Source organism: Streptomyces sp. NPDC006197, from assembly GCF_040613865.1.
GTDB lineage: Bacteria > Actinomycetota > Actinomycetes > Streptomycetales > Streptomycetaceae > Streptomyces.
The window spans coordinates 1-49,807 of the sequence record NZ_JBEXSZ010000050.1 but is presented as its reverse complement, the minus strand read 5'-3'; the positions used below and the strand labels follow the sequence as shown (position 1 = coordinate 49,807).

Annotated in this window: 47 protein-coding genes and 8 pseudogenes; 16 read left to right on the top strand and 39 right to left on the bottom strand. The window is 71.1% G+C overall.

The genetic code is table 11. The features are described 5' to 3' along the window. The first annotated feature begins 490 nt into the window (after positions 1-490). Entirely contained in the window at positions 491-805 is a 315-nt protein-coding gene (locus ABZ318_RS17985) for a hypothetical protein (protein WP_356903423.1), read from the top strand. Positions 806-1,075: 270 nt separating this feature from the next. Here the strand turns inward: ABZ318_RS17985 and ABZ318_RS17980 are convergent, their stop codons facing one another. The 11 genes and pseudogenes from ABZ318_RS17980 to ABZ318_RS17930 form a co-directional block, all read right to left on the bottom strand. Then, positions 1,076-1,876: a maleylpyruvate isomerase family mycothiol-dependent enzyme gene (locus ABZ318_RS17980; RefSeq protein WP_356903422.1), complete on the bottom strand. Its 801-nt coding sequence runs from the start codon at positions 1,874-1,876 to the stop codon at positions 1,076-1,078. A 533-nt stretch (positions 1,877-2,409) separates the two neighbouring features. After that, positions 2,410-2,744 (bottom strand): annotated as a pseudogene (locus ABZ318_RS17975) (transposase family protein); the annotation flags it as partial. Positions 2,745-2,902: 158 nt separating this feature from the next. Beyond that, positions 2,903-4,522: a hypothetical protein gene (locus ABZ318_RS17970; protein WP_356903421.1), complete on the bottom strand. Its 1,620-nt coding sequence runs from the start codon at positions 4,520-4,522 to the stop codon at positions 2,903-2,905. Between the two features lie 13 nt (positions 4,523-4,535). Further along, positions 4,536-4,826 (bottom strand): hypothetical protein, encoded by a 291-nt coding sequence (locus ABZ318_RS17965; RefSeq protein ID WP_356903420.1) that lies wholly within the window; start codon positions 4,824-4,826, stop codon positions 4,536-4,538. A 114-nt stretch (positions 4,827-4,940) separates the two neighbouring features. Then, positions 4,941-6,353, bottom strand: a complete 1,413-nt coding sequence (locus ABZ318_RS17960) for an NUDIX domain-containing protein (protein ID WP_356903419.1) — start codon at positions 6,351-6,353, stop codon at positions 4,941-4,943. Next, on the bottom strand, positions 6,350-6,982 hold the full coding sequence (locus tag ABZ318_RS17955; RefSeq protein WP_356903418.1) for a hypothetical protein: 633 nt from the start codon (positions 6,980-6,982) through the stop codon (positions 6,350-6,352). Before ABZ318_RS17955 ends, ABZ318_RS17960 begins: the two co-directional genes overlap by 4 nt. Next, a complete protein-coding gene (locus ABZ318_RS17950) occupies positions 6,979-7,758 on the bottom strand; it encodes a methyltransferase domain-containing protein (RefSeq protein ID WP_356903417.1) in 780 nt (259 codons plus the stop codon). Before ABZ318_RS17950 ends, ABZ318_RS17955 begins: the two co-directional genes overlap by 4 nt. Next, on the bottom strand, positions 7,755-8,891 hold the full coding sequence (locus tag ABZ318_RS17945; protein ID WP_356903416.1) for an NUDIX domain-containing protein: 1,137 nt from the start codon (positions 8,889-8,891) through the stop codon (positions 7,755-7,757). Before ABZ318_RS17945 ends, ABZ318_RS17950 begins: the two co-directional genes overlap by 4 nt. A gap of 82 nt (positions 8,892-8,973) precedes the next feature. Continuing rightward, positions 8,974-10,020, bottom strand: coding sequence for a phosphotransferase (locus ABZ318_RS17940; RefSeq protein WP_356903415.1), 1,047 nt, complete (start codon positions 10,018-10,020; stop codon positions 8,974-8,976). Continuing rightward, a complete protein-coding gene (locus tag ABZ318_RS17935) occupies positions 10,017-12,035 on the bottom strand; it encodes an ABC transporter ATP-binding protein (RefSeq protein ID WP_356903414.1) in 2,019 nt (672 codons plus the stop codon). The genes ABZ318_RS17940 and ABZ318_RS17935 overlap by 4 nt, the downstream gene beginning before the upstream one ends. A gap of 566 nt (positions 12,036-12,601) precedes the next feature. Further along, positions 12,602-13,084, bottom strand: a complete 483-nt coding sequence (locus ABZ318_RS17930; RefSeq protein WP_356903413.1) for a hypothetical protein — start codon at positions 13,082-13,084, stop codon at positions 12,602-12,604. A gap of 354 nt (positions 13,085-13,438) precedes the next feature. Between ABZ318_RS17930 and ABZ318_RS17925 the strand changes: the two genes are divergently transcribed. Both ABZ318_RS17925 and ABZ318_RS17920 read left to right on the top strand, forming a co-directional pair. Next, the gene (locus tag ABZ318_RS17925; RefSeq protein WP_356903412.1) at positions 13,439-13,729 is read left to right on the top strand and encodes a hypothetical protein; all 291 of its coding nucleotides are present in this window, start codon (positions 13,439-13,441) and stop codon (positions 13,727-13,729) included. After that, positions 13,729-13,881 (top strand): hypothetical protein, encoded by a 153-nt coding sequence (locus tag ABZ318_RS17920; protein ID WP_356903411.1) that lies wholly within the window; start codon positions 13,729-13,731, stop codon positions 13,879-13,881. Before ABZ318_RS17925 ends, ABZ318_RS17920 begins: the two co-directional genes overlap by 1 nt. A 322-nt stretch (positions 13,882-14,203) precedes the next feature. Here the strand turns inward: ABZ318_RS17920 and ABZ318_RS17915 are convergent, their stop codons facing one another. The 6 genes and pseudogenes from ABZ318_RS17915 to ABZ318_RS17890 all read right to left on the bottom strand — a co-directional run bounded on the left by ABZ318_RS17915 (position 14,204) and on the right by ABZ318_RS17890 (position 18,203). After that, positions 14,204-14,377, bottom strand: a complete 174-nt coding sequence (locus ABZ318_RS17915) for a hypothetical protein (protein WP_356903410.1) — start codon at positions 14,375-14,377, stop codon at positions 14,204-14,206. Positions 14,378-14,638: 261 nt separating this feature from the next. After that, positions 14,639-15,613: an ankyrin repeat domain-containing protein gene (locus tag ABZ318_RS17910; RefSeq protein ID WP_356903409.1), complete on the bottom strand. Its 975-nt coding sequence runs from the start codon at positions 15,611-15,613 to the stop codon at positions 14,639-14,641. A gap of 39 nt (positions 15,614-15,652) precedes the next feature. Beyond that, complete coding sequence (locus ABZ318_RS17905) at positions 15,653-15,934, bottom strand: hypothetical protein (RefSeq protein WP_356903427.1); 282 nt, start codon at positions 15,932-15,934, stop codon at positions 15,653-15,655. A 67-nt stretch (positions 15,935-16,001) separates the two neighbouring features. Then, positions 16,002-16,151, bottom strand: coding sequence for a hypothetical protein (locus ABZ318_RS17900; RefSeq protein ID WP_356903426.1), 150 nt, complete (start codon positions 16,149-16,151; stop codon positions 16,002-16,004). Between the two features lie 226 nt (positions 16,152-16,377). After that, positions 16,378-16,455 (bottom strand): annotated as a pseudogene (locus ABZ318_RS17895) (transposase); the annotation flags it as partial. Between the two features lie 485 nt (positions 16,456-16,940). Further along, positions 16,941-18,203, bottom strand: a complete 1,263-nt coding sequence (locus ABZ318_RS17890) for a beta-ketoacyl-[acyl-carrier-protein] synthase family protein (protein ID WP_356903425.1) — start codon at positions 18,201-18,203, stop codon at positions 16,941-16,943. A gap of 190 nt (positions 18,204-18,393) precedes the next feature. Between ABZ318_RS17890 and ABZ318_RS17885 the strand changes: the two genes are divergently transcribed. Then, positions 18,394-18,888: a TetR/AcrR family transcriptional regulator C-terminal domain-containing protein gene (locus ABZ318_RS17885; protein ID WP_356903408.1), complete on the top strand. Its 495-nt coding sequence runs from the start codon at positions 18,394-18,396 to the stop codon at positions 18,886-18,888. 115 nt (positions 18,889-19,003) lie between these two features. Further along, complete coding sequence (locus tag ABZ318_RS17880) at positions 19,004-19,165, top strand: hypothetical protein (RefSeq protein WP_356903407.1); 162 nt, start codon at positions 19,004-19,006, stop codon at positions 19,163-19,165. Between the two features lie 78 nt (positions 19,166-19,243). On the opposite strand, the gene ABZ318_RS17875 is transcribed toward ABZ318_RS17880, so the two are convergent. The 3 genes and pseudogenes from ABZ318_RS17875 to ABZ318_RS17865 form a co-directional block, all read right to left on the bottom strand. Beyond that, on the bottom strand, positions 19,244-19,432 hold the full coding sequence (locus ABZ318_RS17875) for a hypothetical protein (RefSeq protein ID WP_356903406.1): 189 nt from the start codon (positions 19,430-19,432) through the stop codon (positions 19,244-19,246). Between the two features lie 638 nt (positions 19,433-20,070). Further along, positions 20,071-20,505: pseudogene (locus tag ABZ318_RS17870) on the bottom strand (hypothetical protein); the annotation flags it as partial. Between the two features lie 6 nt (positions 20,506-20,511). After that, positions 20,512-20,633 (bottom strand): annotated as a pseudogene (locus ABZ318_RS17865) (IS5/IS1182 family transposase); the annotation flags it as partial. A 91-nt stretch (positions 20,634-20,724) separates the two neighbouring features. Between ABZ318_RS17865 and ABZ318_RS17860 the strand changes: the two are divergent. Beyond that, complete coding sequence (locus ABZ318_RS17860) at positions 20,725-21,627, top strand: hypothetical protein (RefSeq protein WP_356903405.1); 903 nt, start codon at positions 20,725-20,727, stop codon at positions 21,625-21,627. Positions 21,628-22,364: 737 nt separating this feature from the next. On the opposite strand, the gene ABZ318_RS17855 is transcribed toward ABZ318_RS17860, so the two are convergent. The 6 genes and pseudogenes from ABZ318_RS17855 to ABZ318_RS17830 all read right to left on the bottom strand — a co-directional run. Continuing rightward, positions 22,365-23,405 carry a glycosyltransferase gene (locus ABZ318_RS17855; RefSeq protein ID WP_356903424.1) on the bottom strand — a complete coding sequence of 347 codons (1,041 nt, stop codon included), beginning with the start codon at positions 23,403-23,405 and terminating at the stop codon, positions 22,365-22,367. 141 nt (positions 23,406-23,546) lie between these two features. Then, positions 23,547-23,738: pseudogene (locus ABZ318_RS17850) on the bottom strand (glycosyltransferase); the annotation flags it as partial. Between the two features lie 453 nt (positions 23,739-24,191). Beyond that, the gene (locus tag ABZ318_RS17845) at positions 24,192-24,701 is read right to left on the bottom strand and encodes a hypothetical protein (RefSeq protein WP_356903404.1); all 510 of its coding nucleotides are present in this window, start codon (positions 24,699-24,701) and stop codon (positions 24,192-24,194) included. 87 nt (positions 24,702-24,788) lie between these two features. Further along, entirely contained in the window at positions 24,789-25,049 is a 261-nt protein-coding gene (locus tag ABZ318_RS17840) for a hypothetical protein (protein WP_356903403.1), read from the bottom strand. Between the two features lie 211 nt (positions 25,050-25,260). Continuing rightward, positions 25,261-25,860 carry an SMI1/KNR4 family protein gene (locus tag ABZ318_RS17835; RefSeq protein ID WP_356903402.1) on the bottom strand — a complete coding sequence of 200 codons (600 nt, stop codon included), beginning with the start codon at positions 25,858-25,860 and terminating at the stop codon, positions 25,261-25,263. 159 nt (positions 25,861-26,019) lie between these two features. Further along, a pseudogene (locus tag ABZ318_RS17830) lies at positions 26,020-26,340 on the bottom strand (helix-turn-helix transcriptional regulator); the annotation flags it as partial. A 324-nt stretch (positions 26,341-26,664) separates the two neighbouring features. On the opposite strand from ABZ318_RS17830, the gene ABZ318_RS17825 reads away from it, so the two are divergent. Beyond that, positions 26,665-27,129 (top strand): Clp protease N-terminal domain-containing protein, encoded by a 465-nt coding sequence (locus ABZ318_RS17825; protein WP_356903401.1) that lies wholly within the window; start codon positions 26,665-26,667, stop codon positions 27,127-27,129. Positions 27,130-27,565: 436 nt separating this feature from the next. On the opposite strand, the gene ABZ318_RS17820 is transcribed toward ABZ318_RS17825, so the two are convergent. Continuing rightward, positions 27,566-28,693 carry an NADH:flavin oxidoreductase gene (locus tag ABZ318_RS17820; RefSeq protein ID WP_356903400.1) on the bottom strand — a complete coding sequence of 376 codons (1,128 nt, stop codon included), beginning with the start codon at positions 28,691-28,693 and terminating at the stop codon, positions 27,566-27,568. Positions 28,694-28,811: 118 nt separating this feature from the next. On the opposite strand from ABZ318_RS17820, the gene ABZ318_RS17815 reads away from it, so the two are divergent. Further along, complete coding sequence (locus tag ABZ318_RS17815) at positions 28,812-29,246, top strand: MarR family transcriptional regulator (RefSeq protein ID WP_356903399.1); 435 nt, start codon at positions 28,812-28,814, stop codon at positions 29,244-29,246. A gap of 98 nt (positions 29,247-29,344) precedes the next feature. Here ABZ318_RS17815 and ABZ318_RS17810 read toward each other — a convergent pair whose 3' ends face one another. Further along, positions 29,345-30,118, bottom strand: coding sequence for an ADP-ribosylglycohydrolase family protein (locus tag ABZ318_RS17810; RefSeq protein WP_356903398.1), 774 nt, complete (start codon positions 30,116-30,118; stop codon positions 29,345-29,347). A gap of 250 nt (positions 30,119-30,368) precedes the next feature. On the opposite strand from ABZ318_RS17810, the gene ABZ318_RS17805 reads away from it, so the two are divergent. Continuing rightward, positions 30,369-30,545 (top strand): hypothetical protein, encoded by a 177-nt coding sequence (locus ABZ318_RS17805; protein WP_356903396.1) that lies wholly within the window; start codon positions 30,369-30,371, stop codon positions 30,543-30,545. A gap of 66 nt (positions 30,546-30,611) precedes the next feature. Continuing rightward, entirely contained in the window at positions 30,612-31,196 is a 585-nt protein-coding gene (locus ABZ318_RS17800; RefSeq protein WP_356903395.1) for an SRPBCC family protein, read from the top strand. A 435-nt stretch (positions 31,197-31,631) separates the two neighbouring features. On the opposite strand, the gene ABZ318_RS17795 is transcribed toward ABZ318_RS17800, so the two are convergent. From ABZ318_RS17795 to ABZ318_RS17785, 3 genes and pseudogenes are all read right to left on the bottom strand, one after another. Further along, positions 31,632-32,120, bottom strand: coding sequence for a flavin reductase family protein (locus ABZ318_RS17795; RefSeq protein WP_356903394.1), 489 nt, complete (start codon positions 32,118-32,120; stop codon positions 31,632-31,634). A 47-nt stretch (positions 32,121-32,167) separates the two neighbouring features. Then, positions 32,168-32,538 (bottom strand): annotated as a pseudogene (locus ABZ318_RS17790) (catalase); the annotation flags it as partial. Continuing rightward, positions 32,535-32,723, bottom strand: a pseudogene (locus ABZ318_RS17785) (catalase); the annotation flags it as partial. The pseudogenes ABZ318_RS17785 and ABZ318_RS17790, both read right to left, overlap by 4 nt. Before the next feature lie 318 nt (positions 32,724-33,041). On the opposite strand from ABZ318_RS17785, the gene ABZ318_RS17780 reads away from it, so the two are divergent. Continuing rightward, entirely contained in the window at positions 33,042-33,332 is a 291-nt protein-coding gene (locus ABZ318_RS17780; protein WP_356903393.1) for a hypothetical protein, read from the top strand. Positions 33,333-33,373: 41 nt separating this feature from the next. Here the strand turns inward: ABZ318_RS17780 and ABZ318_RS17775 are convergent, their stop codons facing one another. Together ABZ318_RS17775 and ABZ318_RS17770 are read right to left on the bottom strand one after the other, a co-directional pair. After that, positions 33,374-34,246 carry a class I SAM-dependent methyltransferase gene (locus ABZ318_RS17775; RefSeq protein ID WP_356903392.1) on the bottom strand — a complete coding sequence of 291 codons (873 nt, stop codon included), beginning with the start codon at positions 34,244-34,246 and terminating at the stop codon, positions 33,374-33,376. A 425-nt stretch (positions 34,247-34,671) separates the two neighbouring features. Further along, complete coding sequence (locus ABZ318_RS17770) at positions 34,672-35,205, bottom strand: SMI1/KNR4 family protein (protein ID WP_356903391.1); 534 nt, start codon at positions 35,203-35,205, stop codon at positions 34,672-34,674. Positions 35,206-35,505: 300 nt separating this feature from the next. On the opposite strand from ABZ318_RS17770, the gene ABZ318_RS17765 reads away from it, so the two are divergent. Both ABZ318_RS17765 and ABZ318_RS17760 read left to right on the top strand, forming a co-directional pair. Beyond that, positions 35,506-35,988, top strand: coding sequence for a VTT domain-containing protein (locus ABZ318_RS17765; RefSeq protein WP_356903390.1), 483 nt, complete (start codon positions 35,506-35,508; stop codon positions 35,986-35,988). A 191-nt stretch (positions 35,989-36,179) separates the two neighbouring features. Next, positions 36,180-36,749, top strand: a complete 570-nt coding sequence (locus ABZ318_RS17760; RefSeq protein WP_356903389.1) for an SMI1/KNR4 family protein — start codon at positions 36,180-36,182, stop codon at positions 36,747-36,749. Between the two features lie 134 nt (positions 36,750-36,883). On the opposite strand, the gene ABZ318_RS17755 is transcribed toward ABZ318_RS17760, so the two are convergent. The 6 genes from ABZ318_RS17755 to ABZ318_RS17730 form a co-directional block, all read right to left on the bottom strand. After that, the gene (locus tag ABZ318_RS17755; protein ID WP_356903388.1) at positions 36,884-38,509 is read right to left on the bottom strand and encodes an ABC-F family ATP-binding cassette domain-containing protein; all 1,626 of its coding nucleotides are present in this window, start codon (positions 38,507-38,509) and stop codon (positions 36,884-36,886) included. A 79-nt stretch (positions 38,510-38,588) separates the two neighbouring features. After that, a complete protein-coding gene (abc-f, locus tag ABZ318_RS17750) occupies positions 38,589-40,223 on the bottom strand; it encodes a ribosomal protection-like ABC-F family protein (RefSeq protein WP_356903387.1) in 1,635 nt (544 codons plus the stop codon). Positions 40,224-40,591: 368 nt separating this feature from the next. Then, positions 40,592-43,153 carry an FtsX-like permease family protein gene (locus tag ABZ318_RS17745; protein ID WP_356903386.1) on the bottom strand — a complete coding sequence of 854 codons (2,562 nt, stop codon included), beginning with the start codon at positions 43,151-43,153 and terminating at the stop codon, positions 40,592-40,594. Between the two features lie 52 nt (positions 43,154-43,205). Further along, complete coding sequence (locus tag ABZ318_RS17740) at positions 43,206-43,979, bottom strand: ABC transporter ATP-binding protein (protein WP_356903385.1); 774 nt, start codon at positions 43,977-43,979, stop codon at positions 43,206-43,208. A 229-nt stretch (positions 43,980-44,208) separates the two neighbouring features. Further along, a complete protein-coding gene (locus ABZ318_RS17735; RefSeq protein WP_356903384.1) occupies positions 44,209-44,889 on the bottom strand; it encodes a response regulator transcription factor in 681 nt (226 codons plus the stop codon). After that, the gene (locus tag ABZ318_RS17730) at positions 44,886-46,601 is read right to left on the bottom strand and encodes a histidine kinase (RefSeq protein ID WP_356903383.1); all 1,716 of its coding nucleotides are present in this window, start codon (positions 46,599-46,601) and stop codon (positions 44,886-44,888) included. Before ABZ318_RS17730 ends, ABZ318_RS17735 begins: the two co-directional genes overlap by 4 nt. Positions 46,602-46,992: 391 nt before the next feature. Here ABZ318_RS17730 and ABZ318_RS17725 point away from each other — a divergent pair, with 391 nt between their 5' ends. From ABZ318_RS17725 to ABZ318_RS17715, 3 genes are all read left to right on the top strand, one after another. Then, a complete protein-coding gene (locus ABZ318_RS17725) occupies positions 46,993-48,006 on the top strand; it encodes a glutathione S-transferase C-terminal domain-containing protein (RefSeq protein WP_356903382.1) in 1,014 nt (337 codons plus the stop codon). A gap of 360 nt (positions 48,007-48,366) precedes the next feature. Further along, complete coding sequence (locus ABZ318_RS17720; RefSeq protein ID WP_356903381.1) at positions 48,367-48,654, top strand: WhiB family transcriptional regulator; 288 nt, start codon at positions 48,367-48,369, stop codon at positions 48,652-48,654. A 35-nt stretch (positions 48,655-48,689) separates the two neighbouring features. Beyond that, positions 48,690-49,307, top strand: coding sequence for a hypothetical protein (locus ABZ318_RS17715; RefSeq protein WP_356903380.1), 618 nt, complete (start codon positions 48,690-48,692; stop codon positions 49,305-49,307). Positions 49,308-49,807 lie beyond the last annotated feature (500 nt).

Sequence of the window (49,807 nt, the reverse complement as noted above, 5' to 3'; positions counted from 1 at the left end):
GGCACATTCCGGTAGATAAGGCGCGGTCGCCCTTCAAGGCCGATGATTCAGAATCACATCAAACCAGCATGAAAATAAGCAAAACGCTCACTTAGTTGAGGGCTTGGATGAGGGCGGGGTCCTTCGCCACTCCCCGTATCCCTGAGGAGATCATGGGGCCGTTCCTGGCTGGCGCGGTGCTCTACGTGGAGAGCGCCGCGCGCGACATCGTGGCGGCCAGAGACGATCTCAAGGAGCTGGAGAGCCGCAGCCGCGACGAGGGCGGACCGCCACGGCAGTGCTCGTCGCAAGTTCGAGCAGTTCATCGCCGAGCGCCGTTCCCAGGGCCGGGGCATTCCCGGGCTTGCGCTCGAGCACCGCTCCTCTAGGCCGGACGCCCTCATCAACGACGGTGTCATACAGGCCCCGAACGAGCGGATGGTGATGCTCCTGCTCGGGGCCCGCGGCTCGTATCACCTCAAGGATCTGCTAGAGCAAGCCAGCCGGGAGCTTGGTTACGAGGCGGGGGCATGCCCACTCCCCGCACCACCTGGCCTGCCAGCGGGCGGCCGCGGAGGTCCTCCTCGAGATCAACGACGACCCCACCCACCTCTTCGGCTACACCGGCAACAACGGCAAGACGGGTCCGATCTCGCACGTACCCCAGCGGCTCAACGCATTCCGTGATCACCTCAACGAGCTGTTCAGTACCGACGAAGGCCCTTTCGTCCCAGTGCCCCTGCCCACTGGCCCGCCCGCCGAGCGTGGTCAGATCGCCGGTGCGACGGGCGGCACCGTCCAGCCACTGCGACAGCCACCGCCCTGAGTCCCTCCCACAGGTGAGACGCGCACTCGTCAGACGGTGTTCTTGGTGGCGGCGAGACGGAGAGCGAGCCGGTCGGCGGATGCCCGGCTGTCGACGTACTCGTCTCTGATCGTGCGGAGGTCGTGAGTTCGAGTTCTGACCAGGTAGACGGTCGGCTCGCTGACGCCCCGAGGCCGCCTCGCGGGGTTGAGCCCGGTGCCGCGACTGACGAACCTGGCGAAGAGCCGTGTCCTACCGGCTCGAGGCGCGGCCAACCGCCCCCGCCACGTCCTACTTCTCCTCCGGCTCCCAGGCGCGGAGCAGGTTGAGCAACCCTGCGTCTCCGTCAACGTGCAAGGAGTCGGCCGGGATACGGTCGTACAAGTAGAGGACCAACTCACTGGCCGTGCCATGGATGGAGACGCCGGCTGCGTCCGAGTCCTCGCCGGTCGCGGCAGTGGGCGCGGGGATACGGGCGGAGCGTGCGCCGTCGCCGTCGACCGTGAGGCGCCAGGAGCGGCCCTCGGCGGCGTGGAAGTCGAAGGCCGTGGGCTTGTGCGGCCAGGCACTCGGCGTTGCGCAGACGGTGAACAGGAACTCCTCCACACCGTCGAGTGCCACCTCGACCGGCAGCGGCTGCGGGGTGCCCCCGGTGAGCTGGACGTCGTACGTGTGCACCGCGGTCTCCTGGGCCCGGTGCCGGGCGATGCCGCCGGAGGTTTGCGGCGACTGCGACGCAGGCCACCACGTCCAGCAACCGCTCTCCGGTCCTGCCTCGCGCAGGGCGCTCAGCAGAAGCTGCGTCGACGCGGCCAGCCAGGCCAGCAGGGCCTCACGCTCCCGCGGCACTTCCAGAGCGGCGCGCGCAGCGGTGGCCTCGGCCGGGGGAGCGTCGGCAGGCCCCGCGCCGACGATGGCGGCCCAGAAACGGTCTCCCCCACCCAGGTGCTTCACCAGATCGAACAGCGTCCACCCGGGGCAGGTCGGCACCTGTGCGTCGAGACTGGGCGCGGCGGCGACCGCGGCGCGGAAGGCGGTCGACCGTTCATCGATCAGTCGCAGCAGGTCAGGGAACTCAAGATTCTTTTCCACGCCGGATGTCTATCACCGTGCTCCGGTGACCGGACAGCGTTTTTCACAGTCGCCGCCGGTCGGCCATTGCGGACGTCCTCGCCTCCCACCGCTCGGGTGACAAGCTGCGCACTGCTGCGAGGACGCTGGTGGTGGCGGTACGCCCGGCGTCGTGCCTGTGGGTGCTTTGGCCTCGCCGCGTGGCCGGGTATCTCGGCGACGTGACGTCCACCCGGTGCGCGCGGTCATGCTGCCGCTCGATGTGATGGACGCGGAGGTCACGACGGCGGGGGAGGACCGGTCGGATCGGGAGAACCGGCCGGGCCGGGCCCGGCGGGTCCAGCGCCGCCTGGGCGCCGGCGGGGGCCGAGGACGCCGGCCACCCGGCGACCCGGCAAGCCGTCCACCCGAGCTTCCACCGCAAGGCATCGCTGTTGCAAGGGAACAAACGTCATGAACTGGGAGGGCAGCCGTTTCAGCCATGCGAACCGTCGACAACGGGGGGAGCTCCCGCTGGGGCTCCTTCGCGGCTGGAAGCCAGACACATTCGTCTAGTACGGCTCGTCCGCCTTGGTGAGGTCGGTAGCGATCAGGGTGCCGTCCATGGTCACGTGATCGCCCTCGCTCAGCCCGGTCAGGGCTTCGTGCAGGCCCGGTGCCCATGCTGCGAGGACGTCCAGGGTCTCGTCGGCGTAGCGCCGGGCCGTCGCGGTCGAGACACCGAAGCCGGCTGCCGAGGCGGCAGCGTTTCGTTCTTGCGCAGATGCACCAGCGCGAGCAAGGCCTGCTGGAAGCAGCTCAGCTTCCGCCACCGAGAACGGCGTTCACACCTTCGTGCGCAGATGAGCCAGGAGACATGCTCGACCAGCTCGTGCGGGACGCCGAGCATGGCCCGATACGGGACCAAACGAGGCTCCTCGGGCGATGCGTGGTGCGTAGAGAAGAGCACCACCGCAACGACCAGGAGCCTTGCCTCGTCACCCACCCCCGCTGACCTGCCATTTCACCCCGCAGAGACAGGATGAAAACGGCTCACTGACGCCAAGCTCAGGAAGACCGTCGCGAACCGGAAGTCCGAGATCGAGGAGCTCCGCCAACCGGTGACCCGCCTGACCCTCGCGAGTGCAGTTCTGGCCCAATCGAGCAGTCCATGAGTCGCCCGTCCGTGGTCCCGATGAGCAGGCGGCCGGGATCGGTGACGGTCAGCGCGGTCGCCACGACGGGTACTCCGGCCATGATCAGGTGTTGGCGCCAGCGGACGTTGCCGTCATGGAGATCGAGTATGACGAGCTCGCCGTCGTCGTACGTGACGTAGACCGATTCCGTGTCGCGGTCGAGGTCCGTAGCTTTCCGGTCCGTTCGGAAGACCCATGTCGGCTCCTCACCGGCCACCGCGCGCCGTACGACGAAAGATCCGCCTGGCTGCAATCCGTGGCCGTGGTAGACGGTGCCGGCATGGATCAGGTCGCCGTCGGTGGTCTCCACGCCGGGTCCCGCGAAGTGTGTCTCGCCAGGCGTCCAGGAGTAGGGAGACAGACGACGGGCCTCCGCCTTTCCGGGCTCATGCGGACGTTCGGCGACCGGTATGCTTCTCGGCTCCGCTGCCGCGAGCCAGGCTTCGCCTGAGCCGGGCTTCTGCCCGCTCTTCCTGGGGACACTCTCCCGGAAGTAGATCCGGCTGCCACGCCGGATACGCAATCTGCTTCGCGCGCCGTTCCTGCCGGCGGGTGCGAGGGCGGGCAGGCCGTCAGCACATCGCACCAGGGACACCGCGCCGGTCGGAGTGAAGTGGTCGAGCCGCGCCCCGTCCTGGAGCGCGAGTCGAACCACGGCCTGAGCGTGCTCCTGCCACGGGGGCCGCATCAGGCCGACCCAGGCCGATCGCTCATCTGCGGCTACGACAAGGTCGCGGCCGCCACCGTCGTCGTCCTGAACAGCCCATTGCCGCTGTCCTGAGGGTAGCCAGGCTTCCAACTGGATCCCGTCGAGGGTCGCCACGATCCTGCCGTCGGACAGTTCCTCGACTGCGCGGACGTTGCGACGCGGGTCCCATTCGCTACTCAGGCCCGAGACCCTCTGACGTGCGTCCTCTCGACGGTCGGTTCGCGGGGCCGCTACTCGTGGTCCGACCAGGTCATATCCGGTGATCGACCGGGGCGATACGGTTCTCCAGTCGGGCCGGTGCACCACCGCGACGTGCCCCTCGCTCCATGCATCTCTGTCCTGCCAGTCGTCGTACGGTGCCATCAGCACCCGTAGTTCCTGCTCGCTGAGCCACTCCAGGCCCAGGACCTGGCGGCCGAGTTCGTGCTCGATGAGCGACGTGCTCCTGCCCGTCTCCAGGTCCAGAAGGAGCAGTTCCCCTTCGAAGAAGTAACCGCCGTCGTAGTCGCCTGTACCGATGGCAAGCAGGGGAAGCCTGGGGTGGAAAGCCATGGCATGTACGGGATACCGCGCGCGGAGAAGGGCTCGGCAGGCCAGATTGTCGGTGTCGTAGACACCGACAGGTGCAATGCTGCCGAAGTCGGGTACGCCCGCCACCGCCACGTGTGTGCCTGCCACTGCCAACAAACCGCGGCTCTCGTCATCGATGGCGAGGACCGGATCACCGACCTCGGCGAAGGGGCGGTCGCCGAGGATTCGATCGATGCGGAACGAGACGGTCATGGCAGTGATCTTCTCAGCGGCGAAAAGCCACGTGAAGCCACCGGCATCCGCCCCACGCCTCCCAGACCAGGGCCGGTGCGGCGACGTCGGCCCAGTGGAAGTCGCCGTGTCCGGTGGTGTAGCAGCTGATCCGCAGCGGGTCGATGCCGAGGAAGGGACGGAGGCCGCGGTCGATCCAGGACTGCCGGCAGCGGCGGCCGGTGTGCTCATGGTCGGTTCCTCGATCCCTGTCGGCCTGCTCAAAGGGTATGGGCAGGGGAGTGTCACGGCCGCCCACTGCCGTCGGGGCTGACGAGGCAGACATCTGCCCGGTGCTGCCCCCGAGTTGGACGTCGTCGCGGTCACGGGCACGTCGGCGGGTGGTCCGGTCGTTGTCGCGCCGGGTGAGCGGCGCGGCGTGGCCGCCGCAGGCCGGGATTCATCGCGGGGCTCCTTGCGGACGGAGGAAGGGCCGTGTGCTGCCGGTACGCAGGCGGGCGAGGGTGCGGCGGCCGCGTTCGACGAGCTCCGGGTCCCCGGTCCGCGTCCCGAAAGCGATGCCGGAGACCGAGTCCAGGGCGATGCTCGCGACCAGATGCGCCTCCTCCGTACCGGTCAGTGGGCGGCCGTAGCCGGTGAAGAACGCCGTGGCCAGGTCTTCCCGGCCGTCGAAGTGGTCAAGGAGACGGACGAAGTCTCGTACCCGGGGCTGAAGTTCACTGCGTTCGACGTCGATGAAGCGCACCGCGCCGTCGGCGCCGAGAAGGAGGTTGCGCAGCTGCAGGTCGCCGTGCGTCACCACCGGCGTGAGCGGCCCGCAACCCTGGGCGGCGGCGACGGCCGAGCGGACGCGCTCCTCGTCACCCGGTTCGAGCAGCGGCCGCGCCGCGTCCAGATGCCGCTCCATCCGGTCGTACGGTCCCACGGGTGCGGTACCGGACGCCGTCGCGGGGAGGGGGCTGGCGTGGATACGGGCCGCGAGCGCACCGATCGCCTCGAACACCGCGCGTTCCTCGGCTCCTGCCAACACCATGCCGTGCAGGGACCGGCCCTCGACCGCGGTCACCACGACCGCCCGGAGGTCCGGGTCCGCGGCCACGAGGCGGGGCCCGGCGCCGCCCAGCCCGGGAACCCAGCCACGCAACGCGGCCGCCTCGCGGCGGTGGAACTTCGCGTTCTGGTGAACCTTCACGAACCACGAGCCGCCCGCCGCCCCGCGGACGCGCCACACACGGCTGTTCTCCCGGGCCCAGGACACATCCGTCCATGCGGTGATGCGGCCCACGGCACGCTCGGCGAAATCCCGCACACCCGGCTCCGGGCCGGCATCCGCAGCCCCCGGCCCGTGGAGGAGGCGGAGACGGTCGACGCAGGGGTCGTAGGCGATCGGGTCGTCGGGGGCATGGAAGTGCAGGGCGACCGGTGCACCGGCCCGATAGGCGTCGAGCCCGGCCCGACAGTAGGCGACCATCGGCTCCGGCAGCGCCACGAGCGGGAACCACTCCACCGCGTCGCACTTGTCCGGCTCGACGACCCGCGGAGCCCCCTGCCAGCGACGGACCTCGAAGAAGAACCCGACCCGCTCCCGCCCGCCGCCCGGCGGCCGGTGGTGCACGATCACGGCCGCCCGGACGCCCCCCGGATCCACGACGAGGCCGGTCTCCTCCAGCGTCTCGCGTACGACGGCGTCCACGACGGTCTCCCGCTCCACGTGCCCCGACGGCGCGTGCCACAGACCGGACGCGTACACGTCGCCGGCCCGCCGGGACAGCAGCACCTCCGGACCCTGCTCTCCGTCGCGGACGGCGATCAGGTGCACGTCCACCGGCACGGTGTGCCGCACGCCGCTCACGTGCCGCCTCCCGGCCGCCGGGCCGACGACACTGTGCACACAGTGTCGTCGACGAGCCCACCGTCGTCCTTGCCGCGCTGCTCCCGTACCGTGCCGGAGCAGCGCGGGACCGCCTCGGCGGGGCTGCCCGGACGGGGCGTCCGCCGGGGGACGGCGGGCAGTGGCGGCAGCATCCAGGCGAGGGCTTTCGGCCCCCTGCCGGAGGTGACGTGCTGGGGACCGGTGCCGTCGCCGAGTTCGACTCGGTACGCGTCCGGCCGACCGACCCGTTCCCAGCGGGTGCGGAGCTCTTCGGGCTCGGCCCGGACGGCGCGCGGCCCGTGGACGCGGACGGTGCCGTCACCGGGGCCGGCCACGGCCCATGAGTCATCCTCGACTCCGTTGACTCCGTTGACTCCGTTGACTCCGTCGACTCCGACGGCGAGACGGGAGCCGGTGACGGCTGCGGCGAGAGCGAGAGAGACCCCCGGGAGCGCCACGCCGTGGCTCGATGACTCCGCGAGGGGCACCGCTTCGCCGACCCGGTACGCGCGGCACGCGTGGAAGCACCTGTTGTTCCGCTTGCTCCACAGAGGGATGCCGACCGCGGAGGGCGCGGCTGTGGCGCGGTCGGTGCGGATGGGCGTCATGAACGACTCCGCTCCGGCCGACGGGCCAGGGTGTGCACGAGATGGCTCACGTCCCGGTACGGGCTCCGCCAGGACGCGGCCCACTCCAGCTCCAGCGCCGCTGCGTACGCGGCCGGTTCCGGGGCCCAGGTGCCGTCGAGGTGGTCGTGGAAGATCCGGACCCCCTGCCAGGGCAGTGGCGTCAGCCCATGATCAACCGCGAGCCGGTCGAGGGCTTCCGCGGTGTCGCCACGGGTTTCCCGACCGAGATTGCCGACGCTCCTGTCCGCTCCGGACTCGATGAGCCGACGTGCGGTCGCGTACTCGCCGGCCAGCGCCTCGCGTACGCCGATGGACCGGCGGTTCTTGGCGAGGATGCTCAGCAGTCCGCCCGGTGCGACCAGTCCGGCCAGGCGGGCGACCGCCTCACTGGGCTCGTCCAGGTACATCAGCACTCCATGGCAGCAGACCGCGTCGAACCGCTCCTCTCCGAGGGGGAGGGACTTGAGGTCGGCGTCGACCAGCCGGACACGGCCGGCGAGTTCGGGGCGTTTCGCCAGGCGATCGGCTGCGGCGGCCAGCATCCGGGCGGACGGGTCGGCACCGGTCACCTGGTGGCCGGCGGCGGCGAGGCGGAGGCTCATCTCGCCGTTACCGCAGCCGACATCGAGAACTGTGGCGGGACGGGCCGGGAGTTCGGTGAGAAGCCGGCGCTCGACCAGGTCGTGGCGGAGTCGGCCCCGTGCGCTGTCGGAGTGGGCGGCATATGCGGCGCCCACCGCGGCGAATCCGGTCATCGCGACCACCCGAGTTCCGTGTAGGTCCGGCCCGCCTGGATTCCCTCGATCGCCGCACGGGTGTAGGGGACGATCGGCTCGGGCAGATCCTTCGCGCTCCACCACTTCCAGGCCACGCACTTGTCCGGCTCCCGGAGCTCCGGCGTGCCCTCCCAGAGGCGAGCGCGGAAGAAGAGCCCGATGCGAGGCCGGCCGCCGGGCCGATCCACCATGTGCACGGTGTGGACGAGCTCGACGCCGGCAGGGTCGATCACCAGCCCCGCCTCCTCGTACGCCTCCCTCACGAGGCACGCGGTTGCGGCCTCCGCCTCGCAGTGGCCCGCCAGCACGTGCCAGGACCCACCGGCGTACGCCGAATCCGGATGCCGCAGACCCAGCAGGACCTGGCCGTCTTGCTCCAGGTAGAGGTGAACACCGACCACGTTCGGCACGGTCCCGGGCGGCGCCTTCGCAGGCGCGGTCCCGGCGCCTGCCGCCGGTCCGTCGGCGGGCGCGGGGTGCTCGGCAGCGTGCCTCCCCAGCAAGGTTCTGGCGTGGACGATCGCAGAGGCGTTCACCGGCACGATCGCACCGTCCAGGGCTGAGGCGGCGAGCTTGTCGCGCAGCGTCGGGGAGGACACCTTGTCGAACGGCAGCCAGACCGCGTCCGTCACCTCCTCGACTTGCAGGGCGAGTCCGGGTGTGTCGTCGGCGAGGTAGAAGACGAAGCGGAAGTCGTAGTGCCGGTGGGCCGGTTCGCCCTTCGTGGGGTCGGGGGCGATGTCGTGGACGTCGATGTCGATGGGGTCGTCCCGGAATTCGGGAGTCAGGACGAGGGCGGGGGAAGGGATCCCCGTCTCCTCCTCGGCCTCCCGCAGGGCTGCGGCCAACAGTGTGTCGTCGTCGGCTTCGACGTGTCCGCCCGGGGCGAGCAGCAGCCCTCCGGTCGCCCTGTGGCGGATGTGGAGGACCCGTCGGTTCCGGTCGATCACCACAGCGCTGCAGGTGACGTGGCCGGGCAAGGTGGAGCGGTCGGTCGGATCGTCGTCGGTGTCCAGGGCGGTCAGCAGCCCGGCCAGGGCGTCGCGTTCGCCGGGGTGCCGGTCCAGGTAGGAGGCGACCAGAGTGCGGATGCGGGAGAGGACGGGGGGCATGGCAGAACCTCGCGGACTGGGGAAACGGACGGCGGGAGGACGGTCGGCGGCCGGTGCCGCGGGGCGGAAGGACAGGTGCGGCTCAGGCGAGATGGTCACGCAGGACCTTCTCGGCCTCGTCGAGCCGGTCGCGCAGCACGGCGGCGGCCCGGTGACGGTCGCGGGCGTACCGCTCCAGCGAGGCAGAGACCGGACCCAGGCCGTCGAGGACCGAGTTGAGCGGATACACCGACATCGCCAGGGCGACGGCGGTCACCCGCACTGCGCTCGCCAGCTCCTCCACCCCTACGACCGGATGGAGGGAGCGGTAGACGGCGGCCAGCCGGCCCAGTCCTTCGGGCCAGTCCGGCTGGGTCAGGACGGTGCGCGGGTCGAGTGCGAGGCGGCCCAGCTCCCAGACGGCACCCCGGCGGACCGGCGGGTGGAAGTCGATCACCGCCGCCACGGCATCCCCGCGCAGCAGGACGTTCGGACCGGACAGGTCGCCGTGGACCAGCTGCGACACCATCGTGCGAGGGACCCTGCCCAGAAGCCGCTCGACCTCCGGCACCCGCGCCAGCTTCTCGCGGGCCGTCTCGAGTGCCCACCGCTCGAACGAGGTGGTCGGCGGCGCGGCCTCATAGCGGGAGACGAGGTGCTCCAGTCTGGCGGTGGTCCGGGCGAGGTCGATCGCCTTGTCCCTCGGGCCGAGACGGGGCGGCCCGTACTCGTGCCGGGCGAAGCCCCGGTGCAGACAGCCGACGGTCTCTCCGACGGCCTCCCAACGGCGCCCGGTCAGGTGCCCGTCCGCTGTCACCGTGTCCGGGACGTACCGGGTCACCGTCATGACCAGACCCTGGTGCGCGGCAACGAGCCGGCCCTGGTTCGTCGTGTGGCGGGCGGCGGCGACCGGCACCCCGCACAGGCGCGCGTACTCGCTGAGCCGGGCGGCGGCGTCGACCGGCCCCAGTGGGGTGCCGGCCGGGTAAGTCTTGACGAACCACCGAGAGCCGTCGGCCTCGGTGGCGATGTAGTTGTGCGTGGCGGTCCCTGCCGGGCCCGGCTCGATCGAGGCGGGGACGATGCCGAAGTCGCCGGTGAGCAGGAGCGTCGCCGGCGAGCTCCGCGTCTCGAAGACGGACGGTGTCATGACAGCGCCTGCCCCTCGACAACGGCGTCGGCCGACCTGCCCGTCGCCGCTTCCGCCGGGGCGGTCTGCGCCGGCAGCGAAGGGTTGAGGAACTGGCGCGCCTGCAGTTCGTACATCTCCCGGAACACGCCGGTCCCGGTGGCCGGGTCCATGAGCTCCGCGAAGGTGCCGTACTCGACGACCCTGCCCTCGTCGAGCACGTAGATGAGGTCCGCGGTCCGGACGCTGTGGAGGCGGTGGGTGATCAGGACTGTGGTCTGGCCCGAGCCGGCCAGTCGATGGATCTGGTCGAAGACCCGCTGCTCGGCAGCGGGGTCGAGCGCGCTGGTCGGCTCGTCCACGATCAGGACCGCACCGTCGCGGTGCCGGGCACGGGCGAGGCCGATCTTCTGCCACTGTCCGCCGGAGATCTCCTGGCCACCCTTGTAACCGCGTACGAGCAGGCTGTCCAGGCCGCGCGGGAGACCCTTGATGACCTCGTCGGCGCCCGCGTAGACCGCCGCGGCCTCGACGCTCTGGTCGTCCATCGCGGCGCTGCTGCGGCCGATTCCGATGTTCACCCGCGCGGTGAAGGGCCAGCGGAAGAAGTCCTGGGCGACCATCGCGACCCGGTCGAAGACCTGTGCGCGGTCCGCTTCGGCCGTGCTCACGCCGCCCCACAGGACATGGCCGGAGTCGGGAAGCCGGGATCCGCTCAGCAGGCGGACGAGGGTCGACTTGCCCGAGCCGTTCCTCCCGACCAGGGCGACGGTCCTGCCCCGGGGGATGACGAGGTCGACCTCGTGCAGGGACGGCTTGTCGGCCCCGGGGTAGGTGAAGGTCACTTTCTCGAACCGGATCTCGTGCGCGCCCTCGGGCACGTCGAGCCCGCCGACGGGGATGGAACGCCGGGCGGCCTCCTGGCACAGCTTCTCCAGATCGGCGACGAACAGGGCTTCCTCCTGGACGTCGGTGACGCGCAGGACGAGGTCCGTGATGCTCGTCGCACCGGAGCGGATTGCCAGCACCGCCGTGCCCGCGACGGCCAGACCCATCTGCCCGTGCCACAGCAGCAGCCCGAGAGCGCCGTAGGTGGCGACGGTCGCGATGCCGCGCGTCGAGTCCGCGACCAGGTTGGTGCGGGCGCCGGTCCACGCGAGCCGGGTCTGCTCCCGCTCGCTGGTCTCGGCCATCTGACGGAAGTGCGTGAGCAGGAACGGGGCCGCGTCGTGGACGCGGATCTCGGCCGCGGCCTGCGGGTTGATCAGGAGCTGGCTGATCAGCTTGGCGGCCCGCACGTGCTGCACGAAGCGGTGCCAGCTGATGTACCGGTGCCGAGCCATGGTCAGCGAGCCCCACGCGCTCGGCAGGGCCATGAGAACCAGGAGCGGCAGGAGGACGGGGTGCAGAACGGTGAGCACGCCGGCGGCGGCGACCAGCGAGATGGCGGAGGTGACCACGGCGGTGCAGTAGCCGACCATCCGCCTCGCCGAGTCCGCGCCCCACTGGGCGGAGTCCATCAGCTTGTGGAAGGCGTCGTCCTCGATCGCCTCCAGTTCCACCCGCGCCACCAGGCCCAGATACCGCTCGGTCGCCACCCGCTGGGCCTTCGGCTCCAGAATTCCCGTCGCGGCGGACGAGGCCGACCGGCATGCCGAGCCGATCACCGCGAGGACGGCCACCAGCGCGAGCGACGGCAGCGCCGCACGCAGCCGGCCGGTCATGTCGCCTGCGGCGAGCAGCTCGACGAGCAGGGAGTTGACCGCGATCAGGGAGACGGCCTGAGTGATGCCGCGGGCGATCTCGCTCACGGCGACCGTGGCGAACGCCCGCGAGTCGGCCTCGCGGGCCAGCCGGACAGCCACCGATACCTGCCTCGGCAGCGAGCCGGCCATCGCACGCAGACCCAGCTTCAGCCAAGCACCGTCGTGAGCTCCCCACCCGTAGTCGTAGGTGAGCTCACCACCGAACAGCAGCTGTTCGGATTCCGACGTGCTCTCCGCGGCGGCTGCCAGCGGGTCACCGTTGGCCGTCATGCGCCCCACCTCGCACCCGGGTGTGCTGCGCGAGGGGACGCGTCGGCCGGGAACGAGGCCGTGGCCGAGGGGAATCCGTGCCCGGACCGATCGGCCTGGGCAAGAACAGCGGGGGGAGGGGACATCACGGCCTCCGGTGGGTCGAGCGGGGGTGTCGGATGGCTCAACGACGCCGGCCCATGTCTCGAACACACGTGTTTCGGACGGCATTCGAACCCCGGCGTCAGGCGAAAGCTCGTTCGTGCGGTGTGCATCGATCCGTGCGGGACGGGGGTCCTTGCGAAAGCCGGGTATGGCCGAAACGCCGACACCCAAAGCGGCTCGCCTACAAAGGAGTTCGGTCACGTGGGAGACGGCACCCCAAGCCGGCAAGAAGGAGGGCTTCCAGGGTGCGGTTCCACGCGCTGACGCCGTCGGGGCCGAGAAGGGGGACGGACGGGGCTGCCCGCAACCCTGAATCCCGGCATGCCCCTGATCCGCACTTCGAGGGGCGAGGCCCGCGGTGCTGCGTAAGCCCCCCAACGGCGGGCAGCGGGTGCGCAGGGCTTGGGCGTACTACTGATCGTTCAGAATGAAGCAGCGGCGACTGCCGGGTGGACCGTGCCAGGAGCGCGTCCACGTCCTGGAACCGACCGGTCTCCGCCCGGGCGGAGGGCGTCGGTGCCGGGCCCGTCGTCCACCGGCGCAAGGCGCTCGGCCAGTAGTTCCACCGCCTGCGCGTGGTCGGCCAGTGCGCCCATCCCGCAGTCCAGGCCGTCGTCGTCGAGGCTGTCGGGGTAGGGCGCGCGGGCCCAGGCCCCGTTCTCGTACCAGTAGACGCAGCCGAGTTCGTTGCCGGGCAGCCGGTCGCGCAGTTCGTCCCACGGCAACCACGCGGGGCTGCCTGCAAGCATGTCGACCGGCGGCTCGTGCCATTTCGCCTTGCTGGATTCGTCCTCGCCGTACAGCACGTAACGGCCGTCACCCATGGGGGACATCACCCACCAGGTGCAGCCGCCGTCGTCCCGGTGGAGCCCCTCGTCGTCGATCCAGTGGCCGCTGCGGTGCACGCTCGGCTGGCGTCCGTCCGCGGCCGGTACGGAGGACCCCGGCGCCGCGTCGGCAGGACGGGCTCTGTGGACCCGGCGCACCTGGTGAGGGCGCTCAGTAACAACAGAGCCGTGGCGGTCGGACGGGAGGCAGGCTTGGTGATCATCTCCGTAGCCTAGGTAGCCGCGGAGGGCGCCAGGTCGGTTGAACGTGTTCAATTCTGTGGCTGGAGGCGGAGCGCGTACCACCCCGGCCGACCCTGTGCCGCCTCCGCTATTGCCCCGCGCGCGTACGTTGCGCCCGGCTGCCGCCGCCAGGCGGATGGAGAGTAGACCAAAAGGCAGGCGGCTACCGTCACGCTACGCAGTGTGAACATGCGGCAGCTGCCCTCGCTCGCCTTTGCGGCGGCGTGTCCGGCGCCCGTGGCTCCGCCGATGCCGGCATACGCCGCGATCACCTCGAACGACCTCGAATTCAAGGACGGCGACCTGGACACCGGCCCGAAGGACCCCTTGGGTCGGCACGAGCGGGGACACGCGCTGGGCCTGTGCCACAAGGCGGACGCGGTGATCTCGCTGATGCGGAAGGTGGCGCCTTCCACGGGTCACGAGATCACTTGGATTCCGGACACCGGCAAGGCCAACTACAGGAGATTGTGGGGCTGATGAAGATCATCGCACTCGGGGCCTTCGGCCTCGGTGTACTCACTGCGGCGGGGGTCGGCGGCTTCGTGTACGTCCAGCAAGGTGACGGCGTGACGCACGCCGAGTCGCTCTGCGCGGCAACGACGTCCGAACGAGGTTCACGAGATGCGTGAGGGCCGTGCCGACGGGCGAAACGGCAGCGACGACACTTCTGTGTCGTAGAAATCCACCCATTGGCCAGGCTTTCCAAGCGAGCTGCTGGAGAAACCTGCTGGTCATGCGGCGGCGGAAATCCCCCAGAGAGAGGGTCTCGCCCAGCGGCGATGACCGTGGGGCACGGATGTCGACCGCCGTGCCGTAGCGCTCCCTCGTTGTGGTGACCTCCTCCGGCCGCCGAGCACGCACGACACCTGCCGGCCGACGGCGGTCGACCAGGCTGGTCGCTCCGTCCTTCATGTTCGACATATCCGGGCGTTCCGGGGGACGCTTGCCGGCTCAGTGTTTGAAGACGTCCTTGCCCCGCTCCTTCGCTTCGCGGGCCTTGCCGCGGGTCTCCAGAGCGGCACCTTTCACCGTGACGCTGCGGTTGCCCACCGCGTGCGCGGCCTTCCTTATGGTCTTGCCGGCCAGTTGTTCGGCTTTGGCCTTGATCTTCTCGCTGGCGCTCATGGCTGTTCCTCTTTCCTCCGTGCCACTACCCACGCAGGGGCGGAAAATGAGACAGATCCACGGACTGTTCAGCGGTCATGTGACTCTCGCCGGGACAACGCGCGAGACGGCGCCCTGGGGCTGGCTTGAGAGCAGGTGCGCATGCGGATTGAGCACGCGGCTCCTCACCGGTCTCCGCTCCGACTGGACCTGCACCCGCCTCGTCGCCAACACCGCGATCGGGACCGGCGCGACACCGCAGCAGTGAGCGATCACCCGCCACTACAACCAAGAGCTTGCCGAGGACCTCGAATAGTCACGGTCCGGCAGCTCGACCCACACATCAGGAGGCCCGACCACGGCGCGTGCGTCTGTCGGGCGCAGTCCCACGAAGGCGCAGGCGTAAGCCACGGCCCTGTACTGGTAGAGGTACGAGTTCAGGACTTCCTCGGAGGTGTCGTTCTCGTACGGTCCGCCGCCCGGGTGCAGGTCCCAGCCTTCGACGCTTCCGTGACGGGCGATGCTGCCCTGGTTGCCGCTCTTCGGATTGGCGTACAGGCCGTAGCAGACGGTGCCGGCGGACAGCCGGGCCAACACGCCTGGCATCTGTGGCGCGTACCCCCAGGGCTGTGTCACGACGCAGCCGCCCGGCACGGAGGTGACACCGATGAACCGCAGACTCTCGTCCATGTCGTACTCGTACGGGGCTTCGAGCAACTGGTCGATGACCTCGTCCTCCACCGGTACCGCCTCCAGGCGGCGAACCGCTTCGGCCGCGTCGATCCCGGCCACGCAGGCCAGCCCCGTGCCGTCGTAGTGGAACTCGCCCAGTGCCGCGACGAGACGAGCGGCTTCCTGTGCTGCCGCACGCTCCGCGGCGGTCAGGCGTATCCCCGCCGGTACCGGGAAGAGATCCGGCGTCCCTCCCGCGAGACTCAGCCGTCCCGGTGACCAACCGCCGATCGACGGCCGCCAGGGATCGGCCCCGGCAGCGGCGAGGGCCCGCGCGTTCTCCGGCTTCCTGCCCACCACGGCCTCCCACAGGGCCGTCACCCCGTTCTCCAGCGCATCCACGTCCGCCACACGGCCGGCCAGCTCCGCGACGACCTCCGGAGAGCCGAACAACGCCGCGCGGTGCAAGGGGCGGCCCCCGCTCCAGCTTTCCGGATCGGCGCCTTCGTCGAGGCGTCGGCGAATTTCGGCGTGGTCTGTCCAGTCCCAGCCCATACCGGCCCAGCCGTCATCCACCACTGTCATCGAACCCCCTTCGACACCTGACCACGCGGTTCCTACCAGTCACACGCTCGCACACAGCTCTGACATCCCGCCGTCCGCCGACTGCTCCTCCTGGCAGACGGGCCCGACGCCGGGCTCCTCCTTGCACTCGCCCATGCTCATACGGCCGAGGACGGCGACGGCCACGACGAAGCAGCCGAGCAGGTCTTCCGCGAAGGCCGCGCATGGGCTGGTGCAGCCCCGTGCGTTCTGCGCCTCGCCGTGCTTGCCGAGACAACCGACGCCCTCGCCGCCCCCGGCCGGACCTGGTCGCGCGTGCTGCTGCGCCGGGGCCTCGAGCACCGCTCGCCGTCGGTGTGGCCACCGCTGTGCTGATCATCCTGCGCGTCACCGTCCTGCCGACGGTGCCCTACGGCTCGGTGCGGTGCCCGGCAGTGAGCTGGAGGAGTCGACGGGCCGGGGCCGGCCCGTACGGGAGCTGGATGCGCTGCCTGCGGTACACCGAGGTGACCACCGGCACGCTCCGGGCGATGTGCATGTGCCCTGACAAGGGCAGCATGGGCATGGTCCTGTTCACGGCTGCGGACAGGAACCGCGACGCGGTCGAGGAGACGGCCCGGCCCGTCGGCGCCGACTTCCTCAGACCCGCCAGGGACTGGACCGGTACGACGCGACCGGAGCGCCGGAACAACCGACGCTCCACCCCGTTCCATGCTTCCCGTGCGCCTGACCCACCCGGCCGCCGCCTCCTCGTCCCGTTCGATCGCCCGCAGGGCCGGGACCTGGCAGGACCAGTCGTTGCGCACCAGGAGCTTGCACGCGCCCTGGACCCTGCAGGTCAGGTGGAAGCGCCGGCCGATCACCGTCTTCACACGGCTCAGGGTCCAGCGCTGGGCCTCCCAGCCGTGCGCGGCCGGCGCCTTGGCCGACTCCGCCTTCAGCTGTGCGAACTGCCTCTGACTCAGCCTCGGCAGCAACGCCGGCCCTGCGACCGCAGAGCCCGCGGACCGCCCCCGTCCCGCACCCGCCGACACCGCTGCACCGAGCGGATGGTCCAGGAATCAAGGAGGTCCATGGCAGACCTGCGGCCGGCCCGCCGGAGGCCTTTCGGACGGGCGACGTCAGCCACCACCGTCGGAGACCCGGGCGACCTTCTTCATGTCGACGCACCCATGCGGCGGGGCTGTCGAGCGGTGATCGTCCGCGCCTATCGATTGGTCTTTCCGTTGGGGTCGATGGACTTTCCTCGGTTCAGACCGGAGGCGGCCAGGTGGCGGGTGACCGTGCGGTGCGAGACCAGAATCCCGTTGAGGGTGACCCTCCACGGCTGATGGTGCGTTCGCGTGGGTCATGGTGTGGCGGAGGCCGCACGGGATGCGTGGTGCCGTGCGCCGGTGACGATGAGTGAGACGTTCTGCCCGCCGAAGCCGAAGGAGTTGCTGAGTACGGCCTCCTGAGGGACGTCTCGTCGCTCTGCGACGACATCGAGATCGATGCCGGGCCCGACGTCGGCCGTGGTGAGGTTGCGGGTCGGCGGGATGACGCCGTGCTTCACACTGAGAACGGCGATGAGCGCCTCGATCGCGCCGGCGGCGCCGAAGAGATGGCCGAGCGCCGCCTTGGGGGCCGTCACGGTGGCGCGGCCGAAGACCTTCCCGATCGCGTGCGCCTCGGCGACGTCGCCGACCGGAGTTCCGGTGGCGTGGGCGTTGATGTGGCTGATCTGCTCGGGAGCCAGGCCGGCTTGCGCGAGGGCCTTCCGCATGGCCGAGATCTGACCGGAGCCGTCGGGAGCGGGCGCCGTGATGTGGTGAGCGTCGGCGGCGATGCCGGCGCCCGCGAGCACCGCGTGGACGCGCGCACCTCGGGCGTCGGCGTGTTCGGCGCTTTCGAGTACGACGACGGCCGCGCCTTCGCTGAGGACGAACCCGCTGCGGTCCGCCGCGAACGGCCGGGAGGCCGAGGCAGGTTCGGCGGTGTGCCGCGACAGTGCCTGTGCCTGGACGAAGCCGGCGACGGTGATCGGGGTGATCGCGGCCTCGGTTCCACCTGCGACGACCACGTCCGCCTCGCCGGCACGGATGAGCCTGGCCCCCAGGGCGATCGCCTCGGCACCGGAAGAGCACGCCGAGACGGGCGTGTAGACCCCGGCCCGTGCGCCGTATTCGATACTGATCAGCGCTGCCGCCGCATTGGGCATGAGCATCGGGACCGTGCGGGGCGAGACGCGCCGTGTCCCGGCCGTCTCCAGCGCGTCGTCTTCCTTCAGCAGCGTCTGTACGCCCCCGATGCCCGTGCCGATCGCCGATGCGAGCCGGTCCGGGTCCACCTCCGGGGAGCCAGCATCGGCCCAGGCTTCGGCCGCCGCGGCGAAGGCTGCCTGCTGCGAGCGGTCGAGCCGCCTGGCCTGCGCCGGCGACAGCGACGCCGCGGGGTCGATCGCCATCGTCCCCGCGACGACCGCGGGAAGTCCGACGTCCTCCTGGCCTCGCAGGACGCCACCGCGGATGCCGGACTCGCCGGCAAGCAGGGCTTCCCAGGTGGACTCCACGTCTCCACCGAGTGGCGTGATCGCGCCGAGTCCGGTCACGACGACTTCAGTCCGGTGCATGCCCTTCCACCTTTCTTGTATGCGATACAAGTGAACAGGGCCCTGTTGTATCACATACAATTTGGGTGTGGAGAAGAAGCGAACCGAAGCACGATCGACGTCGACTCGGTCGCGCGACCGTGGTCGCGCGACGAGGCGTCGGCTGATCGAGGCGACTGCACGGCTCTGCAAGGAGCGGCCTGGCGCGGAGGTGAGCGTCGCGGAGATCGCGAACGCGGCAGGCGTCTTCCCCAATCAGGTCACCTACTACTTCGGCTCCAAGGACTCGCTGCTGGTGCACGCCGCCTTTCTCGGCCTGCTGCACGACGCCCGACGGGTCGAGCGCATCGGGCGCCAAGCCCCCGATGCGGCGACGTTCCGGCGCAACATCGCCCGCGCCGTACTGGCCATGCCCTCGCTCCCATCGGTCGCGCGAGCACTCGCCGCCGCGATCTCCAAGCCCGAGCTCGCTCCCGTGGTCGACCGGCACCTCCAGTTGCTGTTCCGGCAATCCGAGCGCTTCGCGAGCCGGCTCATCGACGGTCGCGGCTGGAGGGCCCGTCGACCGCTCGACGTGGAGACCAGGACGTTCTGGAGCACCGCGCTCGGCGCAGTGCTGCTCGTCCGCGCGGGAGCACACGGCACCGTCGCCGATCTCGACCTCGCCGGAGCATTGACCATCCACGACGACCCCGAGCCCGGCTAGGGCGTGTCCGGCGGATCATGTGAACTCCTTGCGCTCGTGGCGTCAGGCACATGCAAGTGGGGCCGGCGGAGATGACCACCGGCCCTTCAGCCATGAGCAGTGGAGGGCATACAGCGTGTTGACCGGTGACAGCTTCAGCAGCAGTACCTTCGCCATCGAGCCGGGAAAGTTCCAGGTCGAGACCGTCCAGGACGTCTCGGGACTCCAGCTGGAACAGGACGCGGTGGAGGCCCGGCAGGTTTCGGCGACCGGCGAGATCACGATCTCGCTCACGTGAACTGAGCAATCGCCGGAAGGACACAGGGAAGCGCCTCGGACGAAGCGAGGGGCTCTGAACTGCAGTTCGTTTGCGGCGTCAGGCCCCACCGATCCAGAACAGGGCGATGTCGACGTCCCGTGCCGTCCATTCGCGTTCGGATGGCTTCCTTCGGATAAGGAGATCGTCGATGAGGCCCATGTAGCGGCCGTACCGCCCCGAGTCATCGGTGAGTGTCAGGCCGAGGGTTTCGAGTGCCCGTTGCGCGCGGCTGTCATAGACGGCCATGCGGAGTGGTGCTGCTGCCGTAAGGACGGCGGAGGCCAGAGCGTCTCCCTTGCGGAACCCCGGCAGTGAGGCGAGAGCGGCTCGGCCGGCTTGGGCGGCCAGTGCGCGGGGGCGGGATGTGTCCCGGACGGCTTCCCACGCTTTGCTCGTGGCTGCGCGGACCTGAGTGTCGGGGAGGGCCATGAGCGCAGAGGCCCACCGGGTTCGGGCTGACAGCCGCTTCCAGACCACAAGAGCACCGATGTCGGCTTTGCCGAGGGAGCCCGACGCTTCGGCTCGTTGCGAGACTTCCCACAGGACTTCGTCGTAGTTCGGTGATGTGGCAGCGCGGTACGAGTCACGCGCGGCGATGAGGAGGCTCCACGCACGGTCTGTTTCCGAGTGAGACAACGAATCTCCCTTGTGTCTGGTGCTCGTAAGAGCGGATCACGGGCGCACATGCACTTCGTCTACGTAATCCTCGGCCATGAAGCCAGGCCCAGGCCGGGGTGTTGGGGCAGCAGGCGGTCATGTCGTGCATCAGTGTTCGGACCACCTCGGGACGAAGTGGCGCGAGGGCGGACGCGTGTTTCCGTGCGCCGCCGAAGGCCTTCGAACCCGAGGCGCTCGGACGCCCGTCGGGCTGGGCCGACAGGCTGCTATTTCAGCGCTCCGAGACAAAACTTTCTACCGACTTCAGCCGTCGGACTCAGCCGCCTGATCTGAGGTCCCATGAGGAGGGCGACTCGATCAGTCTCGACATCGAAACCGAGGACCGGATGGCCATAGGCACCCTCCGTGTCCATCAGCACCGACTTGCCCAACCGTCGCCCGATCTCCCGGCGAGAGCCGCACAACACATCAAGTCGTTCCTGCCTCTGCAACTCCCGCAAGCCGACGCCGAAGTCAACGACCTGGTCGTCAAGGAACCGGAAGATCGCCAGCACACCGGCGGTCGGCCGAACCCGCAGGCTCGGACGCTCGGCATCCACCGGCCGGGACAGCACGACCTCTGCCCGGGGCGCCCGAAGCACCGTCTCTCCCTCCAGGTACTGGCACTTCCAGCCCTTCTCCGACACAAGGAGCCTTTTCCATCCTGATCAGGTGGCGAGTTCGAGTGCGACGACGGCACGGACGAGGCGGTGATCCGGGTGGTGCTGCAGCGGAGCTTCCTCAGGAGGCGCCAGCATTTGAGGGTGGCCATGGCGCGTTCGCCGAGACTCAGGGGCTTCACCCTGTTGTCAGCCCAACGGCGTACTGCTGATGCAGGTTGAAGAGGCTCAATGTCAGTGCCGTGCTGTTCACTTGGCCGCATGGACGCCTCCGCTCTGCGCGCCCGTCTGAACGACGCCTGGCGCGCGCCCGAATTGCACTGCCCGCTGCCCACTCATGGGGCAGGGCATGTCTGTGTGCCCAGTGACGCGGAGGATCTGGCCGCGTTGGAGCGCGTCGCTGCGGACGTGATCGACGGGGCGCGTCTGCCCGTACGTGCGTGGGTCGTGGGGGGCACGGCGGCAGGGGTGCCCGACGGTCCGCCGGTGGGCGGGGAGGGTGGGCTTCCCATCGGCGGGGAGGGCGGGCTGCTGGAGCTGCGCGGGTGGGTGCTGGCCGGGCACTGGTTCGGATACGGAGTGACGGCCACCCCCGACGGCCCGCGTCGCGTCGTGATCCTCGCCCGGCGCGCGTTCACCCGCCCGCCCGGTGTCGGATGGGTGGCGTTGCTGCGGGAGGCCACCGGGTGGACGGAGCCCGATCGGTGCGGCGTCGACTGGGCCGCGACGGAGGCAGCGCTGTGCACCGCGCTGCCCGGTGACTACAAGGACATTGTCGATGCCTTCGGCGCGGGCAGTTTCGACGAGTACCTGGACCTGCTGGTGCCGGGTGCGCTGGGCATGGATCTGGTCTCCTGGGGCCAGGACATGGCACGGTACGCCGACCTGTACCGGCCATACCCGGTCCACCCCGCGCCTGGCGGCGTGCTCCAATGGGGGACCTCCGAGCAGGAGCTGACCTTCCACTGGCTGACCGGACCGGCCGATCCCGACGAATGGCCGGTTCTGGTGCAGTACCTGGGCGGTGAGTGGCAGCGCTTCGACTGCGGAACCGGCGAATTCGTGCTGCGCCTGCTCACCGACCGCACCTCGCCGTTCGCGTTCCCGCCCTCCGCCGGGCCGTTCCCCCATTGGTTCGCTTCATGGGAGCTGCCGGAGCGCTGAGCCCTTTCTGACCCGGATGTCAGCGCTGCTGACCATGCTCGGCGAAGCGTCTGGGCCGCCGGGACCGACTGCGGATCTGCTGGTCATGACCTCGCTACAGATCGGCGCGTGCAGTCATCAGCAGGCCGAGGAGCAGCACAGGTACGAGGTTGGAAAAGGCTCAAGATCAAGGAGCGCCTGCCAGCTCCCCACAGAGACGCCCGGGACACGCACGCCCGGGACGAAGAAGCAGCTCACCGCCCCGGGGCCCGGGCCATTGTTGCCACGTGCACCACCTCGCCCTCGCCGGGACCGGAGCAGTCCCGAGTGGATGGCTTCTCCCGGTATGCCGGGCCTGTGCCCTCGTACCTCCTCAGGCACTGCCCAGAGGGTGGGTAAAACGATGTGCGTTTCCGTTCCGGGCCATGGCCTCGGCCGGGATTCCAGTCCAGAGACGCCCTCTTCAAGCGGCCTCGACGGCGTACGGGCGAGTGCCTCGGCATCTCGGCGGCTCGTGCCTTCTCCCCTCCCGCGTGAAGAACGTCTGCGTCGAAAAGGAGTACGGCTTCAACATCGTCCGTGACTTCGGCCACGGCCGCCGCGGCCACCCGCCCCCGTTCGGGCTCCGCCGCACGCCACGCCCACCACAACGCGGGCGATGAGTTACTACTGGGTCGACGACACCGGCTCGGGACACGGCGGCGCCCGCGTTCCGCCTGCGGTCGAGACCTGCCCGCCGACCGGTCCGGCAGGGGGGCTTACGTGGAGCCTGTTGTCTTCGGGCCGCGGCCTTGTGGTGTGTCGGGACGGCCTGCGCCGTGTCCGGCAGCCCGGTGAAGGTTTTCCAGGGCTTCGCGGACGGGTGCCACACCGTCTTCCTCGCCCAGCCGTTCCGCCAGGACGGCGGCGCGTTGGCGGTAGGAAGGGTTGCGGGTGGCGGCGACCAGGGTGTCGGCGAGGCGGTCGGGGGTGGTGAACTGCCGGAGGGGGACGGCTCCCGGGGAGACGCCGAGTGCGGTCAGGCGGGAGGCCCAGAAGGCGTTGTCGAACCAGACGGGCATCGGTACGGCCGGTACGCCGGCCCGCAGGCCCGCGGCCGTGGTCCCCGCCCCGGCATGGTGCACGATCGCGGCCATCCGTGGGAACAGCAGGGAGTGCGGTGCCTCGCCGATCGTGAGCATGTCGTCGCCGTCGTTGTTGTCGGCGCCCAGGCCGCTCCACCCGGACTGGATCACGCCGCGCAGTCCGGCCTTGCGCAGGGCCCGCACGATCAGGTCGCTGACGCGCCGGGGATCGGGGACGGTCGGGCTGCCGAGGCCGACGAAGACGGGTGCCGGTCCGGAGTCGAGGAAGCGACGGACCTTCGGGGCCAGTTCGACGGTCGGTGAGGTGTACGGCCACCAGTAGCCGCCCACCGTAAGGCCCGGCCGCCAGTCGGTCGGGCGCGGGACGACAAGGGGACTGAAGCCGTGGTGGACGGGCCAGTTCTGCTGTTCGCGAGGACGGCGGCGCGTCGGGAAGCGACGGTGGGGGCGGCCGTGCCGGCGCTCGACGAGGCGGGCCGCCCGGGCGAAGACCAGGCCCAGGGCTTCGTTGACCGCCCACCCGGCCAGCCGGTTGCCTGCGGCGCCGAAGGAGCGGATGCCCAGGACCGGCGGCGGGAACGCGCCGGTGGGGGTGATCGGCTGGAGGTAGACCCCTCTGCTGGGCAACCCGAGGCCGTCGGCGATGACCTGGCCCAGGGGCGCCACGGACCCGGAGAGCAGGAGCACGTCGCTGTCGCGTGCTGCCTCCAGCATCCCGGGGACCATGCCGTCGACCAGGCGCCGGGCCATGACCAGTACACGCGCTAGTTTGCCGGGGCTGCTATGGCTGGTCAGGAGTTGTTGGCCGGCCTCGGTCCGCAGCTCGGCGCGCGGATCGACGGGGAGACCGTGGAAGCCGAGACCGGCCTCGCGAACCAGTCCGGAGAACGATTCGTGAGTGACGACGGTGACCTCGTGTCCCGCCCGTGCCAAGCCGTGGCCGAGCCCGGTGAAGGGCGCCACATCACCCCGCGAACCTGCTGTGATCAATGCAACACGCACAGGGGTCAGTATGTGACCTCCGAAGCGCGAGGAACGACCAGCCATGCCGGAGGAGAGGGCAGGGCCGGCTTCGTCCACAAGAACCGGCTGGGGCCGCACCGCCGGCACCCGAAGATGTTGCCGGATAGGGCGAGGGAGAAGCTGCCGGAGACGGTGAACGCCGCGCGGGACCGGCTGGTCGTCGCCTGGCCGCCCGACGAGGCCTGCGGATCGGCGAGCTGATCAAGCGGGTCAGCCCGGTGATGGTGCACTCCTCCTTCGAGTACGTCACCATCGACAACCGCACCCTCGCCGAGCGACTCAAGGCCGTCCGCTCGAACCTGCGCTTCCAGGACCGGCGCGTCGCCGACCTCGAAGCCCGCGTCGCCGTCGGCGCCGCTCCGGCACACCGGCTTGAGCGGGGTTTCGGGTTCTGGCTCAGGTTCTGTGGTGTGGCCACGTCGGGTGAGCGGATCACCTCGCGGTTGACCGCTCCCGATGGCGAGAACGTACCCCGAGTTAGTCCCCCGCCTCGGCTGCTGACTTCTTGCTGAGGAACTGCTTCGCTGCCTCGACCGCTTCTTCGTTGAGTTCCTCGACGGAGACTCCCCAGCTCTCCTCCCAGCCGTCCAGGTTGTGCGCGCAGGACACCAGTGGTCCCAGCTCGTCGGGATAGCCGAGGTCATAGGCGATGTCTGCCCAGATGAGGTGAGTGCCGGCGGCGGGATCCAGGGATCCGTCGGCGATCTGACCGGCGATCCAGTAGGCCATCGCCCACTTTGCGGCCCGGGGGTCCGCGGGCGGGCGGAAGAGCAGTCCCAGCTCCTCCAGCACTTGGTCGAAGAGCTCTGGCGCTTCGGGCTCTTCGCTCCGGAGGAGGCCAGCCAGCATGGCCAGGGACGGGCTCTCGATCCCGGCTAGCAGCGCGTCCAGACCTGCCTGAATGAGCCTGTCCGACCCGACATGCCTGCCAAATGCCCTCTCGCGCGCGATGTGTCTGAACTGATCGAGGGCCTCGTCGCGGGTCATCAAGGTCTTCTCCGTCGGCATCTGGAAGGGGAAAGGCTTGCACATCCGCCGATGTCGCTGCCATCGAGTTCCTCCCGTCGTCGGTGGTCAGGACATGAGGACGCGCTTCCGCAGGAGGGCGAAGCCTGCGACGGCGTCGCGGTCGCGGTCGATGCCTGCGGCGAGGGTGTGGAGGCTGGGCAGGCCGTCCTGCCGGACGGCGTCGAGCCAGGCCGCCAGGCTCGATGCCTCCCGGTCGGGCAGTAGGTCGACAGGACGGCGGGTTTCGACGTCGACGAGAACGGTGCCGTAGTGGCGGCCCTTGCGGGTGGCGTACTCGCCGACGCCGACCACACGCGGGGCGGGCATCTTCGGCTCGGGAAGAGCATCTACCAGGCGCAGGACGGTGCTCCGGCTGACGGAGGCCCCGGGTACGGAGCTCAGGCGAGCGCCGGCCCGGCCCGCCAGGGCGAGGTGGAAGGAGGAAGACGAGTACGCGCACGTACGCCGTCTCGCCCTCGTCTTCGACCCCGGCCGTCAAGCCGTCGACGAGGACCGTGCCCAGGGGCCGCGACAACTCCTACTGGTTGGCGGGCCGTGACTCACCGGGGTACTGGTCCAAGTCCGCCTTCCAGCGACGTTGTTGCTCGAGCCAGTGCACGTAGCGCGGGGATGCGTCGCGGAGATCGATGCTGATTGGATAAGGGTCGAACTCGTCCAGGAGTAGTTTGCGGAGGAATTCGACCATGCCGCAGGAGAACAGGGTGAAGTTGTCACGAGTGTGGCGGCCGTAGACCAGGACCGGCCACTGGTCGGGGTCGGGGTCGGTGGTCAGCCAGCAGAGGATGTCTGCGCCGGAGGTGACACCCCAGGCGAGGATGTGGTCCGGGTTGATGTCGAGGCCTTCCTGGCCGTTCAGCATCTCCCAGGTGTGGCGAGCGTTCTCCGTCTCCTCCTCGAAGGTCCCTGGATCCCACTGGACGTACTCCTTCGGCAGGGGCATGAGAATGCAGACTTCCTCGAACGAGCCAGCACCCCACACGGACATGAAGGCCATGTAGTCCCGCGGGAGCCGCGTGCCCCACCGCGCTTCCGCGGCCACCCAGTCGATCTCCTCGTCAGTGCCAAGATCTGGAGGAAGGATCTTGGCCAGTTCTGCGATGCCCGTCGGGTCTTCCACGGCAATCCCTTCGATCAGGTCGCCGCGAGCTTACGAGAACGCACTGACAACCACCCTGGCGGAGCTGGACGTTGTCGGCTGTGACCAGCACTTTCCCGACAAACCCCAGTGCGCCGTGCGGCCCCGCGTGCTCGTGGTCGAGAACAGCACCGGTGTGGGTGCGTTGGTCGTGGCGTACTCCTCTGCCTGGTGCTTGATGGCGCTGATCGCTTGCAGGCGGGGTTTGTCGAAGCCGGAGATCCAGCGCTTCTCGATCTCGTGGATCGGGGCCGGGTTGAGGTGGTGCAGCCGCTCCCGGCCGCGCCGTACGACGGTGACGAGGTCGGCCCGCACGAGGACGTCCAGGTGCTGTGTCGCCGACTGGCGTGCCATGTCGAGGCGTTGGCACAGCTCGCGCAGCGTCTGCCCGTTGTGCTCGCGCAGCCGGTCGAGCAGGAGCCGCCGCGTGGGATCGGCCAGCGCCTTGAAAACCGAGTCCACCGCTGTTGCTTCGAGGCTCACGCTCGACACAGGCAGGTACTCACCTGCCTGTCGTCAAGCGCGATGGCCAGCCGTGCGAGCCGGGCGCAGCGTGTGTGCCGGAGTCCGGGGCGGGAGTGCTATCGCCCATCACGTCTGTCCTCCTCGGCGTCCCTGCGTCACCCTGACAAGCCGAAGTCGGTAAGAACAACCGGCTCAACCACGTCGGCTATCTCTGGGCCTTCGCCCCCTGATCCATTCGGCCGGCGCCCATGCTCACCATCGGCGACGCCCTCGGTGTCTCCCGGCAGTCCGTGCACGCCAAGTACGGGAAGTGAGACGACCATGTTCGAACAGTTCGCAGCAGGTGCCCGCGCGTCCGTCACTTCGGCGCTCGGCGAAGCCGCACTCCGGGGCGATCGCCGCATGGGCACTGATCACCTTCTCCTGGGACTGCTCCACGAACCCGGCTCGGTCCGGGCCCTTGGAGCCGGCCTGGAGACCGCACGTGCCGCTCTCGACGCCCTCGACAGGTCCGCGCTGGCTGCGGTCGGCATCGACGTCCACGGCATTGACCGCCCGCCGATTCCCGCCTCCCGCAAGCGCACCCCCTTCAGCTCCGGCGCCCGCGCCGTCCTCTCACGCGCCCTGGCCGAGACGAGGGAAGCCGGCAGTCGACGCATCGCGCCGGAGCACCTTCTGCTGGCCCTGCTCGACTGCAAGGAGCCGGATCCTGCGGCGGAACTCATAGCACGACTCGGCACCGACCGCGCTGCCGTCCGCGAACGCCTTCGGCGGACGGGCACCTGAGAGCCGGGGTTTTCCCCGACCGGTGTCGACAGTCATGCGACTCCCCGCTTCGGGTGGCTTGAGCGTCGCGTACTCCTCCATCCGCGTGGTCACGCTTCCCCACGGGGACGGCGGTCGCGGGTAGCCCCCAGAGGCAGGAGCGCACGCTGTCTTCCGGCCTCGCCGTCACCTGCCCTCGCGTGCCCGGTGGGTGGACCGGCGGCGAACCGAAGTTCCGGCAGGTCGACATCCTGATGGGTCGGGTCGCGCCGGCCGCCCGGACCGCATGCTCGCCGTCACGCCTGACAGTCACGTAAAGAGCGCCACAGCACCACTCCTCGCCGCCTCCAGCCCTGGCGAGCCGAACCCCGCGGGTGTCGCAGTGGCAGGCACCGACTCGGCCGGCACGCGAAACGGTTCGCCGACGGAGTCGGCGAACCGTCACGAGAGCCCGAGGTCAGCTCAGCGTCTTCACCGCAGCAGCGTCGTACGGCTTCAGCTCGTCGGTCCGCCCCGCCAGGACCTTCGCCGCCCACTCCGGGTCCTGGAGCAGCGCGCGGCCGACGGCGACCATGTCGAACTCGTCGCGCTCCAGGCGGTCGAGGAGGTCGTCGATGCCCTGAACCGGGGCGCCCTCGCCCGCGAAGGCGTGGATGAAGTCGCCGTCGAGGCCGACCGAGCCGACGGTGATCGTGGGCCTGCCGGTGAGCTTCTTGGTCCAGCCCGCCAGGTTCAGGTCCGAGCCCTCGAACTCGGGTATCCAGTGGCGGCGGGTGGAGGCGTGGAACACGTCGACGCCGGCCGCTGCGAGCGGGGCCAGGATCGCCTCCAGTTCCTCCGGGGTCTCGGCGAGCCGCGCGTCGTAGGCGTCCTGCTTCCACTGCGAGAAGCGGAAGATCACCGGGAAGTCGGGCGAGACGGTCTCGCGGACCGCGGCCACGATCTCGGCCGCGAACTTCGTACGGGCCACGGGGTCGCCGCCGTAGGCGTCGGTACGGCGGTTCGTCCCCGCCCACAGGAACTGGTCGAGGAGGTAGCCGTGGGCGCCGTGCAGTTCGACGCCGTCGAAGCCGATGCGCTCGGCGGCCGCGGCGGCCTCGGCGAAGGCGCCGATGACGTCGTCCAGATCCTTCTGGGTCATTGCCTTGCCCGTGCCCTCGGTGCCGTCCGGGCGGATGCCGGAGGGGCCCATGGCCGGGGCGTCGGCGTAAGGCGCCTGGCCCTGCTTGCGCACCATGCCGATGTGCCACAGCTGCGGCACGATCGTGCCGCCCGCCGCGTGCACGGCCTCCGCGACCTTCGCCCATCCCGCCAGCTGCTCCTCGCCGTGGAACCGCGGCACACGGTCGCTCTGCCCGGCCGACTCGTGGCCGACGTAGGTCCCCTCGGTGACGATCAGGCCCACGCCGGCGGCGGCGCGGCGGGCGTAGTACGACTGCACGTCCTCGCCGGGGACTCCGCCGGGGGAGAACATGCGCGTCATGGGCGCCATCGCGATGCGGTTCGGGACGGTCAGGCCGTTCAGCGTGACGGGCCGGGACAGGATCTCGGCCGCGCGGGAGGCGGGGGACGCGGTGACGGTCACAGGGAGGCTCCTCATGGCTACTACTTGACAACCTTGATGCTTGAGAACTTCATGCAATGAGGAAACGGTAGAGGTAGATATTTGAGATAGTCAAGCATCTCCGGGTAGAGTGGCCCGCATGACAGAAGGCCCCCGCGTCGACACGGCCCGGCTCATGGAGCTGCTCTCCGTGTCGCTCGGCGTCTACTACGGCGACTTCACCGTCGCGGCGGCGAGTGAGAACCTCACGGCGAGCCAGGGCAAGGCCCTGACCGTGCTGCGTCGGGGACCCGCCGCGATGCGCGCCCTGGCCGAGACCATGGCCTGCGACGCTTCCAACATGACCGGGATCATCGACCGGCTGGAGCAGCGCGGCCTGGTGCGCCGCGAGGCCGACGCCTCCGACCGGCGCGTCAAGAACGTCATCCTCACAGCCGAGGGCGAGCGCGTCACCGACGCGATCCGCGCGAAGATGCGCACCACACAGGAGGGCCTGGACAGGCTCGACGACCAGGACCGGGCCTCCCTGTACACCCTGCTGGAACGGGTCTTCGTCTCTCCGCCCGCCACCTGACCCCGGCCTGTGCGAGGACGTTCGCACACGAAGGCGTCGCGGTTGGCATTGTGAGCCGTGCCTCCTGCCCTGATGGACGCGCGGGTCCTCATGAGTTCCTACCGCGATGTGAGCGGGGGGAGTGGTTCACGGGCGGCGTGCCAGAGGGGCGGGAGTGCGGTGGTGCCCGTGCGAGCGGCGATGACTCCGCCCGCGATGGCGCAGGTGGTGTCGATGTCGCCGCGCCCGGCGACGGTGGTCCACAGGCCTTCGTGGAGGTCGTCGAGGTGCCCTGCCGCGCACCAGAGGGTGTAGGGGACGGTGTCGGGTCCGGACATCCGGTAACCGGAACCCAGGACCTCCGCGGCATGCCGGACCGAGGTGTGTGCCGGCATCCGGGCCGCGATCCGCAGCCCCGACCGGACGTCGTTCCCGGGAAGCCGTGCGGCGACGGCGTCGAGGTCGGCGGAGTGCCAGGCGCCGAGCGGGGCGACGCGCATGGCCGCGCCGTTGCCCCAGGAGCCCTGGCCGCCGAACTGTCCGGCGACCACCTCCTGCCAGGGCTCGCCCGCGTCGATCCGGCGGAGCACGTCGTGCATGGAGGCTCCGTAGCCGCGGTGCGTGTCGTCGGCGTAGGCCTCGGCGAGGCGCAGGGCGAGACGGTCCTGGTCGACGTCACCGCCGCCCTCGGCGAGTTCCCGTACGAGGACCAGCGCCTGGGCGGTGTCGTCGCTCCACCGCCACAGGGGCTCCGGCGGGAGGGTCCGCGCCTCCAGGGCCGCCGGGCCCTCGCGACGCAGGATGCCGAACCAACGGTCCCCGAAGGCGTCACCGAAGGCGAGCCCGGACGCCCTCCCTGCCCCCGAGCACGGTCGTCCACGCGGTCGACCCACGGCTCGACCGTCTCCCTTCGCTCGGGGGACCTCGACGGCAGCGGGCCGGGGCCGCTCACGAGCCGGAGGATGTCGGCCGCCAACCGCTGAGTCCTCGCCGAGACAGCTCGCCCACCCGCCCCCGCGGGGCAGCGGCTCTTGAAAGCCTAGATCTCCGGCTTGGCGCCGGTGTGTTGGCGGAAGTACGTCCGCAGCAGGGAATGAACGGATCTGACGGACCCTTGATGCCTTCCCGTCACCATCCCCGCGAATGCCACGCTCCACCCCCACAGGGACGGTCGGTTCGACCTCGACCACGTCCGTCGGGGTGAGCGTCCTCGCCACGGGGCCCATGATCAGCGTCGACGTACGCGAGCTCCTGGACGGCCGCATCGGAGTGGTCGCCGGGACGCCTCGGGGCATCCGCGTTCGCCGTCGGCGCGTGTGAGTGCCGCGGGACGGGGTAGCCGCTGACATCGGGTCTTCCCACCCGCACCAGATCGAGGAGGACACCATGAGCATGGTGCAGGAGACGATCAGGGTGGACGCCCCGCTGCGCGTGGTCTACGACCAGTGGACGCAGTTCGAGGAGTTCCCCCGCTTCATGGACGGTGTGGAGTACGTGAAGCAGCTCGACGACCGCCTGTGTCACTGGCGTACGCGGTTCGCTGGCGTCTCCAGGGAGTTCGACACCGAGATCGTCGACCAGCTCCCGGACGAGCGGATCTCCTGGCGGACGGTCGGCGGGGACACCGACCAGAAGGGCGTCGTCACCTTCCAGCGCCTCGACGACACGCACACGCGGGTGAGCCTGGCGCTCGACGTCGAGCCCCACGGCATGGTCGAGCGGGCCGGTGAGGCGCTCGGAGTGCTGGAGAACCGTGTCCAGGGCGATCTGCAGCGCTTCAAGGACTTCATCGAGGAGCGCGGCAGCGCCACCGGCGGTTGGCGCGGCCGGCTCCGTCCCGCCGACAGTCCGGGCACGGCCGGCGCCGCGACGGGCAGCGACACGGGCGGGGCTGCCCGGCCCGAGCCCGAGCGGCCAGGGCCCTACCCCGGCCCGCTGCCGAGTGATCCTGACGAAGAGCCCGGCGTCTGAACTCAGTCAGGCGGCTCCGGCGCGCCGGGCTGGGGCGGCCCGGGCTTCGGGGGCTCGGGTGGAGGGGGCGACGGCTCGGTCGGAGGGACGGGCCCGCCCGGCGGTGCCGGGGGATCCGGCGGCACGGGCGGCGGCTCGACGGGCTTCGGCGGCCCGGGCGGACGTGGCGGTTCGGGGGGTGGGGCCGGTGTGGTGTCGGGATCGGGCGGTACGGGAACGGTGCCCATGTCCATCAGCTTCTCCCGGTCGAGAACGTGATCGAATGCTCTTCAGGTGTGCTCGTACTGCTGTGCTCGTACTGACGTCGACGCTTCGGACCTGAACCGCGGGGCACGGCGGCCCCCTCCGAGAGCCACGGCGGCCCATGACTCAGCAGCCGGGCGGGTGCCGGAACGCCGAGCGTCTACCCGCCCCGCGTTTTCCCATGCGGAGGTCTCAGGCGGGGTGGCCGGGGTCGAGATCCCGCAGCGCCCGGTAGCGGAGCAGCGGGGGAGGGGGGCCCGCCGTCGGGGGAGCCGCCGCCACGGGCGTCAGGAGGAAGCCCACGTGGTCGCCGCCCTCGACCCGTCCGTCGATCCGGCCGGTGAACCACGTGGCGAGCCCCTCCAGGACGGGGCTGCCCGCATCTCCCGGATGCCAGCCGACCCTGGCGAACTTGTCCACCCGGTCACCCGTCTCCCCTCCGAACAGCTCGGCCGCCGCCCGGTCCCCCTCGTGGAGCAGGTGCACGGTGAGGTACTCGGCTTCGCGCGCGACGCGGTAGGTGCGGTTGGCGATCGACAGCCACACGACGAACCTGGGTGGGTCGATCGAGCATTGCGACGCGAAACCCACCAGGCAGCCGGCCCGCTCGCCTCCGGACGCGGCCGTGACCACGTACATCGGGCCGTCGACCACATCGGTGAAGGCAGTGAACTCCGCCATGGTGTCTCCTCCCTGCCGAGTCCCTCCGCCGGGGCGAGGGGCCGCGTTCATGACGACCCCTGCCTGGCGGTTCGCCACGTCCGTCCCCACGAGCCCTGCCCGGCGCGGACGCCCTCGGCGATGCGCTCGCCGAGGTACTTGCCGATGCCCGCGTCGATGTCGGCCCAGTACGCGAAGGCGCGTTCCAGGACCGGTTCGCTCAACGCCGTCGAGGAGGGGGCCGATCTGCCCCCAGCCGTCGTCAGGGTGCGTGACGTACGCCGCTCGGGTGATCTCGCCGTCCGCGTTCCAGCTCGGCGGGTTTCCGTACCGTTCGGTGTCCGCGGCGGGCGCGATGGGTGTCCGAGTACGAGAAGAGCCGGGCCGACAGCATCCGGTCCGGGCCCGGACCGATACCGGGGGCGAAGCCGTTCGGCCGGACGCGCCACTGCCCTTGGCGTGCGGCCGGTGTTCCGGGAGGCGCTCCCGGTTGAACTGCGCCATCTGCTCGATCAGGTAGGCGTCCTGGGAGAGGATCGGACCGCCCGGCCCCACGGTGAGCGAATGCTCGTCACTCTCCACCTCGGTGCCGGAGCCGGTCGTCGCGGGTCGGCCCTCGGGCATCGCTCTGCCTTTCGTCGTCGCGCACGCCCACCTACCCTCTGCCTACTCGACGAAAGCCGCTACCGGAGGAATCACGCTTCGTGACCGACCGGCGGCGACGCCACGGAGAGTGGGCGACGGGGCGCGTGATCCGGACTCGGGCGGCCGCCCGGGTCGCCATTGACCGGATTGGTCTCCCGAGGCTGCGGCCGGGCTGTCCGGGGCGTCGCAGAAGCCCTCCCGCACAGTGGCGAGCCTGCCGGACGCGTCCAGGCCGGCGCTCGCCGAGGCCCTGCGACGCAGCGCGGGCGGACAGCGGGCCGAGGAGACGGAGCGGGCTTGACGGCGGACGGTCGGATACGCCGTCACCGCCATGCTCGACGGCGCGGAGCCGCGACGAGCACCGCCCTGCGCGTGTGCGCCGTCCTCCGTCGCGGAGCGGAGGAACGCGAGGACGCCGCGTGCCGGACGGTTCTGGCCCCGGTCTCGCCGCCGTCGGTACGCCGCGCCCTTCAGAGGGACTTCGCCCTGTACGTCGGAGGGGGCGTGGCGTTGACGGTCCCCGCCGCCCTCGCCGAACTCTCCCTGGTCGCGGCGGCCGTGCGGCGCTCGCATCGTCCGGAGGAGTGAGGCCCATGCCCAGGACCCTGGCCCCACCGACTCACGGGGTGTCAGCCTGCCGACGGCCCCGGAGGACCCGGTCTGCGGCCCCAGGCGGTGAGCATCCCAGCCGACAACGCCGCGCACGCGTCCGATTCCAGGTAGCGGACCGCCGCATCGATCCCGGCATCGTCGATCAACCCGGTGGCCACCATCGACGCCCGGCTGCGCTCCCACGTGTCGGCCCAGAAACGGCTGATCGGGCTGCCTCGCAGCAGCGGCGGAACGTACATCTCCGCGCCGACCGTCCCCAGACCGGCCCCGCGCAGCAGCCGCGGATACGACGGCACCCAGGAGACGTCCGTGCCGATGGAGCCGCGCAGCCCCTGCCACATCGCGCGCATCGCGGCGGCGTACGGTGTGTCGGCCGCCGCCCCGCCGTCCGAGGCCGGCTCCGGGGCACCCGTACGGTCGCTGGTCAGGTCGACCGCGTCGCTGAGCACGAGCACCCCGCCCGGCGCGACCAGCCCGGCCAGCGCCGACACCATCCGCTCGGGCCGCGGCAGGTGCATCAGCACGAACCGCGCGTGCACCAGATCGAACAGGCCCGGCGCGAAATCCGGGGCGGTGATGTCGGCCTGGAGGACGTCGAGCCCAGGTACGGGCCGTTCGGCGAGGAAGCGCACGTCACGGTCGACGGCCAGCACGCCCGCCACCTCCGCCTCGCGCAACAGACGCCGCGAGACCGTGCCCGTACCGGCACCGATGTCCAGACAGCGCCACCCCGGCCCGACACCGAGGGCGCGCAGCCGGGTCAGGGTGAGGTCGTCGTACGCCAGCGCCCCGAGATCGATCCGCTCGGCCTCACCGGGCTGCTCGGGCCGGAACACGTCCCGGCCGTAGCGCCCCCCGTCCGCCGCGTCGCCTCCGCCGCGGGCACTCAATTCGTCACCCGGGCTGACGCGCGGGGCGGGAAGGCGAGATCGTCGAACGCCATCCACGACGTCATGGCCGGACCCTTTCCTCGGGGGCACTCGGGGCACTCGGGGCGGTGGCGGCGCAAGGCGGACACGGTGCGACGAGACCGCCCTGGACCCTGACGAGCTGCGCCGGCGCGGCGTCCGTGCCCGTGGCGCCGGACCCGTCGGTGCGCGGCGGTCGTCTCCCGACTGCCGAGAAACACGCCTCCGCGCCTCTCCAGTCTCTGCCGCGGGCGCGGCCCTGTCCTGCTGACGGAAGTCAGCCCGGGGCTCCTCACGCGGGGGTGAGGGGCGACAGCCGACCGACGACGGCATCGGAACGTCACGACGCGGACCTCGGATCGAGTACCCCGGGTGGGCGATGGGCGCCCGCCGCGGTCGGTGTTCCGCTACGTGCCGGAGGTCAGTCGGCTCGCCGCCTCGTCCCACGGCTGGGGCTCGACCACGTCGTCCCTGTCGAAGGCGTCCTCTTCGAACCAGCCCGTCCCCGCGAGCCATGTCTCCAGCCACGCTGCGAGACCCGGGGAGTCGAGGAACCAGCACTGCTCCCACGATCCACCGCTGTACGGGTTCGGCTCGAACAGCAGGACCTGACCGTCCTCACTGCGACAATCAACGCCCGCGTACATGGCGCAGCCCCAGGTCAGGACGGGTATGACGCCTTCGGGCCACTCGGGATGCCCCGCCCCCGCGGACGCCTCACGTCGCGTCAGGTATTCGCCGACGACGTTGGAGCCCGGACCGAGCAGAGGCAGCAGTCGGTAGTCGGGCCCGAAGCCACCGTCGGCGACCTCGCGGTACAGACGTGCGAGCAGGGGGTGCAACGCGAATCCCAGTTGCTCCTCGGCCGTCGCGATCCGGGCACCGTCGACAGGCGCGGGCAGGTCCTTGTTGTCCGATGCGGCCCGGGTGGCGGACAGCATCGCGGGGCGGGCGACGGGCCGAACGGACGCGCTGACCTTGCCTGTCGTTCCTCGGGGCAGCGATGCTCCGTATCCGCCGCATACGCCTTAGGTTAGGCTGACCTTGCCTGGTGTGTGAATCCAGGCGTGCAGGTTCGGGTTCTGGTACCTCGGGCGGGAGCCCGGTGGGCGGAACGAGCGGAGGCGGGGCGCGAGTGGGAGTCGGGTCGGGCCTGTGCGCGTCGCGCGCTCGCCGGGGCGGGACGCGCACGAGGGCGACGGGGGACGCGGGTTCTCGCCCGGCGTCCGGGACGAGGCGTCGTGGATAGGATCGCACTCACGGCCGGGGCCCTGTACGTCATCGTTCTGCTTCGCGCCGGAGGGACGTTCGCCGTCGGGTGGCTCGCCGGCGCCGGTGCCCGGCGCAGCAGGTTCGCCGGGCGGATCTCCTCGGAGAGGTTCCGGCGCGCCGAGCGGGCGATCCAGCGGTGGGGCGCCCCCGTGGTGGCCGTCTCCTTCCTGACCGTCGGTTTCCAGACCGCCGCCAACTTCCTCGCCGGCAGCATGCGCATGCCGTTGCCGCGCTACCTCCCCGCCCTGTTCGTGGGCGGCGCGGCCTGGGCGCTGGTCTACGCGACCGCGGGGCTCGGCGTGCTCGAAGTGCTGGGAAGGCTCTTCGCCGAGCGGACCGCCTTCGGGGTGTCCGCCGTGGCCGCCCTCCTCCTCGCGGTGTGCGGGGTGGTGGTGTACCGCAGAAGAAGGGCGGCCCGACCCTCCGGTGACACCGTGGCCGACGTATCGTGAGCCTGTCTGTCAGGGACGGATAGGTGCCGCCGCGGGCAGTGAAAGTTTTTCAGCTTCGCCACGCCAGGGTGAGGACGGCTTTGGCGACCGACGTCACGCGGTGGGGCTGACGTGGGCTCCGGTCAGCGCTCCGCCCTCCCCCCCAGTGGCGCAGTCGTATAGAGGCATCCGTGGAGAGAGGGCAGGGGGAAATGAGTGTGACGGAGAGCTGGTCCCGTGTGATGAGTCTTCTTCGGCAGCACGCCCCGGCCGATCACGCGGATCTGCCTGGGCCCGCCACGGAGCACATGCTCGCGGCCGCCGAGGAGCGCATGGGCGTCCCTCTCCCTCGGGATCTTCGGGCGTGGCTGCTGCAGAACAACCTGGATCTTCCCGAGGAGGACGTCGACGCCGATGTGGCATGTTGCGGCTTCGCAGGGTTCCCGGATGAAGGAAGCTTCTTTCTGGGCATCCGGGCGATTGAGAAGCTTTACGCGAACCGTTCCGTGCCCAGTGGATTCGACCCTTCGGACCAGCCGGACAATCCGTTCTGGCGTAATGAGTGGATCCCGTTCCTGTCGGATCAGGACGGCTGGACGGGAAAGTTCATCGACGTGCGGGACGGGCGCGTCGGCAGGTGGTTCGTGGGTGAGATCACGATCACGGGCGAGTACGAATCGCTGGCCCACTATTTCGACTTCGTGGCGGAGATGCTGACGAAGATCGCCGAGGGAAACCATCCGGTCTGCAAGGTCGCCGAAGGGCGACTCGTCTGGTCGTGAAACAAGAGATCCCGCGTCAGCCATCGCGTTGAGGCGAGGTGAAGGGCGAGGGCGGCTGCGTCCCGGCCGTCGCCGACGCGGCCTGCCGGTACCTCGACCGAGCCGCCCCCCGGCGGAACACCGTCGAAACCTTGTCAGTCGTCCGCCCCCAGGCGGACTTCGCGGCCCTGCCAGCGTCGGCGGAGCCACCGGTCGTGGCTCGCGAGGACGATCGCGCCGGGGCCCGTGTCGAGCGCGGCCTCCAGTTCGTCGCAGAGGGCCGGGGAGAGGTGGTTGGTGGGTTCGTCGAGCAGCAGCAACTGGGGCGGGTGGGCCACCAGGAGGGCCAGCGCGAGCCGTCGGCGCTGCCCCACGGACAGCAGGCCGACGGGTTTCTCCAGGTCCGCCTCGTGCAGCAGACCGAGCGAGCGCAGCGGCACCTTCTCGGCCCGCGCCGGACCCAGTGACAGCTCGTAGGTGTCACGGACCGTGCGGTCGGGCCGGTCGAACACGGTGTCCTGGGCCAGTAGTCCCACCGTCAGCCCGTGCCGCCTGCGGACCTGGCCCTCGGCGGTGAGACGTCCGGCGAGTACGGCGAGCAGCGTCGACTTGCCCGCTCCGTTGCCGCCCGTGACCAGCAGCCGGCAGTTCACCGGCACCTCCAGGGCATCCACCGTGAGCCGGCCGGGCACCCGTACGTCCCGCAGGGACACCAGGGGCTGCGGGTCCTCCTCCGCCCGCGCGGCCAGTCCCCCGGTCGCGAACCGCAGCGGGCGAGGAGGCTCGGCGACCCGGGTGCGCTCCAACTCCTCCAGCCGACGCGTAGCGTTGCGCACACGGCGGGAGATCTGGTTCTGCACCCGGCCCGCCCGGTGGCCGTACCCCATCTTCTCGTTGTCGGTACGGCCCCGGTCCGGTGCGACCCGGTGCGCGGTCACGCCCGCCGAGGTGCGAAGTTCCTCCAGCTCGTGCTGCTCCTCGGCGTACCTCCGCTCCCAGCGCTCCCGTTCGGCATGCTTCTCGCCGAGGTAGGCGCTGTAGTTGCCGCCGTAGCGGACCGGGCCGTCCACCGCCGGATCGAGGTCGATCAGATCCGTGCAGACGGCGTCGAGGAAGGCCCGGTCGTGGCCGGCGATCACCACGGTCCCGCACAGGCCCCGGACTTGCTCCTCCAGGAAGGACGCGGCACCGTCGTCGAGATGGTTGGTCGGCTCGTCCAGCAGCAGCGCCGAGGGCCGGCGTACGAGCAGCGCGGCCAGGGCCAGCCGGCCGCGCTGCCCGCCGGACAACGAGCCGAGTGAGCGGTCGTGTGCGAACGCGCTCAGACCCAGCCCGTCGAGGACGAGGGCGGCCCGCCGGTCGGCGTCCCAGGCCTCCCGGTCCTGAGCCTGTTCGAGGCGCCTGCCGTAGGCGTCGAGAAATGCCCGATGGCCGGGGTCGTCCTCCGGGACGCGGGCGAGTGCCTCGCCGAGCCGGTCCAGTTCGGCGAGGTCCTCGCGAGCCTCGCGCAGTGCCTCGTCCAGCACCGCGGCGATGGTGGAGTCGGCGTCGTACGGCATTTTCTGGTGGAGGAAGCCCAGGTCGGCGGGGCGCGTGACGCTCCCCGCGTCGGGCTCGTCGACGCCGGCGAGCACCCGCAGCAGGGTGGACTTGCCGACGCCGTTCTCCCCGATCAGGCCGATGCGACGGCCGGGGGAGGCGGTCAGGGAGACGCCGTCGAGGACGCGACGGCCGCCCAGGTCGCGTACGAGGTCATGGGCGAGCAGAGCGGGCTGAGACATGGCTGTCCGTTCGATGTGACCGGTGTTCGGCCCGCGGGGCGTGCCGCCTCGGACGCGGGCCGCTTCACACATCGGCGGTTCACATCCCAGGGGCTCCCGTCTCCGTGAGCGTGCCGTCGGCCAGCCGCAGCCAGCGGTTCACCCCGATCTCGGTGAGGAACCGCTCGTCGTGGCTGACCACCATGAAGGCGCCCTGGTAGGAATCGAGCGCGCTCTCCAACTGGCTCGCGCTGACCAGGTCGAGGTTGTTCGTCGGTTCGTCGAGGAGCAGCAGATGCGGGGCCGGTTCGGCGCACAGGACGCAGGCCAGGGTGGCGCGCAGGCGCTCGCCGCCGGAGAGCACGCCGACGGGAAGGTGTGCCCGGGCGCCCCGGAAGAGGAAACGGGCCAGCAGGTTCATCCGCTCCGCCTCGGGCCGCTCGGGGGCGAACGCGGCGAAGTTCTCCGCCACGGTGCGGTCCGGGTCCAGGGTGTCCAGGCGCTGCGAGAGGTACGCGATCCGTCCGTCGCTCCGCTTGATCTCCCCACTGTCAGGGGCGAGTTCGCCGGTGACCAGGCGCATCAACGTGGTCTTTCCGGCACCGTTGGGACCGGTCAGCGCGATCCGCTCGGGGCCCCGGACGACCAGGTCGACACCTCCCTCCGCGAACACCGGACTGTCGCCCAGACGCACCTGCATCCCCTCGCCCAGGAAGAGGTTGCGCCCGGCGGGCACCCGGGTGTCGGGAAGGTCCAGGGCGAGGCGCTGCTCGTTGCGCAGGGCGCGTCCGGCCTCGTCGAGACGGGCCTTCGCCTCGCTGACCCGAGCCGAGTGCATCTGCCCGGCCCGCCCCGCGGACTCCTGCGCGCCGCGCTTCATGTTGCCGGCGAAGATACGGGGCAGACCGGCGCTCTTGAGGTTGCGGGCGGCGTTGCTCTGCCGGCGCTCAGCCCGTTCCCGGGCCTGCTGCATCTCCCGCTTCTCCCGCTTCAGTTCCTGCTCCGCGTTGCGGACGTTCTTCTCCGTGACCTCCTGCTCGGCGCGCACGGCCTCCTCGTACTCGGTGAAATTGCCACCGTAGAAGCGCAGTTCGTCGCTCCCGAGCTCGGCGATGCGCTCCATGCGGTCGAGGAGCGCGCGGTCGTGGCTGACGAGGAGCAGAGTGCCGTTGAAGTCCCCCAGCACGTCGTAGAGCTTGTGGCGGGCCTGAAGGTCGAGGTTGTTGGTGGGCTCGTCGAGCAGCAGGACGTCAGGACGCCTGAGCAGTTGGGCGGCGAGGCCGAGCGAGACGACCTGGCCACCGCTGAGCGTGCTCAGGCTGCGGTCCAGCGCGAGGCCCGCGAGGCCCAGGCGGTCGAGCTGGGCGCGCGTGCGCTCCTCGATGTCCCAGTCGTCGCCGATGGCGGTGAAGTGCTCCTCGCTGACGTCGCCGGACTCCACGGCGTCCAGGGCGCGGATCACCGCGGCGACACCGAGTACTTCGGCGACCGTGAGGTCACCGGTCAGCGGGAGGCTCTGCGGGAGGTAGCCGAGCGTTCCGCCGACCGACACCGAGCCCGTGGCGGGCCGGAGTTCACCGGCGATCAGCTTGAGCAGCGTGCTCTTGCCGGAACCGTTGGGGGCGACCAGGCCCGTACGGCCGGTGGCCATGGCGAAGGACAGGTCGGCGAAGACCGGGGTGTCGTCCGGCCAGGCGAAGGAAAGGTTCGAGCAGATGACGGCGGCGTCGGACATGGAGGCACCTCGAAGGTACTGAGGGCAGGGGGAATGGACCTCTGCCCTGGGCAGACGTGGGAAAAGGGGATACGACGAAACGGACCACATCGGCGGCGCTCCTGAGCACCGGCCGGTGGCCGTCAGATCCGGGTCTCACCCGGAGATGTCGTCGTCACCCACCACGTCTGCGACTCCTCCATACACGATCCAGGTCACCAACACCCTAACAGGCACCGGCCCCGAGGTGCGCGGGACGCGCGGTTCCGCACGCACCCCGGGATCTCTCCGCGCGGTGACGCACCGGCCTCCTGCGGGGGAGGAGAGGCCGGGCCCGGGCCCCGGACGCGCCGCCCGGGACGGCGCGTCCGATCAGGGTCAGACAGGCCCTAGACCTCGGTGACGGCCTTCAAGGGGCTGAGCGCGGCGGCCCGCCGCGCCGGCAGGGCGGCCGAGGCCGCGCCGACGACGAGGAAGACCAGGACCACGAGGGCGAGGGCGGGCCAGGGCGGAGAGAAGGAGTACTGCGGGATCGCGCCGTTGGCGAGCCCGCTGATCTTCCATGCCCCGAACAGCCCGCCCGCCAGTCCGAGCAGGCTGCCGAAGGCGGCCACGCAGACGGCTTCCAGCCGGATCATGCGGCGGACGCCGGAACGGTCCATGCCGATGGCGCGCAGGACGCCGATCTCGCGCGTGCGTTCCGTGACCGACATGGCGAGGGTGTTGATCATGCCGAGTGCGGAGATGAGGACGCCGACGACGAGCAGTCCGGACAGCGTGGTCATCAGCTCGCCCGCGACACCGGCCTGTTCCTCGACGAGCTGGGCGCGGTCCTGGACCTTCAGCAGCGGGCTGTCGCTCACGGCGGCGCGCAGGCGCTTCTCCAGGTCCTCGGAGACCCTTCCGTCCGAGGTGCGGACCAGGACGCGTTGCACGGAGCCACGCAGCAGGCTGTGCTCCTGCACGTCGGTGATGTGACCGAGTACGTCCTGCGCGGTCGGATTGTCCTGGTAGACGCCGACGACGGTGTAGGACGCGTCGGCGGTTCCGGGACCGATGCCCGCCTTGATCTGCTCGCCGGTGGTGACGTGGTGCTCGCGGGCGAAGGAACGGGAGACGGCGACCTTGCCCGGCCCGAGGCCCTCGGCGGAACCACTCAGGAAACGAAGCTTCATCACGGCGTCCACGGACTTCGGGTCGACCCCGGAGACCATCCTGACGTGGGGGCCGGCGCTGAGGGAGGAGTCGGCCACGGCGGAGGCGATCCGCACGCCGGACACGGCGGCGACGCGCCGGACGGCGGCGGCGTCGATGCCGGTGGTGGTGTCGCCGGTGCTGATGACGTAGTCGGCGCCCAGCCCGGCGGCGGCCTGGGCGTCCAGGGCCCGGTTCGTGGACTGGTCGACGACGGCGAGGCCGGTGACCAGCGCGGTGCTGATCATCAGGGTGGCGGCGGTGGCGGCGGTGCGCCGCGGGTCGCGCAGGGCGTTCTCGCGGGCGAGCTCGCCCACGACCCCGAGGCGGGCGGTGACACGGCCGAGGAGCCGGATCACCGGGCCGGCGAGCAGCGGGGCCAGCGTGATCAGCCCGACGACGAGGACGCCCGCCCCGAACATCGCGGCCCGGAGGTTGTCGTCGGTGGCGCTGGTCGCGTCGCCGAGCGAGAACAGCAGGCCGGCACCCAGGGCGACCAGGGCCAGACCGGCGACGCCGCGGACGCGGGAGACCGTCACGGACGGCGGCTGCTCGGCGGCGCGCATCGCCTCGACCGGGGCGATCCGCGCCGCGCGTCGCGAGGGCAGCCAGGCGGCGAGCACGGTCACTCCGACCCCCACCGCGAGCGCGGCGAGGACCGTGGTCGGGCTGATCACCAGGGGCCCGCTCGGCAGCAGGTCGCCGGAGGTGTTCAGGACGCCCGGCAGCACCGTGGCCACCCCGAGGCCCAGCACGAATCCGAGGACGGACGCGACGAGGCCGACCAGGAAGGCTTCGGCGAGGACCGAGCGGACCACCTGGCGGCGGGTGGCGCCGATCGCCCGCAACAGGGCGATCTCGCGGCTCCGGCGCGCCACGAGCATGACGAACGTGTTGACGACGAGGAGCGAGCCGATGAACAGCGAGACGGAGCCGAAGAGCAGGGGCAGACGCTGATGGCTGCTGGTCCTGGCGTCGATGTAGACGGACTGCTGCGCGGCCTGGGCACTGCCGGTGGTGACTTCGGTGCGGTCGGCGGGCAGGACGGAGGCGACGCGGTCGGCGAGTTCGGGCTCACCGGTGCCCGGTGCGGCGGTCAGGTCGATCTGGTTGTAGCGCCCAGGTGCGGCGAACAGCTTCTGGGCGGTGGCCTTGTCGAACACGGCCAGGGTGCCGCCGGAGTTCACCCGACTGTCGTCGGTGGACACCAGGCCCACCAGGCGCTTCTTCAGGGCCGGTCCGTCCGTGGCGAGGGTGACGGTGTCGCCGAGGACGTAACCGGCGGCGGCCGCGGTGCCCCGGTCGAGCGCGACTTCACCCCCACCGCGGGGAGCGTGACCGCCCGTCAGCGGGTAGCGGTCGTCCTTGCCGTCGGCGCCGGGGACGTACGCGACTCCGAACCTGCCCATCCTGCCGGCGGCCCCCATCGGCGTGCCGTCCTTGGCCGACAGGGTGACCGAACCCTCGGCAACCGGCCGGACGGAAGCGACGCCGGCGACGCCGGACAACTTGCGGGCCAGGGCGTCGTCCAGAAGGCCGTACCGCTCCGCGTCGGACATGCCCGGGTGGTAGGCCGGCGTCACGCTCACCGCGATGTCCGCGTAGTCGCGGGACAAGGAGGCGCGGTAGGCGGCGGTGGTGGAATCGGCGAAGACCAGAGAGCCGGTGACGAACGCGACGCCGAGGCAGACCGTCAGCACGGTCATGACCAGACGGGCTTTGTAGGCGAGGACGTTGCGCAGAGCAGTTCGCAGCATGGTGGACTTTCGAAGGGTGGTCGGGACGTGCGGTCGCGGGCTGACGGCACGGTCAGGTACGGACCGGGGAGTCGAACGCGAGCATCCGGTCGAGTACGGCGTCGGCTGTCGGGTCGTGCAGCTCGTCCACGACCCGGCCGTCGGCCAGGAAGACCACCCGGTCCGTGTGGGCGGCGGCCACCGGGTCGTGGGTGACCATCACCACGGTCTGGCCCAGTTCCCGCACCGAGTCCCGGAGGAAGCCCAGTACCTCCGCACCGGAACGGGAGTCGAGGTTGCCGGTCGGCTCGTCGGCGAAGACGATCTCCGGACGGGAGACCAGGGCGCGGGCCACGGCGACGCGCTGCTGCTGACCGCCGGAGAGCTGGGCCGGGCGATGCGTGAGCCGGTCCGCGAGACCGACGGTGGCCACGACGGCGTCCAGCCACTCCGCCTCCGGCTTCCGGCCGGCCAGCCGCAGGGGCAGAACGATGTTCTCCAGCGCGGTCAGGGTGGGCAACAGGTTGAACCCCTGGAAGACGAAACCGACCTTCTCCCGCCGCAGCCCCGTCAACTGCCGGTCGTTCAGGGAGGACAGTTCGACGTCGCCGATCCGGGCCGAACCCGAGGTCACCGGGTCCAGGCCGGCCATGCAGTGCATCAGGGTGGACTTGCCGGAGCCGGACGGGCCCATGACGGCGGAGAACCGGCCCCGCGCGAACTCCACGGTCACCGCGTCCAGCGCGGTGACCCGGGTCTCCCCGCTCCCGTACGTCTTGGTCAGGCCGGACGCGCGTGCGGCCGGCGCGACGAGGGTCGCGCTGGAGGAAGGAAGGATGTGTGACATGGAGGCTCCGCCCGGGATACGACGGCTCGCGAGGTGACTCACGAACCGGAGGACGTGTCCATCCTCACGACGCCGAACTGCGGAAACGTCGTACTGGAGGCGGGAATCGGTCTCTGTCCAAGGACAGAGCCACCTCGGCCGCTCTCTGCCGTAGGTCAGGGACCCCGCCCCGGAGCGGGAGCGACACCGGGGTCCGGACGCGGACGCGCGACGACCTGGGACCTCCGCTTCAGGAGGCCAGGCCGGTGCGGTGCGCCAGCAGCGCGGCCTGCACACGACTCGCCGAACCCGTCTTGTCCAGGACGGCACCCACATGGGTCTTGACCGTGCCGACCCCGATGCCGAGCCGCCCGGCGATGCCCTGGTTCGACAGCCCCTGGCCGAGCATCGCCAGGACCTCCCGCTCCCGGCCGGTGAGCCGGGCGATCCGCTCGTCCACGAGCGCACCCTCGGCGTCGCCCGGAGCCCCGCCGGAACGCAGCATCCGCGAGATCACCGCCCCGGTCACCCCCGGCGAGAGCACGGAGTCCCCGGCGGCGGCCGCCCGTACCGCGCTGATCAGCTCCTGCGGGCCCTCGTCCTTCAACAGGAACCCGGCAGCCCCCTCCCGCAGCGCCCGCACCACGTTGTCGTCGTCGCCGAAGGTCGTCAGCATCACCACGCGCGGCGCGGGATCAAGGGCGAGCAGCGGCGCGATCGCGGCCAGACCGTCGCACACCGGCATACGGATGTCCACCAGAGCCACGTCAGGTCGGTGTGCGGCGGCCTCCTCGACCGCCGCGTGTCCGTTCGCCGCCTCCGCGACCACGTCGATGCCCTCCGCATGCCGCAGGATCAGGCGCACCCCGTGCCGGATCATCGCCTCGTCGTCGACGACCAGGACACGGATCGGCGCGGACGGCTCGGTCATGAAGACTCCCAGGGCGGGGCGTCCCGTACCGACGGGACGGTGAATCGGTCGATGGAGACGAGCCGTTGCGCGGCGTCGAAGCAGTAGCGCGTGACGGTGAAGGAGCCGGGGCCGGGATCGGCGCCGGCGGGCGGGAAGACGCAGCCCACCGCGTCGGGGGGCCGTGCCGGTTCGTGTCCGGTGGCCGCCGCGCGGACGGCCGGGTTGTCGAAGACCCCCTTCAGCTCCTGGTAGGTCATGCCGAGGCGCGGCCGCGGAGGCGGGGTCGTGCCCCGCGGCTGGCCGTAGACCAGACTGATCGCGAGCGCCATCACCACCCCCAGGGCCGCCGCCTCGAGACCGAGCGTCAGCGCCCCGGCGGATCGCGGACCGCGCGGCACCACGACCGCCCCCTCGGCGGACCCGCTCGGGGGAGAGTCGGCCGGGCCGCCCGAGGCCGGGTTCCTCGCGACCGTGTCGCCCGGTTCCACCGGGACGGTCGCCGCCGGGTCCCTCGCGAGGGCGGCCGGATCCGCAGGGACAGCAGCGACCGGACTCCTCGCGACGGTGTCGGACGGTTCCGCAGGGACGGCCGCGACCACCTCGAACCCGCCGGACGGCAGCGCGTACGCCTCGAACGTCCCGCCGAGCAGCTCGACCCGTTCGCGCAGACCGGGCAGGCCGCGCCCCGTCCCGGTCCCCGTCGCCGGCCCGGCCGGGGCCGCCGGCGCGCCGTTGCGGACCGCGACGCCCACCGTCCGGTCGTCGTGCGTGACCCGCACGGTGACACGGGAGGTCGCCGCGTACCGGTGCACGTTCGTCAGGGCCTCCCGCACCACCCGGTGCACCGCCCGGCGCACCCGCGGTGGGCGCGCGTCGAGGTCGGGGCCGCTCCACTCCAGCCGCACGTCGATGCCGCCGTCGTGGGACTCCGCCACCAGCGCCTCGACGTCGGCCCGGGTGCCGGTGGCGGCGGTGAGCGCGTCCGGTCCGGTGTCCCGGCCGAGCGGCCCCAGGACCCCGAGCGTCTGACGCAGTTCGCGCATCGCGTCGCGGGTGGTGCGCCGGACCAGGACGGCTTCCTCACGCAGCTCGGGATCGGCCTTGTCGAGGGCGAGTTCCAGACCCCCGGCGTGCAGGGAGATCAGACTGAGCCGGTGGCCCACCAGGTCGTGCATCTCGGCGGCGATCCTGGCCCGCTCGTGCAGCCGCGCCTCGCTGTCCGCGAACCGGCGGGCGCGCTCGGCGGCGTCGCCGCGCTCGCGCAGCGCCCACACCAGCCGGGCCTGCTGCCCGGAGACCGTCCCCACCAGACCGGGTACGACCACGGCGGTCATCGCCATGGCCAACCCGAGTTCCAGACCGTACGCGGCGGAGCCGGGGCCCACCCAGGGGCCGGCCGCGGCGGCGGCCGCCACGGTCAGCAGACTCGCGCCGCCCGGCAGCCGGGCGCGGCGCGGGCGGATCGTACCGAGCGCCACCGCGTACGCGGTCGCCGCCGTGACCGGCCCGACGACGGGCGCCACGCCGGCGAGAACGGCGAGGACCAGGAGCACGGCTTCGGGGCGGCGACGCCGCAGCGGGAAGAGCGCGACGGCGACCGGGACCATGGAGAGCTGGAATCCCGGGTGCGGCAGGTCCCACAGACGCAGGGCGACCACCCACAGACACAGGGCGGCCACGGCCACGCCGGCCGTCTCACCGACGGCCCGGCCGACGTCGGCCGGACGCACGGGAGCATCCCGCTCGGGCTGGACGTCACGACGGAAACGGCTGAGAAGAGGCACATCGTCCAGTATCGATCGGGGCGAGAGGCCCGGCGTGGACCTCAGGACCGATCCGGAACTCTTCCTTTCGGCAGAGACAGCCGGCGTCCGAAGGACGAACGACGACCTCACCGAGCCGGGTACGACCTCACGACCCGGGACGACCTCACTGACCCGGGCACGAGCTCACCGAGCCGGGTACGACCTCACCGATCCAGGTACGACCTCACCGGCCCGGGTATCGGCGACACGCGCCCCCGGACGTCGTCGCCACGGACCCGTCCGGACACGCTCGACACGTCCCCGGACATCCCACGCACGTTCCCCGTGGGGTCGCGGGCACCGTTAGGCTCGGAGTATGGCTGGTGACGGGGAATTCCATCGGGACCAGAACTACCTCGCGACACGGATCACGGCCGACGGCCGCGACGGCTGGCCCGTGGAGCCCGGACGCTACCGACTGGTGATCGCCCGGGCCTGCCCGTGGGCGAACCGGGCGGCGATCGTCCGGCGGCTGATGGGGCTCGAGGGCGTGCTCTCCCTGGGCATCGCGGGACCGATCCACGACGATCGGAGCTGGTCCTTCCACCTGGACCCCGGCGGCAAGGACCCGGTGCTGGGGATCGAGCTGCTGCGGGAGGCGTTCTTCCAGCGCGACCCCGGCTACTCGCGGGGCATCACCGTGCCCGCGCTCGTCGACGTCCCCACCGGCCAGGTGGTGACCAATGACTTCGCCCGGATCACGCTCGACCTCGGCCAGGAGTGGGCGGCCCACCAGAGGGACGGCGCGCCCGACCTCTATCCCGAGAACCTGCGCGACGAGATCGACGACGTGGCCGAGAAGGTCTTCCAGGACGTGAACGACGGCGTCTACAAGTGCGGCTTCGCCCGCACGCAGGAGGCGTACGACACGGCCTACCAGCGATTGTGGGCGCGGCTCGACTGGCTCGAGGAGCGTCTCGGACGCCGACGCTACCTGGTGGGCGACACCATCACCGAGGCCGACGTCCGGCTCTTCACGACACTGGCGCGGTTCGACGCCGTCTACCACGGCCACTTCAAGTGCAACCGGCAGAAGCTGACCGAGTTGCCCGCTCTCTGGGCCTACGCCCGAGACCTCTTCCAGACGCCCGGCTTCGGCGACACGATCGACTTCGCGCAGATCAAAGCCCACTACTACGTGGTCCACCACGCCATCAACCCGACCGGCATCGTCCCCCGGGGCCCGGACCCCCGTGGCTGGCTCACCCCGCACGCCCGTGAGGACCTCGGCGGACGGCCGTTCGGCGACGGCACCCCGCCCGGTCCGCCACCGGAGTCCGAGCGAGTGCCCCCGCCGGCCGGAAGCTCCTGGACGACATCGAGGGCATAGGCGACCCGCCCCGGCCCGTACGCGCCGTACGCGGCGGCGACCTGGTGACCCGGCACGCCGTCGACCGCGCGGTGGGCGGCGACAGTTACGACAGGGCCGCCTTCGGCCGGCCGACCTGTCGTTCCTCGTGGAGCGGGAACGGCGCCACGAGTTCGAGGAATCCCCGCGCGGACTGCACCAGGAACACGCGCACTTCCGGGCCCGGGCGATCAGAACCCCCTTCCCCTTCTGCTGGTTCTTCTGCCCGCGCTGACACGCCGGGTTCTCCGCGCAGGTGATGTGGCACGTTTCGCCCGGGATTCAGCGGCCAGACGGATGAGAGGAGACGTACGGCCGACCGGAGCGAAGGAGAGGCCTGACATGTCGAAGGTATCGCACCTGCCCGGACGGGCGGAGCATCAGTGGGCCTGGCAGAGGGCGGCCGCGTGCCGCGGCCTGGGTACCGAGGTGTTCTTCCACCCTGAGGGCGAGCGCGGCCAGGACCGGGTGGCGCGGGAGGAGGCCGCCAAGGCGGTGTGCGACCAATGCCCCGTACAGGCCCGGTGCCTGCAACATGCCGTCAGTGTGGCCGAGCCGTACGGAGTCTGGGGCGGCCTCACGGTGAGCGAGCGTCAGCCGTCCGGCGGAACCGGCGCGGCAGCGGCGTAGTCGGCCAGGAGTCACCACCATCCAGGAAGGCAGTCATGTCGACCCAGACCGCAGTTCTCTTCCTCGCGGCGACGGTCGCCGTCCTCTTGGCGGCCGGTTTCCTGGTCCGGGCCCTCACGGGTACGGACAGGAGCGCGAGCTCCCTCAAGCGACGCTTCGGCCCCGAGTACGACCGCACGCTCGAACGGCACCGCGGCGACAGCGAGTCCGCCCACCGCGACCTGCGCGAGCGGCTCGACGGGTACGGCGGCATCCACCCCCTGCCGTTGGCGCCGGCGGTCCGCGAGCACTACACCGCTCAGTGGACCACGCTCCAGGAGCGCTTCGTCGACGCGCCGCGGCAGTCAGTGGCCGACGCGGACGAGCTCCTCGCACGGGTCGCGGAGACCGAGGGCTTCCCGGGGGCGGACCGGCGCGAGGAACAGCTCGCCGCCCTGTCGGTGCACCATCCGCGCCATGTGGAGGGCATCCGCGCGATACGCCGTGCGGGGCGCTCCACATCGGCCTCGACGGAGGAGCTGAGGGAGGCGCTGGTCCACGCACGTGCGCTGTTCGAGGACCTGATGGAGACCGGGAAGCCGGCCGACGCCGTCCGTCCCCGCTCGGGGCGACACCGCCGGCGCCTGCTCGACCCGAAGGGAAGTGGAGCGTGATGGCACGCGAGAACCGCAACGAGGAGACGACAGGCGGGAGCGGCGGCGCCGCGCGGCGCCGGCCCGTGCCCCCGAAGGCCCCGGGCGCACCGGGCGCTGCCGACGGCCGGGCGCCCGTCGGCAACGGCGGCGTGCCCGCGTCCGTGCCCGCCCAGCGAGCCGGCCGTCCCGCGGCACCGCCCCCCGCACCGCCGTTCCCGCCACCGCCCGCCCCGCCTCGGGCGACGCCGCCGCAGGCGCCGCTGCCCGCCGTCCCGCCCGACGACCCCGGCGCCACGGGCCGGAGCGGTGGGAGCCGCACGAAGGCTCCCGCCGTGCCCCCCGCCGCGCCGCGCGGGCGGGACACGAAGGACGGGTCGGGCGACGGCCGAGGCCCGGGGTACGGCGACAACGGTGAGCGCGAAGCCCCCGCTGTCGGCGGCCCTGTGGGCCGTCGCTGCCCGCACTGACGCGGGCCGAGGGCGAGTTGATCGACGCGTACCTCGAAGTCGTCGACCTCC

Bases quoted from the DNA above. Each gene is read 5' to 3' on its own strand.
- ABZ318_RS17715 (WP_356903380.1), top strand. From the start codon at position 48,690: ATGTCGACCCAGACCGCAGTTCTCTTCCTCGCGGCGACGGTCGCCGTC.
- ABZ318_RS17815 (WP_356903399.1), top strand. From the start codon at position 28,812: ATGACAGAAGGCCCCCGCGTCGACACGGCCCGGCTCATGGAGCTGCTC.
- ABZ318_RS17720 (WP_356903381.1), top strand. From the start codon at position 48,367: ATGTCGAAGGTATCGCACCTGCCCGGACGGGCGGAGCATCAGTGGGCC.
- ABZ318_RS17745 (WP_356903386.1), bottom strand. From the start codon at position 43,153: ATGCTGCGAACTGCTCTGCGCAACGTCCTCGCCTACAAAGCCCGTCTG.
- abc-f (WP_356903387.1), bottom strand. From the start codon at position 40,223: ATGTCCGACGCCGCCGTCATCTGCTCGAACCTTTCCTTCGCCTGGCCG.
- ABZ318_RS17795 (WP_356903394.1), bottom strand. From the start codon at position 32,120: ATGGCGGAGTTCACTGCCTTCACCGATGTGGTCGACGGCCCGATGTAC.
- ABZ318_RS17740 (WP_356903385.1), bottom strand. From the start codon at position 43,979: ATGTCACACATCCTTCCTTCCTCCAGCGCGACCCTCGTCGCGCCGGCC.
- ABZ318_RS17925 (WP_356903412.1), top strand. From the start codon at position 13,439: ATGCGGCAGCTGCCCTCGCTCGCCTTTGCGGCGGCGTGTCCGGCGCCC.
- ABZ318_RS17910 (WP_356903409.1), bottom strand. From the start codon at position 15,613: ATGACAGTGGTGGATGACGGCTGGGCCGGTATGGGCTGGGACTGGACA.
- ABZ318_RS17770 (WP_356903391.1), bottom strand. From the start codon at position 35,205: ATGCTGTCCGCCACCCGGGCCGCATCGGACAACAAGGACCTGCCCGCG.
- ABZ318_RS17735 (WP_356903384.1), bottom strand. From the start codon at position 44,889: ATGACCGAGCCGTCCGCGCCGATCCGTGTCCTGGTCGTCGACGACGAG.
- ABZ318_RS17855 (WP_356903424.1), bottom strand. From the start codon at position 23,405: ATGCTGGAGGCAGCACGCGACAGCGACGTGCTCCTGCTCTCCGGGTCC.
- ABZ318_RS17800 (WP_356903395.1), top strand. From the start codon at position 30,612: ATGAGCATGGTGCAGGAGACGATCAGGGTGGACGCCCCGCTGCGCGTG.
- ABZ318_RS17940 (WP_356903415.1), bottom strand. From the start codon at position 10,020: ATGACACCGTCCGTCTTCGAGACGCGGAGCTCGCCGGCGACGCTCCTG.
- ABZ318_RS17950 (WP_356903417.1), bottom strand. From the start codon at position 7,758: ATGACCGGATTCGCCGCGGTGGGCGCCGCATATGCCGCCCACTCCGAC.
- ABZ318_RS17970 (WP_356903421.1), bottom strand. From the start codon at position 4,522: ATGACCGTCTCGTTCCGCATCGATCGAATCCTCGGCGACCGCCCCTTC.
- ABZ318_RS17920 (WP_356903411.1), top strand. From the start codon at position 13,729: ATGAAGATCATCGCACTCGGGGCCTTCGGCCTCGGTGTACTCACTGCG.
- ABZ318_RS17805 (WP_356903396.1), top strand. From the start codon at position 30,369: ATGCCACGCTCCACCCCCACAGGGACGGTCGGTTCGACCTCGACCACG.
- ABZ318_RS17935 (WP_356903414.1), bottom strand. From the start codon at position 12,035: ATGACGGCCAACGGTGACCCGCTGGCAGCCGCCGCGGAGAGCACGTCG.
- ABZ318_RS17755 (WP_356903388.1), bottom strand. From the start codon at position 38,509: ATGTCTCAGCCCGCTCTGCTCGCCCATGACCTCGTACGCGACCTGGGC.
- ABZ318_RS17825 (WP_356903401.1), top strand. From the start codon at position 26,665: ATGTTCGAACAGTTCGCAGCAGGTGCCCGCGCGTCCGTCACTTCGGCG.
- ABZ318_RS17900 (WP_356903426.1), bottom strand. From the start codon at position 16,151: ATGCTGCCCTTGTCAGGGCACATGCACATCGCCCGGAGCGTGCCGGTG.
- ABZ318_RS17725 (WP_356903382.1), top strand. From the start codon at position 46,993: ATGGCTGGTGACGGGGAATTCCATCGGGACCAGAACTACCTCGCGACA.
- ABZ318_RS17890 (WP_356903425.1), bottom strand. From the start codon at position 18,203: ATGCACCGGACTGAAGTCGTCGTGACCGGACTCGGCGCGATCACGCCA.
- ABZ318_RS17955 (WP_356903418.1), bottom strand. From the start codon at position 6,982: ATGACGCCCATCCGCACCGACCGCGCCACAGCCGCGCCCTCCGCGGTC.
- ABZ318_RS17915 (WP_356903410.1), bottom strand. From the start codon at position 14,377: ATGAGCGCCAGCGAGAAGATCAAGGCCAAAGCCGAACAACTGGCCGGC.
- ABZ318_RS17945 (WP_356903416.1), bottom strand. From the start codon at position 8,891: ATGCCCCCCGTCCTCTCCCGCATCCGCACTCTGGTCGCCTCCTACCTG.
- ABZ318_RS17860 (WP_356903405.1), top strand. From the start codon at position 20,725: ATGGACGCCTCCGCTCTGCGCGCCCGTCTGAACGACGCCTGGCGCGCG.
- ABZ318_RS17845 (WP_356903404.1), bottom strand. From the start codon at position 24,701: ATGACCCGCGACGAGGCCCTCGATCAGTTCAGACACATCGCGCGCGAG.
- ABZ318_RS17875 (WP_356903406.1), bottom strand. From the start codon at position 19,432: ATGGCCGTCTATGACAGCCGCGCGCAACGGGCACTCGAAACCCTCGGC.
- ABZ318_RS17965 (WP_356903420.1), bottom strand. From the start codon at position 4,826: ATGTCTGCCTCGTCAGCCCCGACGGCAGTGGGCGGCCGTGACACTCCC.
- ABZ318_RS17840 (WP_356903403.1), bottom strand. From the start codon at position 25,049: ATGCCCGCCCCGCGTGTGGTCGGCGTCGGCGAGTACGCCACCCGCAAG.
- ABZ318_RS17760 (WP_356903389.1), top strand. From the start codon at position 36,180: ATGAGTGTGACGGAGAGCTGGTCCCGTGTGATGAGTCTTCTTCGGCAG.